The organism is Nostoc sp. JL33 (genome assembly GCF_017114985.1).
Classification (GTDB): Bacteria; Cyanobacteriota; Cyanobacteriia; order Cyanobacteriales; family Nostocaceae; genus Nostoc.
Window position 1 is genome coordinate 1 of the sequence record NZ_JABXKP010000099.1, and the last position, 41,014, is coordinate 41,014.

General features: G+C 42.1%; 37 protein-coding genes, 1 tRNA gene and 1 pseudogene. 15 read left to right on the forward strand and 24 right to left on the reverse strand.

Annotation, left to right across the window (positions count from 1 at the left end; translation table 11 throughout):
- Positions 1-222: 222 nt before the first annotated feature.
- Positions 223-603, reverse strand: coding sequence for a heterocyst frequency control protein PatD (gene patD / locus HWQ23_RS29750; protein WP_292836900.1), 381 nt, complete (start codon positions 601-603; stop codon positions 223-225).
- A 157-nt stretch (positions 604-760) separates the two neighbouring features.
- Between patD and HWQ23_RS29755 the strand changes: the two genes are divergently transcribed.
- Positions 761-886: a hypothetical protein gene (locus tag HWQ23_RS29755; protein ID WP_292836901.1), complete on the forward strand. Its 126-nt coding sequence runs from the start codon at positions 761-763 to the stop codon at positions 884-886.
- Positions 887-949: 63 nt separating this feature from the next.
- On the forward strand, positions 950-3,220 hold the full coding sequence (locus HWQ23_RS29760) for a RelA/SpoT family protein (protein WP_292836902.1): 2,271 nt from the start codon (positions 950-952) through the stop codon (positions 3,218-3,220).
- 77 nt (positions 3,221-3,297) lie between these two features.
- Here HWQ23_RS29760 and HWQ23_RS29765 read toward each other — a convergent pair whose 3' ends face one another.
- The 3 genes from HWQ23_RS29765 to HWQ23_RS29775 all read right to left on the reverse strand — a co-directional run bounded on the left by HWQ23_RS29765 (position 3,298) and on the right by HWQ23_RS29775 (position 5,347).
- On the reverse strand, positions 3,298-4,500 hold the full coding sequence (locus HWQ23_RS29765) for a sensor histidine kinase (RefSeq protein ID WP_292836904.1): 1,203 nt from the start codon (positions 4,498-4,500) through the stop codon (positions 3,298-3,300).
- 275 nt (positions 4,501-4,775) lie between these two features.
- A complete protein-coding gene (locus HWQ23_RS29770; protein ID WP_292836906.1) occupies positions 4,776-5,081 on the reverse strand; it encodes a hypothetical protein in 306 nt (101 codons plus the stop codon).
- Positions 5,078-5,347: a BrnT family toxin gene (locus HWQ23_RS29775; protein WP_365743166.1), complete on the reverse strand. Its 270-nt coding sequence runs from the start codon at positions 5,345-5,347 to the stop codon at positions 5,078-5,080. Before HWQ23_RS29775 ends, HWQ23_RS29770 begins: the two co-directional genes overlap by 4 nt.
- Before the next feature lie 180 nt (positions 5,348-5,527).
- Here HWQ23_RS29775 and HWQ23_RS29780 point away from each other — a divergent pair.
- Positions 5,528-6,245 (forward strand): annotated as a pseudogene (locus HWQ23_RS29780) (class I SAM-dependent methyltransferase).
- Between the two features lie 539 nt (positions 6,246-6,784).
- On the opposite strand, the gene HWQ23_RS29785 reads toward HWQ23_RS29780, so the two are convergent.
- The 5 genes from HWQ23_RS29785 to HWQ23_RS29805 form a co-directional block, all read right to left on the reverse strand.
- Positions 6,785-7,273, reverse strand: a complete 489-nt coding sequence (locus HWQ23_RS29785) for a hypothetical protein (protein ID WP_292836908.1) — start codon at positions 7,271-7,273, stop codon at positions 6,785-6,787.
- A gap of 115 nt (positions 7,274-7,388) precedes the next feature.
- Complete coding sequence (gene hpsU, locus HWQ23_RS29790) at positions 7,389-7,970, reverse strand: hormogonium polysaccharide biosynthesis acetyltransferase HpsU (RefSeq protein WP_292836910.1); 582 nt, start codon at positions 7,968-7,970, stop codon at positions 7,389-7,391.
- A 129-nt stretch (positions 7,971-8,099) separates the two neighbouring features.
- Positions 8,100-9,056: a glycosyltransferase family 2 protein gene (locus tag HWQ23_RS29795; protein WP_292836912.1), complete on the reverse strand. Its 957-nt coding sequence runs from the start codon at positions 9,054-9,056 to the stop codon at positions 8,100-8,102.
- A 23-nt stretch (positions 9,057-9,079) separates the two neighbouring features.
- Positions 9,080-10,012 (reverse strand): glycosyltransferase family 2 protein, encoded by a 933-nt coding sequence (locus HWQ23_RS29800; protein ID WP_292836914.1) that lies wholly within the window; start codon positions 10,010-10,012, stop codon positions 9,080-9,082.
- Positions 10,013-10,212: 200 nt separating this feature from the next.
- Positions 10,213-11,040: a hypothetical protein gene (locus HWQ23_RS29805; protein WP_292836916.1), complete on the reverse strand. Its 828-nt coding sequence runs from the start codon at positions 11,038-11,040 to the stop codon at positions 10,213-10,215.
- A gap of 216 nt (positions 11,041-11,256) precedes the next feature.
- Between HWQ23_RS29805 and cobU the strand changes: the two genes are divergently transcribed.
- On the forward strand, positions 11,257-11,832 hold the full coding sequence (gene cobU / locus HWQ23_RS29810; protein ID WP_292836918.1) for a bifunctional adenosylcobinamide kinase/adenosylcobinamide-phosphate guanylyltransferase: 576 nt from the start codon (positions 11,257-11,259) through the stop codon (positions 11,830-11,832).
- A gap of 45 nt (positions 11,833-11,877) precedes the next feature.
- On the forward strand, positions 11,878-12,303 hold the full coding sequence (locus tag HWQ23_RS29815) for a hypothetical protein (protein WP_292836920.1): 426 nt from the start codon (positions 11,878-11,880) through the stop codon (positions 12,301-12,303).
- A 314-nt stretch (positions 12,304-12,617) separates the two neighbouring features.
- Here the strand turns inward: HWQ23_RS29815 and HWQ23_RS29820 are convergent, their stop codons facing one another.
- Complete coding sequence (locus HWQ23_RS29820; RefSeq protein WP_292836922.1) at positions 12,618-14,243, reverse strand: glycosyltransferase family 39 protein; 1,626 nt, start codon at positions 14,241-14,243, stop codon at positions 12,618-12,620.
- A gap of 281 nt (positions 14,244-14,524) precedes the next feature.
- Between HWQ23_RS29820 and HWQ23_RS29825 the strand changes: the two genes are divergently transcribed.
- Entirely contained in the window at positions 14,525-14,914 is a 390-nt protein-coding gene (locus HWQ23_RS29825) for a RidA family protein (protein WP_292836924.1), read from the forward strand.
- Between the two features lie 127 nt (positions 14,915-15,041).
- On the opposite strand, the gene HWQ23_RS29830 is transcribed toward HWQ23_RS29825, so the two are convergent.
- The 14 genes from HWQ23_RS29830 to HWQ23_RS29895 form a co-directional block, all read right to left on the reverse strand.
- Complete coding sequence (locus HWQ23_RS29830) at positions 15,042-15,836, reverse strand: GNAT family N-acetyltransferase (protein WP_292836926.1); 795 nt, start codon at positions 15,834-15,836, stop codon at positions 15,042-15,044.
- Between the two features lie 574 nt (positions 15,837-16,410).
- Positions 16,411-17,331, reverse strand: coding sequence for an NAD(+) kinase (locus tag HWQ23_RS29835; protein WP_292836928.1), 921 nt, complete (start codon positions 17,329-17,331; stop codon positions 16,411-16,413).
- A gap of 6 nt (positions 17,332-17,337) precedes the next feature.
- Complete coding sequence (gene nuoK, locus HWQ23_RS29840) at positions 17,338-17,643, reverse strand: NADH-quinone oxidoreductase subunit NuoK (RefSeq protein ID WP_006199065.1); 306 nt, start codon at positions 17,641-17,643, stop codon at positions 17,338-17,340.
- A 59-nt stretch (positions 17,644-17,702) separates the two neighbouring features.
- Complete coding sequence (locus HWQ23_RS29845) at positions 17,703-18,317, reverse strand: NADH-quinone oxidoreductase subunit J (protein WP_292836930.1); 615 nt, start codon at positions 18,315-18,317, stop codon at positions 17,703-17,705.
- Between the two features lie 111 nt (positions 18,318-18,428).
- The gene (gene ndhI, locus HWQ23_RS29850; protein ID WP_292836932.1) at positions 18,429-19,013 is read right to left on the reverse strand and encodes an NAD(P)H-quinone oxidoreductase subunit I; all 585 of its coding nucleotides are present in this window, start codon (positions 19,011-19,013) and stop codon (positions 18,429-18,431) included.
- Positions 19,014-19,093: 80 nt separating this feature from the next.
- The gene (nuoH, locus tag HWQ23_RS29855) at positions 19,094-20,212 is read right to left on the reverse strand and encodes an NADH-quinone oxidoreductase subunit NuoH (RefSeq protein WP_292836934.1); all 1,119 of its coding nucleotides are present in this window, start codon (positions 20,210-20,212) and stop codon (positions 19,094-19,096) included.
- Between the two features lie 424 nt (positions 20,213-20,636).
- Entirely contained in the window at positions 20,637-21,773 is a 1,137-nt protein-coding gene (locus tag HWQ23_RS29860; RefSeq protein ID WP_292836936.1) for a citrate synthase, read from the reverse strand.
- 107 nt (positions 21,774-21,880) lie between these two features.
- Positions 21,881-22,375, reverse strand: coding sequence for a phosphohistidine phosphatase SixA (sixA, locus tag HWQ23_RS29865; RefSeq protein ID WP_292836938.1), 495 nt, complete (start codon positions 22,373-22,375; stop codon positions 21,881-21,883).
- A 149-nt stretch (positions 22,376-22,524) separates the two neighbouring features.
- Complete coding sequence (locus HWQ23_RS29870; RefSeq protein ID WP_292836962.1) at positions 22,525-22,932, reverse strand: PIN domain-containing protein; 408 nt, start codon at positions 22,930-22,932, stop codon at positions 22,525-22,527.
- Between the two features lie 5 nt (positions 22,933-22,937).
- Positions 22,938-24,089, reverse strand: coding sequence for a hypothetical protein (locus HWQ23_RS29875; RefSeq protein WP_292836940.1), 1,152 nt, complete (start codon positions 24,087-24,089; stop codon positions 22,938-22,940).
- Positions 24,086-24,496, reverse strand: a complete 411-nt coding sequence (locus tag HWQ23_RS29880; protein ID WP_292836942.1) for a RusA family crossover junction endodeoxyribonuclease — start codon at positions 24,494-24,496, stop codon at positions 24,086-24,088. The genes HWQ23_RS29875 and HWQ23_RS29880 overlap by 4 nt, the downstream gene beginning before the upstream one ends.
- Positions 24,497-24,601: 105 nt before the next feature.
- Entirely contained in the window at positions 24,602-25,093 is a 492-nt protein-coding gene (locus HWQ23_RS29885) for a DUF29 domain-containing protein (protein ID WP_292836944.1), read from the reverse strand.
- A 236-nt stretch (positions 25,094-25,329) separates the two neighbouring features.
- The gene (locus tag HWQ23_RS29890) at positions 25,330-26,613 is read right to left on the reverse strand and encodes a DHH family phosphoesterase (RefSeq protein ID WP_292836946.1); all 1,284 of its coding nucleotides are present in this window, start codon (positions 26,611-26,613) and stop codon (positions 25,330-25,332) included.
- A 668-nt stretch (positions 26,614-27,281) separates the two neighbouring features.
- On the reverse strand, positions 27,282-27,779 hold the full coding sequence (locus HWQ23_RS29895; RefSeq protein ID WP_181928621.1) for an HNH endonuclease: 498 nt from the start codon (positions 27,777-27,779) through the stop codon (positions 27,282-27,284).
- A 249-nt stretch (positions 27,780-28,028) separates the two neighbouring features.
- On the opposite strand from HWQ23_RS29895, the gene alr reads away from it, so the two are divergent.
- The 9 genes from alr to HWQ23_RS29940 form a co-directional block, all read left to right on the forward strand.
- Entirely contained in the window at positions 28,029-29,216 is a 1,188-nt protein-coding gene (gene alr / locus HWQ23_RS29900) for an alanine racemase (RefSeq protein ID WP_292836948.1), read from the forward strand.
- Positions 29,217-29,588: 372 nt separating this feature from the next.
- A tRNA-Leu gene (locus HWQ23_RS29905) sits at positions 29,589-29,670 on the forward strand.
- A 635-nt stretch (positions 29,671-30,305) separates the two neighbouring features.
- Positions 30,306-31,373, forward strand: a complete 1,068-nt coding sequence (locus tag HWQ23_RS29910) for a response regulator (RefSeq protein ID WP_292836950.1) — start codon at positions 30,306-30,308, stop codon at positions 31,371-31,373.
- A 65-nt stretch (positions 31,374-31,438) separates the two neighbouring features.
- Positions 31,439-31,816 carry a response regulator gene (locus tag HWQ23_RS29915; RefSeq protein ID WP_292836952.1) on the forward strand — a complete coding sequence of 126 codons (378 nt, stop codon included), beginning with the start codon at positions 31,439-31,441 and terminating at the stop codon, positions 31,814-31,816.
- A gap of 4 nt (positions 31,817-31,820) precedes the next feature.
- Positions 31,821-32,318 carry a chemotaxis protein CheW gene (locus tag HWQ23_RS29920; protein WP_292836954.1) on the forward strand — a complete coding sequence of 166 codons (498 nt, stop codon included), beginning with the start codon at positions 31,821-31,823 and terminating at the stop codon, positions 32,316-32,318.
- A 62-nt stretch (positions 32,319-32,380) separates the two neighbouring features.
- The gene (locus tag HWQ23_RS29925) at positions 32,381-35,227 is read left to right on the forward strand and encodes a methyl-accepting chemotaxis protein (protein ID WP_292836956.1); all 2,847 of its coding nucleotides are present in this window, start codon (positions 32,381-32,383) and stop codon (positions 35,225-35,227) included.
- 122 nt (positions 35,228-35,349) lie between these two features.
- Complete coding sequence (locus tag HWQ23_RS29930) at positions 35,350-38,451, forward strand: hybrid sensor histidine kinase/response regulator (protein ID WP_292836958.1); 3,102 nt, start codon at positions 35,350-35,352, stop codon at positions 38,449-38,451.
- Positions 38,452-38,816: 365 nt separating this feature from the next.
- Complete coding sequence (locus tag HWQ23_RS29935) at positions 38,817-39,257, forward strand: hypothetical protein (protein WP_292836960.1); 441 nt, start codon at positions 38,817-38,819, stop codon at positions 39,255-39,257.
- Between the two features lie 156 nt (positions 39,258-39,413).
- Positions 39,414-41,014, forward strand: a 1,601-nt coding sequence (locus HWQ23_RS29940) for an NACHT domain-containing protein (protein ID WP_292836964.1), incomplete at its 3' end; no start/stop codon positions are given.

Consider the following 41,014-nt stretch of genomic DNA (forward strand, 5'->3'; position numbering starts at 1 on the left):
GTGGGGAGTGGGGAGTGGGGAGTGGGGAGTGGGGAGTTAGGAGTTAGGAGTTAGGGGTTTGGAGTTTGAAGTTTGGAGTTTGGAGTTATAAGAATTTTTCCCCCATTCCCTACTCCCCATTCCCTACTCCCCTTTGCCATTTAAAACTTGTTGCCAAAATAACTTTTCAGTATAGGTCATAAATGAGATGATGGATTAATTAGAGAAAAAGGTAAACAATTGTTATTTTTCTCCTTCCGCTTCTGCTTGCAGAATCGCATCACAGTATTGAATCAGGGTTGTCAAGCGATCGCTAATCGCTTGAAGTCTCGTTTGTGCAGTAGATGCTTGCCGCGCTCCTTGCAAAAACATCACATCTATTTCCAACAGCCGCAATTGCTTGCTCATCTCCGTTTGGTAAGACTGCACTCGCCAGGCTTCTCCTTGCAAAGAGGCTTCGTCGCCAACATCAGCCAGAGGCACAATCTGCTGCCGAAAGAATTGCTGCAACGAGGCTACACCTTGCCGCAGTTCGGGTGTAAGAATTTGCGTGCTTGTGGCATCGGAGCGTAATTGCTCTAGTAAGGTTACAAATGCCTGATATTTCTCACGATTTAAAGACATCCAGTGGTAGTTAAGATAGTATTAATGTCAAGTAATTTTTCTTCTACAATAAACTTTACTTAAGCGTTTATCAGCACTAAAAGCCTCAAGTTGTGATTTGAGGCTTTGTTTGCCATCAATGGATTTTGAAATTTATGATTCTTGAAACTCAAATTGGATGACTACCAGATGCTCTTACGTCGCTCTCAGCGAAGCTGAAGCTATGCCAAAAGGCTTTACACTACGCTATCGGCAATTAGAGAATCATCCTGACACTGTTTTTTCGAGCAACAGCATCTTTTGACGACGATGCTGCTAGTTTTATTTATTTTTCACTTATCTACCGATCCTCTCTAAACCTAATTGTATGAGCAGCATAGCAATAAATTCATCAGTTGATCTTGCGATTCCCGAATGGTTAAAAAAATGTTTGAAGGAGTCATCGACAACTAGCGGCGCAGTCGAAGATGACCGAAGACATAATGATGCAGTCTTAATTGGTCGCGCATTTGAATTTGCTTACCAACTGCATCAAGGTCAATACCGCAAATCTGGAGAACCATACATTGCTCATCCCATTGCTGTAGCTGAATTGCTACATGATTTGGGAGGTAGTGCTGCTATGATAGCAGCTGGATTTCTCCATGATGTCGTTGAAGATACAGAAGTTACAAGTGAAGACATAGAAGAGCGCTTTGGCCCAGAAGTACGGCAATTGGTCGAAGGTGTCACCAAGCTTTCTAAAATCAATTTCACCAGCAAAACCGAAAGCCAAGCGGAAAATTTCCGGCGGATGTTTTTGGCAATGGCGCAAGATATTCGGGTAATTGTGGTGAAATTAGCAGACCGTTTGCATAATATGCGAACTTTACAATACATGTCAGAGGCCAGCCGCCGCCGCAGTGCCCAAGAAACGCGAGATATTTTTGCACCCTTAGCGAATCGCTTGGGGATTTGGCGAATTAAATGGGAACTGGAAGATTTGGCTTTTAAGTATTTGGAACCAGAAGCTTTCCGCCAAATGCAGGAGCATGTTTCCGAAAAACGGACGGCGCGAGAAGAGAAATTGGCCAAAGCTACAGACATTTTGCGAGAACGTTTGCAGCAAACCGGAATCGACTGCCACGATCTTAGTGGTCGTCCCAAGCACCTTTATAGCATTTACCAAAAAATGCACCGCCAGCAAAAGGAATTTCATGAAATTTACGATTTGGCGGCGCTGCGGATTATTGTTCAAACCAATGAGGAATGCTATCGGGCGTTGGCGGTGGTTCATGATGCTTTTCGCCCAATTCCTGGAAGATTTAAGGACTATATTGGACTGCCAAAGCCTAACCGTTACCAGTCGTTGCATACTGGGGTGATTGGACTAACTGGCCGTCCTTTAGAGGTGCAAATTCGGACAATCGAAATGCATCATATCGCCGAGTACGGGATTGCCGCCCATTGGAAGTACAAAGAAACGGGAGGTTCTAGTATTAGCCATTTGACAGGGACGGATGACAAGTTTACTTGGCTACGGCAACTGCTGGAATGGCAAACTGATCTCAAGGATGCACAAGAATATCTTGATAGCGTCAAAGATAATTTATTTGAAGATGATGTCTATGTTTTCACCCCTAAGGGGGATGTTGTTCCTTTAAGTCCTGGTGCTACCACTATAGATTTTGCTTATCGCATTCATACCGAAGTCGGGAACCATTGTTCAGGGGCGCGGGTGAATGGGCGAATGGTGCCACTGTCAACGCGGCTGCACAATGGCGATATTGTAGAAGTTCTGACCCAAAAGAACTGCCATCCGAGTTTGGATTGGTTGAACTTCGTCAGGACTTCGGCGGCGAAATATCGGATAAAACAATGGTACAAGCGATCGCGCCGAGAAGAAAATGTAGCTCGTGGACGGGAATTGTTAGAAAAGGAACTTGGTAAAACTGGTTTTGATAGTCTGCTGAAGTCGGATGCGATGGAGACTGTCGCCGAAAAGTGTAACTATCATAGCGTGGACGATTTACTTGCCGGTTTGGGTTACGGAGAAGTTACGTTGAACTTAGTGTTAAATCGCTGGCGAGAAGTTGCGAAGGGACAGCAACCAGTTTCCACTGTGCCTTTATTTATCCCCAAAGAACCAACTACATCAAAAGCTTTGCGAGATGCACCTCCAACTACCTCACGCTCCACAGATTCGCCAATTGTTGGGGTGGAAGGGTTGGTGTATTATTTAGCTGGGTGTTGTACCCCGATTCCTGGCGAACCAATTATTGGTGTAGTGACGCGAGGTAGGGGGATTTCAATTCATCGCCAAGGCTGCCATAATCTGGAGACTGTGGAGTATGAGCGCTTAGTACCAGTTAGGTGGAACCCAGCCGCCGAAAATAGTGGTCGTCCGCACACCTATCCAGTGGATGTTCAAATTGAAGCCCTTGACCGCGTAGGGGTACTAAAGGATATTTTGTCACGGTTGAGTGACCAAGGGATCAATGTCCGCCATGCTCAGGTGAAAACCTCTATTGGTCAACCTGCATTGATCGACTTAGGAATAGATATACGCGATCGCTCTCAACTAGAACAAGTATTCGTCCAAATTAAGAAAATGAGCGACATTTTGAATATCCGTCGCGTTGGTCAAATTGACGAGTAGATGTCCTTAGGGTGCGTTAACGCAGTGTAACGCACCAGTTTAAGTTGTGATTTAATTTTCAAATTTCCTTGAAATAATCAGCCCTGGTCATAGGCGATGGTTTCTAATGGCAAAATTACTGTAAATGTAGATCCTTTTCCTAGCTGTGAATCTACTTTAATTTCACCATCCATTAACTGAACCAATCGAGAGACTATTGCTAAACCTAATCCTGTACCATCAGAACTTTGCACTTGGGGAGCAGTTATTTCCCGAAAATAAGGATTGAAAATTTGTGTTTGAGCATCTGGAGAAATACCAATACCACTATCAGTAACAGAGATAGCCCACTGCTGTTGAGATACCGTCCAGCACTCCAAATGAATTGAACCAGATTCTGTGTAGCGGATTGCGTTACTCAGCAGATTTGTCAGAATTTGCTGAAGCCGAAGAGGATCTGTGATAAGTTGACTTGGGGCGCGATCGCATTCAACAACCAAGGATAATTCTTTAGCCCGCGCTAATGGCTCAATCATCTCTAAAACAAAGTTGATTAAACTACGCACATCGGTTAAAGTAGGCTGGAATTTCATCTGTCCGGCATCATAGCGTGAAATTTCCAGAGTATCGTTAATTAACCGCACAAGAAGTCTACCACTCTTAAGAACTCGCTCGATACTTTCAAGATTTGTATAAGTGTCTTTGAGTTCTGGTTGTTGACGCTGCTGGCGCAGAAATAAGTCTGCGTAACCGATGATTGAAGTCAGGGGCGTTTTCAGTTCATGAGCCAAATGAGAGAGGCTATCTTTATTAGCGCGAACCAAACGAGTTAGCTCTTGGTTAGTCAAGCGCAACTGACTTTGGAGTTGTTTAAGCTCTTGTAATCGTCCTTGAGTATAACTGTTAAAGCAACGCGCGATCGCTTCATCAATTACTGTATCAATCAGGCGAACAGCCCTTAGTACCTCTTGTGCAGATCCCTGTAATAAATCTTCTTCTAAAAAGGAAAAAATCACAAACCGGAGTAAACGATACTCTCGCGCAATTTCTGCTGGTTCAAATCCCTGTTGAGCGCGAAGTGTGCCGTGTTCTAAACTTGCATCTACTACTGTCTGCAAATCGCTGGTTGCAGATTCAGAAAGTACTGTTCCTAATGCTTTCAAAACGCGGGGTAAGCTATCCCGTACAGCTTTGAAAGTAAGTTCATTAGTAGCTTCAATTTCTTGATCTTGGTAAACCGCTTCTACCCATTGATCAAGAATGGCATCACTTTTCGCAATTAGAGTCTCACTAAAATCCATCTTTTGCCTAACCAAAGACAGGGAAGCCTTTTCTACTAGAGGTAGATTAGTAGGTTTGATGTCAAGTTCGCACCTGACAGAAGATAGAGGTTAGCTTATTTCAGGATCAACGCCAGAGCGATCGCTTCACAAGATAGGTTATGTTACAGACATAATACGACAACTCAACACCATTAAAATTGTCAGTGTATTTATATATATATTTTGCATAAACGCGATTAATCGCATCTCTGAGTTTTTACGGACATACAAAAACAACGTGGAAACAATGCAGATTATTCAACAGATTGAGGTGTAATCGATTCGTTATTTTTCGGGAACAGACTAATCAATGTGCATAAAGCCTGATTGACAACTTCTCCATTAGGAAAATATTCCTGTACATCGGGATCAAGCATTACTGCCCCATCTTCAAGGGTAAAGCGGTGTACAACAGTTGTCTCATCAGCTTGATGAATAGTAACAGTATGTCCACGCCGATAAGCTTGGTAATGCTTTCCACGAACACCATCTGTGAAATCGTACTCTGGAAGCATATCGTTATCCGTGATATCAGGCTGCTCAGAATTAACTTTGTTCATAAACTTTCCGTTCTGCTTTTGTGGCTTGGCGGCAACTGAATAATGCGAATATTGGATTGACGTTCTGTATAAACTACAACGAGTAACTCTCCTCGTAAAGAAAGACCAATATCAATGTATCGTTCTTCCTCAATTGAGTAGTCAGGATCAGTGATAGTAATCGAAAACGGGTCATTGAATACAGTTTTTGCTTCCTCAAAGCTAATTCCATGCTTCTTGAGGTTTTCTTTGGCTTTTTTTTCATGCCATTCAAACCCCAATTCCACAGAATTACCCTCACTATGACGAATTTAGCAAGCCTCTCAATAATATTGTAGGTTGTTTTTGAAAAAGTATATTTTAGTCCATATATTTTAATACTAAAAGTTCCTCCCAACCTTGTACCATATACCTCGGTAATGATGGATGATTAATATTGATTAGTGTACCTATAAGTTCCAATTCCCATGCAAAATGTATTTCCCGGAGAGGTATTCGCTAACACGGCTGATTTTGACACTGGTATTCGCCAACTGTTACCGCGATACGATGAAATGCTGGAGGTAATTGCCCGTTGTGTGCCTTCCACAAGTCAGCGTATTTTAGAATTAGGCTGTGGCACAGGCGAACTTAGTCTCAAGATACTCAACCGCTTTCCAGATGCCCAAGTAGTTGCCTTAGATTACTCACCGCGAATGCTGCAATTTGCCCAAGATAAAATCACAGCAGCAGGATATCAGCAACACTGGACTGGTACACAAGCAGACTTTGGCGACTGGGCAGATAATCCAGAGAAGTTTGATATTGGTAGCGAATTTGATGCTTGTGTCTCATCCTTGGCAATTCACCATCTACAGGACGAGATTGAAATTAAAGTTATTTAGGCGAATTGCTGCTAGCCTCACTCAAGACGGCTGTTTTTGGAATGCAGACCCTACTTTACCAGAATCACCAGCCTTAGCAGAAGTTTATAAGGCGGCACGAGAAGAATGGTCACTTCAACAGGGAATTAGTTTAACAGAGATTTGCGCTAAACGTGGCATCAGTACTACCCAAGGGTACTCTAGTCAAGACCAGCTAGCTAGCTTAGATACTCATTTACAAATGTTGAGCAAAGCTGGATTTAAGATAGTTGCAGTACCTTGGAAATATTATGGTCTGGCGGTGTTCGGTGGCTGGCTGTAAAAATTTTAGATTTTGGATGCCTAGATTAGGGATTTGCCTGTCTCCAATGGGTATTTATAGCATTAACAGCTTGATAGTAACAAAACAGCAATAAATAAGATGATATCGTTTGAACGCACGGGCGGCTTTGCTGGGATTGGTCTGGCCTATAGTAGAGTAGCGAGGCCCTTCTACAAAAACGTAGCTGTTCTCTTTATACCGTTTCTTTGTGAAGCTGCATATATTTACCCCCCGGCTACGCCGTCCCCCCTTGTGAAGGGGGGACTGATTATGTGCATCTTCATACAGAATTGGTATTAGGAATATAACTTTGAGAAATTTGAACTACTTCTTTCCTTAAAATAGCGTGAAAAAAGCTATTTATTTGGTCTAGTGCTGTTGTCATGGTAGTTTGTTTTTAACTATTTCCGAGTCCTTCAGCAATCTCTTCTATATCCTGGTTTTTATCGGGATATTTTAACAAAACAGAATTCAGGAGTCAGTCGCCAGAATTCTCCAATTGAATAATTCGTAATTACGAATTATTCAATTCACTTTTGTTAGTTCCTTTCAGGGTTGAGTTCGTTGATTTCTCTGCACTTAGCCTCTGCGGCTTGATATGCTGCTAAATAGTCTTGACCACCTAACATTACATCACCGTAATATTCATAAGGTGGATCACCATAGATTGGTAATGGATCATCTTCTGGATAATCTTCTTTCGATTCTTCAATGATCGCTTTGAGTTTTTTAATCGTCAGTCTTTGTGCTGCAAAATACCAGAGTTCTTGGGGATTTTTGTTCAGGTGCGGTAATGTGGGATCGATAATGCGTACAAGAGAGCCATTGTCCGAAATATCGTCTACCTCAATCCAACTGTGTTCAATCGGTTTGTATGGCTTCCCAGGAAAAGCTAAAAATCCCTGAATATATTTTGCCCCCTCAGTGGACAATGCTGCTTTGTAAGCATTATCAAACGGAGTGCTAGCTCTGCTGTTTATGTGTTCAGCAATTTTGATTGACAGCGTTTCATCCAATAGTTTGTTCATCAATAGCAAGGATTAGAGCAGCCATGAAAACATATTACCACTGCTACTTACTGTCTTGCTTGGGGATTTAGAAGGTAGGGGGAGATGAGGGAGGCTTGGAACCTCGTCCATCAAATTACGGGGTTGTGGGGGGATCAAGTTTTATCCGAACCGTCTTGGGACGACAGGGGCTTCCCCAACAAACTTGCCCAGAGGGCATATTAGTAAAAACACTACTACGAGCGCCAATCACAACATTAGCCCCGATTTGCACTCCCGGCCCAACAAAACAATCTGCTGCTACCCATGCACCATTGTCAATGGTGATACTCGCTGTTTTCAACCCAAAGGCAGGGTCTTGGAGATCATGACTACCAGTACATAGGTAACTTTTTTGGGATATTACGCAGTGTTCACCGATGTATATCTGATCGAGGCTGTATAAAACTACGTTATCTCCAATCCAACTGTAGTTGCCAATGGTAACTTTCCAAGGATAGGTGAAGCGGGCGGTGGGTCGAATTAATACGCCTTTGCCAATCCGAGCGCCAAATAGTCGTAGTAAAGCACAACGCAGATTATTTAACGGTTGAGGAGTCAGAGGAAAGGCGATCGCTTGTACAAACCACCATAACAAAATATACCAACTTGGACGGCCTCGGTCAAACCAAGATTGGTCATATTTGCGTAAATCTACGAAAGGTTGGTCATTTGTCATTCAATTTTAGATTTTAGATTTTAGATTTTAGATTTTAGACTTTTGCGTCAGCGCTGAATCGAACTATTTTAGATTTTAAATTTTTCTTTCAATCCAAAATCCAAAATTCAAAATCTAAAATTGGCAGAGTTAGGAGTCAATGGTCAATAGCTTTTCATCTGCACAAGTACTTCCCTGCTCTCCATCTCCTTCCTTCGAGATAGTTGCAGTATTTAAGTGACCACCACAGTTGCGTAATTCGTAAAGTTTAACGCCAATTTGATATTCATATTGACTCAGCAAGCGTCCATAAATATATCCTGCTTTGCCATCCAAAAAACCGCGTTGAATAATATAAAATAAAACAAACCGCAAAATGGGTTTAAATGGCAGGTGTACCCAGACTTTTTTCAAAAAGCGCTTGCGTTGCACGGCATCACCAAATAGATTAGCGCCGATAGTACCGCTATCATCTTTACCTGTGAGAATATTAAAATAAACACTAGCTTCCCAGTTGGAATAACGGTTGTGTCGTTCTAACCAGTGGTAAAGGTCGCGGAAGTCTTCGTGGAGCATATCATTTTTGAGATACCCAACTTTCCCCTGCAAAATCACATGTTCGTGAACTTCGTTATCACCAGTATTGGGAATATCTTCTGTATTTAGATTTTCGTAGCGACCATTTTTATGTTGAAATAAACGTAGATTCCAATCGGGATATTTCCCACCATAACGAATCCATTTTCCTAAGAAAAATACGCGGCGGTTGAGATAATAACCTGCATATTCTTTGTTTTTAATTGCTTGGTCAATTTCTTCCCAAAGTTCGGGAGGGATGCGCTCATCACAATCTACAATTAGCACCCATTCGTTGCGAAAAGGTAGATTATCTAAAGACCAATTTTTCTTTTTGGGCCAGCGTCCATTGAAGTCGAATTGCACGACATTTACACCGTGACTTTTAGCAATTTCAATGCTGTTGTCGCTACTTTGAGAATCTACTACAAATATTTCATCTGCTCTGATGAGGCTAGCTAGGCAGGCAGGCAAGTTTACTTGTTCGTTTTTTGCCGGAATTAAAACTGAAACTGGTATTTTAGATGACATATGAGTATAAATTATGTTATTGGTTATTTCTTATTTGATGTGGATAAAAGACCTTGAATAGCAGCATTTAAGTAACCAATCTGACCGTAAGCATAAACAAGTTTATCAAACCGTTCTGCTGGATCAGAGAAATATTGCAATGCCTTATACAATCCGCGTACAAACCGTTCGCTACCTCGTTGCAATTGAGCGATACCAGCTTTACCAGCGAGTTGTTCTCGATAGCATTCACTAATACCCTGCCACCAGCCTCGGTTTAAAAACCAGGAGCGTTGGAGGCGTTCTGGAGCAACATTGTGAGCGACTAGCGCTTCGGGAAGATAAGCGACTTGCCAACCACGCTGTAGGGCAAATTCGGTCATTTGCAGTTCTTCATTTGATAATAGATTTTTGCCGACTCGACCAAGATGAGGATCAAAACCGCCAATTTCTTCTAGGAAACTGCGGCGGATGGAGTAATTTAAGCCTCTGGGTGTTGAGCCAGGTTGCTCGATGTAGATGTTACTGTTACCCAAGTCGTATGCACCCAGATTTGCAGCTAGTCCCGGAGATAGCCACCGTGGTTGCTGGATTCCTGGGGGCCAGATGAGAGTGACTTTGCCACCTGCGATCGCTAGTTTAGAATTATTGTAATAGGCAAAATATAAAACTTGTAGCCAGCGATCGCAGGCTACAGCATCGTCATCCAGATAAGCCAGAATATCACTACTAGCTACTTTTGCACCCGTGTTGCGGGCGACAGATAAACCAATAATGGGTTCAAAGACATACTTTAGGCGCGGATTGTGGGTTCTTTGTTCTACAACCTCACGAGTGCGATCGCTAGATCCATTATCAACTACCACAATTTCAAAGTCAGCAGCAAAATCCTGCGCTAAAAGACTATCAATTGCAGCCCCTAAATAGGTATCTCGATTGTGGGTACAGATAATGGCAGAGATTTGGGTGTTTGGCATAGATTTAATTTAGGATTTGAGATTTGGGACTTTCCTGCGGAACGCTACGCGTAGCTTGCTTCTCCGGAGGGGTACGGCTACGCTTAGTCGAACGATTTTAGATTAAAATCTTAAATCCAATGCATAACTGCTGAGAGTTAATCTAAACCAAAAGTTACTGACCCACCAACCGAGTTTCTTCGGAAATAATCTTTAAAACTTTACGTTTGTTGAATATGACTGTGTAAAACAACCAGAGTTTGGGCTAATTGACTAAGGCGGGTTTCCAAGGATTGCTTGCGCCCTAACAGTTGACGTAACTTTTGGTAACGAGCGATCGCCATACTAACATTGGCAACCTGATCTGATGGACATGGGCGCGACCAGACTTTACCAGTATCGTCTACACCACAGAGGCGGTAGCCAGTAATAGATGATTGATAGGATATTTTCTCCCCATTCGCGCAAATTTCTTCTACGTAGTTCATCAAGCGGCCAACTTCTGCATGACGTAGTGTTGCGGTTCCTGCCGATTCTGCTTCTTCGGGATTAGATTCTAACCAGCCATTGACAATTGGGCCTTCTAAGTAAATATCCTGAATTTGCTTCACTATATTTTGCAGTTCTGTTTGCCAATCGGCGACAGTTTCCTGAATTTCTTGCAATAGATTCATCGCCAATGCTGGATTGGCACCGTGGCGATGGCTACTAAAGCTGGGAGTTTTCAGCTTGGGTAGGCTGGGTGTTTTGCTCCCATTCTCTTCTGTTTGAAAGGTCTGCACAGAGTCATGGTGAGGAAAGAAATTTTGTTCGTGAGAATAATTACTCTCGGTATCTACGCTCAAGTCAACTGTTTTTGCTTGTGTATTGAGTTCCCCATCCTGGGAAGATGGAGTTTGTGTATTTTCTGTGGGTTCGTTGGCTCCGACGCTGATTCTAAAAGAGAAAGGTCGTTTTGTCGTCGAATCACCTGTTTCGGCGGCAGAGGCAGTGCCGCGATTCCCTAAATCGTGTAGAGTTGCTTCTATGCGTTTTAAGCCTGCGTTCATAAAGATATCCTAAAGTTTGCTGTCCCCAGTGGTATTAAATAATTAAAAATGGGGTTGTTGGGATTTTTGGCTTTTGCCAGTTGGAGCATTAATGATGCTGGTGCTAATTTTATCTCTTAAAAGTTATTTAAAATCAAAAATCTCACCGATGAAGTAAAAAACTGCGGCGAGAAATTGCAACCATAGACATATTGTTAAAATAGTCAGGAAAAAACTTTGGGTAAAATCATCTTAGTAACAGGGCCAGCACGATCTGGTAAAAGTGAATGGGCGGAAACTCTGGCCATGCAGTCAGGAAAAGCAGTTGTTTACGTAGCAACAGCCACCGATAACCCAGATGACCAAGAATGGCATCTACGCATTTTAGAACACCAACAACGTCGTCCCCAAGACTGGGTAACTTTATCTGTACCTGTGGAACTGTCTTCTACCCTCGCTGATGCCAAACCCTATACCTGCCTTTTAGTTGATTCTTTAGGAACTTGGGTTGCTAATCTCCTGGAACTCGATGAATCTAGCTGGGAAAACATCCTTGCAGAGTTGTTAGAAACGGTGGAGTTAGTTGCTGCTGATATGGTGTTTGTAGCAGAAGAGGTGGGCTGGGGTGTAGTACCAGCTTATCCCCTTGGGAGGACGTTCCGCGATCGCCTGGGTTCTTTAGTGCGCCAGCTGGGTGTACTCAGCAATACTGTTTATTTAGTTACTGGTGGTCATGTTCTCAATCTCAGCATCCTTGGTTATCCATTGCCAAATAGAGGGGATGTTGGAGCATTCAGAAGTCAAGATTCTTAACTTTTGATTCAAATTAATCTAAAATCTTAAATCTAAAATTGTAATATGGCAACCAAAGAAGAAGTTAGAGGATACCTTGCCTACTGGTTCCAGTTGGGTAAGAAAGTGATTACGGGTAACGGTAAGGCAAGCTTTTTGCCCCTATCGGTGCTAAATGGCGATCGCTATAGTGAAGAATTTGAAGAATGCTGGCAGAAAATTATCTCACCGGAATCGGGTGATTGTTACCTGGAGGGTACACATGAAAGCATTGCTCAACTGTTGACACCAGCATGGGATATGATGCCTTGTGGGCGTTGCAGTATGCCAGTAGCCGCGCGAAATGTCGGGATGCCGGCATTGTTATGTCCCTGCAATGATTTACCTAACTGGCCTAATACCGAATTACCAGCACCGCGAGAGCCAATTAAGACTCAAGACCAACTCAAAAGAATTCGCAATCGGCTTGTAGATAATTTGGAAATCTCTTAGTTCACTTGGGGGTTGGGAATTTGGCGTTGGACAAGTTTTATTAGCAAAATCACACTGATAAAAACAACTTGAAAAGGCAATACAGTTCAGTTAAGTATTTCTTCCTTCTCTTTCTTCGCGTTCTTCTCTACGAGACGCTACGCGAACGCGTCCAACTCTTGGAGACGCTGCGCGTAGCTTGTGCTCCGCAGGAGTACGCGGTTCGTTAAAAATTGACTTTGACAAAGAGTTAAGCCTTAACTAAATGGTATTGCTTGAAAAGGTGCTTTATTCCCCAATTGATTTTTGATAATATTTTTGCCAGGTATATGAGATTACCGCAGCTTAGGAGATTTAGCTAACTTCCAGACCGAATAATATTTGTCACTGTAAACACTATCTGTCTGTAATTTATACTTTTTTTCGATTTTTTCGCGCCAAGTATCAGAAGGATTGAATAAAAATACATCAGCAAACCCATCAGGAATTTTGGGAATTTTTTGGTTGTTCACCAACAGAAATTGCACTTCTGGTTTCAAAAGATAGCTTAGAGAAAAGACATTCCCATAATTGTTACCCAAAGCATCACTAATCAAAAGTGGCCGAGTCGTTTGATTGATGATTTGGGCAACTTGTGGATTGTCATAGCTCATACCCTTATTCCACCAAGTTTCTGCCTGGGAACTCACCTTAGAAGAAATCAGACCGCAAATAATCACTAATGCCATAATTATCTGCCAAATGCTCCGGCGTGACACGTTCTGATTATATAGTTGCGTAGCTAGTAGATAAGCAACAGCCACTTCGATTCCTAAATAAGATGGTATTAAATATGGTTCGGCAGATGAGCGTATACCCCCAGCAATTAAACTTGGCAGTATTAGGGGTAGTGCTGGCACTACAATTAATATAATGATAAACAACCAGACTTTATAGTTAGTTGTTTGGCAAATAAAATAAATTGAAGATCCAACCAAAGTTAAAAAAATTGGTGTAATTAAATAGCGCAGAGGGTTGTCTGAGCTAAGGTCTATATCAAAAAAAATCCGGCTTAACTGCATCAGGAAAAATGGAAATATAGGCGTCAAAGATGATTGCGTTGTTGTCTTATCTGCTGAAATCAAAAATTGAAAAAAGTTACCTACCACAACTGTTATCCAAGGCATGAAGGCTAAAAAACCTACCAGTGATGCTAGCAGATAAGTTCTGACAGTTTCAGTCAACTTAAATTTGGCAGTGATCATTACATAAATTCCGTGAGCAACTGCTACAAATCCACTCCAAAGAAATGTATAAAGACTGATGGCTAAAGTTACTGCATAAATGCTCCAAATAGCGAATAAATCTGGTCGTTGTCGTTTTTTTACTAGCTCATCTTTATCTTGTGATTCCAGCCGCATTGCTTGCAGCAGAGACGCACTGGATAGTAATATAGTGACTAGCCAGAGAATATATTCTTGTGCTTCTTGGGCGTATACTAGATGAATTGGAGAAATTGACATGAGTGCGATCGCTACACCAGGAACCGATAATGGCACATTAAATAATTCTCGGCATAGCCAATAAACACAAGGGAAAACCAGCAAACTCATACAGGCAGATAAACTTCTAATCGCCGTCACCGAATTACCAAACATTTGCATCCAGAATCTGGCTATTACATAATACAACGGTGGATGCTGAGAATCTTCTTTTGCCAAAGACATAATTGTATCATTTAAGCTTTTTTTTGGATTTGCACCTTGAAACTGGGCAAAACTTTCTCCGCTAATCACACGATTCTTAAAAAGTTGCTGTTCTGCTTGATTAATTCTGTAACCAGAAATCCGCAATGAGGCATAAGTTTCATCATGCGAGTAAACTTTGCTATCAAGGTTAGAAAAGCGAAACAATATACCCATCGCCAATAATAAAATAATTAAAAATCGCAACCAACTCGGAGTAAATTTGAGATGGCGCATAAGTAGTTTTCCCAATAATTTGCCTAAAATAATCCAGTCAGGTGGACTCAATGAGATACCTTCGCTAGGAATTATATCTGAGTTTGTTCATCAGACATTGTTAAGGTACTTTGAGTGAGAGTCATCTGATTTGAAAGATTGACAATAAACATCTCTCTTCTATTAACTCTGAAAACAATTACACAAGGTTGTATCAAATACCGCAAAACTCGCTTTGGTTATGAAACGGAGATATGGATGTGGAGTAAGATATCATAAATTGGTAATAAATTAGGTTTATCATGCAACTTAAGCGGACATTTTCTAGTGCATCCTGGGAGTCGAAAGTAGGTTACTGTCGAGGCATAAGAGTCGGAAGCCATATTTATATTTCTGGTACTGCACCAGTTGATACCACAGGAGGTGTTTTTGCTCCTGGCGATGCTTATGCACAGGCAAAGCGCTGTTTTGAAATTATCCAAAAATCTTTACAAGACTTAGGCGCTGATCAAAGCAATGTTGTGCGAACTCGGATGTTCGTTACAAACATTAGCTGTTGGGCTGAATTTGGACGGGCACATCAAGAATTCTTTGGAGAAAATCCACCAGCTTCAACTATGGTAGAAGTGAAATCGCTAGTTGATCCAGCGATGTTAATTGAAGTTGAAGTTGATGCGATCGCTCTAGATTAAGAATGATAAACATCAAATATCTCATGCTAAACTAGGCTGAAATATTCCGATTATTCTAGTCTCCGTAGTGCAAACTTTCTTCCTCTAGCTGCCTGCGCCTGAACATCGTTAGTTTAAAAGAGAATTGTCACAAAATTTGGTAACGCCATCTGAGGAAGTCTTTACTATTACATATAGTTAAAAAATCAATAGTCTTAAACTGCCGATCAATAGCTGGAAGGCTGCATATGTTAGCTCCAATATTCAAGTATGCCTGCAAAACTTTCGGAATTTCCATATGATATGAATCATGGTAATTTTGAGGCAATTCTAGGCAATATTGTGAATTGGGATAAACCAAAATACTCGGATGCATCAAGCCATTCTGCTGAAAATAATTATAAGCGTAAGTAGCTTGCCAAGGAGATTGTGTTAGTAATGATGCACAGCCAAAGAAATATTGGTTTTTACTCCAGATGAGATAATTTGCTAGTCCTTTCCAGAGTAGTAAAAGTGCCTGACTGTTGCGGTATTCTTTAGCTATACATGCACGCCCAACTTCAACTGATGCCTGAAGCACAGAATTGGGAATTGCATTAAGATTAAATATATCGGCAGCATCAAAGCCTAGTCTTTGAGAAGCCATTGCATAGGTTTGCATTCGATAAGTTCCAATCGTTTTACCCGTTTGGTTGGAGATCAGGATTAAATGATGGCAAACTTCATCAAACTTATCTATATCCATCTGGGTAAAGTTAGAAGCAGAAAATCCTAAGCCTAGTTCAAGATTAAAAACTTGAAAGCGCAACCGAAAAATTGATTCTAATTCTTCTTCAGTTGATGCCAGCCGTAGGGTATATTTTTCAGTTTGAAGGACGGGGAAATCTTCAAGAGTGGGAGGAGGATTCAGTGAATAATTGATGTTGCATCCAGAAACTTCCATCTATCTTCCTACTTAGATTTGCGAAAATATTCTACTAGGATTTAGGCACTATACAAATAGCTCACATTATGCATTAATGTGTCGAAGCATGATCGGGACAGTTTTCGATAAAAGAACCTATAGAGAGCTTTTTTACTCTCTTGAATTAGGGGTAGAGTGCTTTTATTATGGACATTAATTTCCAAAAAATCTGGCAATAAGATACAAAATTTTCCTTTGATAAATGCAAGTCATACCATTTCACACAAACCCAGGTACATATAGATTTCTCGTAGGGGCACAGCATTCCTCATAGGTGTCAACTTAAGCTCAAACTCCTTTAAAACCTCGTTTCTAGCCAGAGGCTAGAAATGCTGCTCCTGGCGGCAGAGCCGCCAGCAAGGGAGGCGGAGCCTCAATGAGGAGCATTCCCAGCCGGAGACTGGGAACGAGGTACGAGGTAAAGTCAAAATCAGGGCAGAAAGCCCCCGGATGAATCCAGGGGCTTGGATAATTTTGGTTGCGATGCCGAAGGCGATGCCGAAGGCGGGCTACGCCTACGCAATCTGCGGTAAATGCACTCTAAAATACTGAATTAATTACGGTGATTGTTGGTGTAGTGAACCCTTGTACCTGCCCAAAGTAACTTCTCCCGCAGCGTCTGATAGTAGGAATTGTTCTCGCGCAAAATAATAAATTTAGCCCGACAATCTGCCATCCGCACATCAACGCGGTGTCCTGGCCAAATTGAAGTTCCTAAAACCCCATCTGTCCACAGCTTGGTACTCAAATCGTAATCCCCCAAAGGCCAAATACTCACCACAGAACCAGGGGGTAAAACGAGGGGGCGGCTAGAAAGGCTCATTGCACAAATCGGAGTGATGGTAATTGTTTCCATACCATCATGGATAATTGGCCCATTGGCGGAAACCGTGTAACCAGTAGAACCTGTGGGAGTAGCAATAATTAACCCATCCCCGACGTATTGATCGACTACCTCACCGTCAATTTCCATTTCCAGAATTGAGGTAATCATCCGATCAGCCGAGGCCGGTTTGACACAAAATTCATTCAAAGCCAGATAATGCTCACTCACTGGTTCCAAATTAGACCCATGACCATCATACACCGCAGCTTGTAACATCATCCGCCGTTGGATAGCATAGCGATCCTCAAACAGCCGATCCCAAACTTTCTCTGTATCCTGAAACTCTTCCACCGACTCAGTTAAAAACCCCAGATGGCCTCCCACATTCACTCCCAGAATAGGGATGCCAGCTGGGGCTAAATGTCTGGCACCAGTTAAAACAGTACCATCGCCACCGAGTACCAAGGCGAGATCGATTGGTTGAGCTGCTGAAGCCAAAAAGACAGGATAGGGATTGTCTTTCGGCCCGCTAGGCCCCATCAACACTTGGCACTCGCGACTTTCTAGTTGTTTAGCACAGATTTCTGCCCATTCTTTACTTCGGGCATCCCGCGCTTTATAAGCAATGATTACCTGCTTGAGTTGCACGCACAATTACCACTTCAGGAGATTAAACTGCTCCATATCGACGGTATCACGGTTGCGATAAATGGCAAGCACGATCGCTAAACCCACCGCCGCCTCGGCTGCCGCCACGGTGATCACAAATACTGTGAAAACCTGACCCTTGATTAATGTTGAGTCGAGGAAGTTGGAAAATGCCATTAAATTCAGATTAACAGCATTGAGCAGTAACTCAATTGACATCAGCACCCGCACAGCGTTGCGGCTGGTAATTAAGCCATAGATGCCGATGCAAAATAAAGCTGCTGCTAGTAATAAAAAGTACTGGAGTTGCATGAATCTGGGTATTCCTCCTCAAAAATCTGGCTGTTTCTCTGCGAATGAAGTCGCAAATCTTACTCTTTTGTTTCGCTGGTTGTTGATACCAGTTCTCTGGGGCGTTCTTGCAAAGTCAAAACAGTTTGCCCCAGTTTGGATGGTGTCAATAGGTCTGGCAAATACTCGCGACGTGCCAAAATAATTGCTCCTACCATCGCTATCAGCAGCAAAATGGAAGCCAGTTCAAAAGGCAATAAAAAGTCAGTGAAGAAATGTTCTCCAATCAAAACTATAGAACTTTCACCACTCACCACAGGAGTAGTTGAGTAAGCCCAGGGGGTTGCCAGCACCATCGTACTTAAAAGACCAAACAATCCTACACTGACTACACCCGTTAATACTTTCCGCACCCAAGAGTTGGGAAATGCTACAAAATCCTGCCGTTTGTTCACCAACATAATGGCAAACAAAATCAACACGTTAACCGCCCCAACGTAAATTAGTATTTGTGCAGCTGCAACAAAATCAGCATTTAGCAACAGGTAGATTCCCGCTATGCTGATGAACACGCCCCCCAGCATAAAGGCAGAATAGACGATGCTAGAGAACAGCACCACGCCAATGGCCGCCCCAATCATCATCACGCCCAGTATGCCAAGTGATACTAACTGTACTCCTTCCGCTAGATTCACTGTTTTCTGTCCTTAGTCAATTGTCATTGGTCATTGGTCATTGGTCATTAGTCATTAGTCATTAGTCATTGGTTAAATAACAAAGGACAATGGACAAAAGACAAATGACATTTATTTTTCTGTTTGTTCTACTAGGTCTTCTGGACGCGCACCTGGACGCGGTGCATCTGCGGGCAATCCATGTGGTTCGAGGATGCCTTTGGGTAGGTAAACTAGTTCGCGCAGTGGTGTAACCATTGGGTCATCTGTCACCTTATAGGGCAAACGACCCAGCGCCACGCTGTCATAGTTCAATTCATGGCGATCGTAAGTGGCAAGCTCATACTCTTCTGTCATGGATAGACAGTTAGTAGGGCAAAATTCCACACAATTACCGCAAAAGATACAAACTCCAAAGTCAATGCTGTAGTGATTGAGTTTTTTCTTTTTGCTGGCTTTGTCGAATTCCCAATCTACTACAGGCAGGTTAATCGGACAAACGCGAACACAAACTTCGCAGGCGATGCACTTATCAAATTCAAAGTGAATTCTACCGCGAAACCGTTCGCCAAGAATCAGTTTCTCGTAAGGGTACTGTACGGTAATCGGACGCCGCCGCATATGATCGAAGGTGACAGAAAGCCCCTGACCAATGTAACGCGCAGCTTGTACCGTTTCTTTGGCGTAATCACCAACTTGTTTTAGGAACTTTAGCATTTTGTGTCTCTCTCTTTTCAATTTTGGATTTTGGATTTTAGATTTCAGACTTAATCCAAAATCTAAAATCTAAAATTGGCTTACCCGCCAAAGGCGAAGGGAAAGGCTAGTTTCAGCGCGGCGGTTAATAAGAGATTAACCAAACCAACTGGCAACAAAAACTTCCATCCTAAATCTAACAGTTGGTCAATCCGTACCCGTGGCACTGTCCAACGCAAGAGGATGGCGACAAACACTAGTAAATAGGCTTTGAACACGGTCATAATGATACCCAAAGCCGCAGTTACTATCTGGAAGACGGGATTTGCTTCACTGACTCCCAGCCAACCAGCGATCAGGTTGAGGGGAAGGGGAAAGTCCCAACCGCCCAAGTAGAGAATTGCTACTAGTAGGGAAGAAAGGATCAAGTTAACGTAGGAACCCAGGTAGAACAGACCGAATTTCATGCCTGAGTATTCAGTTTGATAGCCTGCTACCAGTTCTTCTTCTGCTTCGGGTAAGTCAAAGGGTAATCGTTCGCATTCAGCTAGGGCGGCTATCCAAAAGATCAGGAAACCGATTGGTTGTCGCCAAATGTTCCAACCCAGGATGCCGTAGCCAGACTGCTGATTGACAATATCAACGGTGCTGAGGCTATTAGACATCATAGCGATCGCTAATACCGCCAGCGCCAAAGGAATTTCATAACTAATAGATTGCGCTGCTGCCCGCAACCCCCCTAAGAGGGAGTATTTGTTATTAGATGCGTAGCCAGCCATCAACAAACCAATGGGTTGAATGCTTGACAAGGCAATCCACAAGAATACGCCCATGCCGACATTGCTAATTACGATGTTCTGCCCAAAGGGGACGATCAGGAATGACAGAAACACCGGAATCACAACAATAATTGGGCCAAGGGTAAACAGCCAAGGGTCAGATTTGGCTGGTACTATATCTTCCTTAAATACCAACTTCAAACCATCCGCTACAGGTACCAGCAACCCAAAAGGCCCTTGGTATTCTGGCCCAATTCGCTGCTGTGCGGCGGCGGAAATTTTTCGTTCTAGCCAAGTAGCAACTAATACCCCCACTGTTGCCCCAATCAGCATCAGTATCATTGGCAGTGGCATCCAAATCGCTTTGGCTGTTCCTGCTGGTATACCTAAATCCCGGAGGGATTCAATAAAAGTTCCTTGGAGGTCAATTCCTGAGTTCATGTTTCCGCTCTTTAAGACATCGAGTCATGGTGAATTACAACTATTAGTTGAATTAATACCTGTAAATTCACCCATTTTTAATTTTTGCCCAGATGATGCTTGATTGAAGATTTGTTGCTAATTCCCATGCCTAGTATATCCTTGGATGGTTTTAGCCCTCTAAAGCGAGATGAGAACTTCTACTTATGGTTGGCATTGAGATTGGCTATTGAGGAGACGCGGGGATGAGGGGAGTAAGAATTTTAGATTTTAGATTTTGGATTAAAGAATTGAAATTTAATCCAAAAGACGCTCTCTACGAACGCGAATAGCGTGTCGCAGACAGACGCTCTTGCTAGCTTGTCCTCCGCAGGAGTACGCGGACTCGCTCTCCGTGGCGCTATCGTCAATCCAAAATCCTTGCATTGAATTGCCCCCTGCCCATTTAACGTTGGTCAATGGGGAGATAAGTAACTTCGTGCAGACCGTTATAAACCTGAGTCGGACGGAAAATCCGGTTTTCTGCTAGTTGTTCTTTCCAGTGGGCTAACCAACCGGCAACGCGGGCGATCGCAAATATTGGCGTAAACAAGTCTGTGGGAATTCCCATCTTCCTATACACCAAACCGGAGTAAAAGTCAATATTGGGATAAATCCCTTTGCTACCAAGTTTTTCCTCTACCACTCGTTCCATCTCTAGGGCAATGTCATAGAACTTGTCATGCCCAAACTTCTCAAACAGTTGCTCTGCTAGTCCTTGTAAGATTGTCGCTCGTGGGTCTTTCACTTTGTAAACACGATGCCCAAACCCCATAATCTTCGCTTTGCGTTCCAGACAATCCTCTATGTAGGGACGGACATTTTCCACAGAGCCAATTTTTTCCAACATTTGAATTACTTCTTCATTGGCTCCACCATGCAGGGGCCCTCCCAAGGTTCCCACGGCACTAGCAACCACCGCGTAAGGATCAGTTAAGGTGGAAGCTGTCACCCTGGCACTGAAAGTGGAAGCATTCATTGTATGCTCAACCTGAAGTATCAAGCAGATATCAAAAACTCGCGCCATTAGAGGATCGGGTTCTTTCTCATCGAGCATGTATAGAAAGTTGGCGGAGTAGTCTAAGTCATCACGGGGACGTATAGGGTCATTGCCTTTTCGCATCAGTTGGAACGCAGCTACCATCGTGGGAATGGTTGCTATCAGGCGTACCACCGAATCTCGAATATAGGCAGGATTATGTAAATCCCGGAGCGAATAAAACAAGCCTAAAGCAGCAGCAGAGGCTTGCAAGGCATCCATTGGGTGACCGCTTTCTGGAAAGCATTTCATCATGTCCCGAATGCGGTATTTTATTCGCCTGTGGTAACGAACTTCATGCTCAAATGCTTTTAATTCTTCCTTGCTTGGAAGTTCGCCCCAGATTAAGAGATAAGCAGTTTCCAAGAACGTACTTTTTTCTGCTAGTTCTTCAATCCGAATGCCACGATATTCTAGTATTCCCTTTTGCCCATCAACATAGCTGATACTTGATTGGGCGGCGGGAATGCCTTCTAAACCAGGCTTGTATTCGCACACCATCATGGCACCACCATTCGCTTTTTGAAATATCTGATCAAGCTAACTTACCAGAAATTATTGTCGCCATAACAGTAGCCGTTCTAACAACAATCGAAAATGTTGAAAAACTGTTATAGCAGGTACTTGGGTGGTGTCAACCAAAACATCTGACTACGACCCAGAGGAGAACCTGTTTCTGGTAGTTTTATCCCAATCATACCTGCTTTTTTCAAGACTAAGCTTGCTTTGACTTCCCCCCATAGGAGAATTTCTGCCCAATTGGTCAAATCAGGTTCGTGTCCAACCAGCGCCAGTTGGGTATTTTGGGAATAATTCCTCGGCTTTAACCAGTCTTTGAGCCAACTAGAAATTTGACCATCGGGGGCAAGGTAGTTAGATTCCTCTAACTGGGAGCTGAGTTTTTCTGCTATGAGGATTTCAGCCGTTTGGCGGGCACGCACTAAGGGACTGGTGAGAATTAAATCAAAGTTTAAACCTAATTTAACAAGTTTGTGGGCAACTTTCTCAGTTTTTTGCCGTCCTTCTTTGGTAAGGCTGCGCTCCTCATCCTTGATGCCTAATCCCTTGTCTTCGGCGATGCCATGACGAATTAAATATAGTTCCATACTTTTAGTTTTATTAGCGTAGTGGGGCGTAGCCCTTGCTTAGTTAGGAGTTACGCTTGGTGTGAATTAACCTATCCTAATCTTAATCATTATTACGTATTCGTTGATCTGCCATTTGTCCGGTACAGTGCAGTGTTATGAATTTAGGATCACTCAGATAGCCTTGTCAAAAACTCATCTGGCAGCATTGCCGGAACTAAAGAAGCCACAAAATCAGGTGTATTTCGCGTCACAATTATTTCTAAACTTGCCGTAAGAGCCGCAGCACTCGTTACCGCATCCTCAAAATCCTTAATTGGGCTATTCAAAGCTTGCCGAATAACTTCATCTGTTACGCTGGCAACTTGAAGGTGCTGCAATAATTTTGCTAATAGTTCACGCGCTACTTCATTACCAACTTGACGACGCAGAATATAGAAAATATTGGTTACTGCATGACCTGAAACATAACCTTGTACTTGATTCTGCATTACTGTATTTAATGCTTGTGCAGAAGCTACGATAAATGGTTGACGCTGTGCCAAAATATCGAGCAACACATCGCTGTCGAACAACACCCGTTTCAACCGTATTTCTCCTCTAAATAATCCACATAATTTTCTGTCGGATTTTCTTCTCCTAGCTCGATTACACCTATTAAACTCTGAGTCCAGGAGTCAAGGCCGGTTAAAGGTTCTAAGGTTGGACTGTCAGTAATAGACGATAGGGTTTCTTGTTGAGCCACATCTTTTTCAATCTGTTTATCCCAGGCTGCTGCATCGAATTCCGTAAACCAGGCACGAAATGCGGCGAGATCCTCTGGTGAAAGTAGACTAACATCCCATTCGACATTTATAAGCTGTTCGTCGTTTACGTTTAATTCTTTCTTTAGTTTGTCATTTCTTAAATCTCTATTTAATTCTAGTGCTAAAAGAAGGCTTTTATGATTGAATAAATTTTGGATTAATTCTTGTCGTTTATCCCAGGCTGCTGCATCGAATTCGGCAAACCAGGCACGAAAAGCAGCTAGATTCTCTGATGAAAGTTGACTAATATCGAATTTGACTTTCCATTCCGCTAACAATTCACGAACCAAATTGTCAAAATTATATACAACTGGCAACGTTAGGTTTTCAATATATCCGTGAGCAAGACGATTACGAACTTCAAAACAAGCTTGAGCAAGGTCAAATTGAGAGATTGATAACTCTCCCAAAGAGTACAGATGTCTTAGTAATCCTATAACTGGAAAACGTTCAATAGGAATTAACACATCAACTGCTCGCTTTCTTAACGCCCCCTCAAAAGTACTCCATAGCAAAAGGAAGGCTGCTTTAAAGGCTTGTTCAATTTCATCATTCTCAATCAGCCTATGAGCTTCGTGAAAACGATCAGCTAAATCTTGCCATGAAGGAAGTTGTTCGGATGTTCCAGGTAATGACTTAGCTTCTATGTTTTCAAGCGTTACCAATAAAAAACGCCAGCCTGGATGTTTACTCACTTCCTCTGCTAAAGCCTGTAAACGATCAACTGACACTCGGCTGATGCTGGTTTTTACTTCAATTACCAAACCTGAGCCATCTTTAATAGCAATCATATCTGGCTGGTAGTTACCCAAGTCGAATGGTAATTCATCTGTTTTGGGTTCACTGAAAACACGAAATCCTTGACTTTCGTACTTCTGTGCCAAAGATTTTAACTTTTCATCATATAGAGTTTTAGTATTGTTAATCATAAGTAGTTTTCCAGTGGTTGAGATTCACTCACTTTTACATAAACACACTCTTTACCTGTGATGACAGCACGCTGTAATAAAGAAGGTAGACTTATAATATCAATCGGATCAGACATAAAACGACGATGACTATCTACATCTGATACTAAACTATCATCTTCAAAAACTAAGTCTACAAGTGCATCCTGAATTGGTTTGATAATATTATCGATGTCAGCCGGAAACTCATCACAAAGATAAACTAGCGTCAGTTGTAAATCGCCGTATTTAATGGGACTGTTATCTTTCCAAACCTTTTGGGCTTCAACGCGCACAAAATTCTTCCATGCCTGAAGATTTTCTCTTTTCTTTGTCTGTAACGAAACAGGCCGTCTGGGAATGAGAAATTCAAAAGGTATTATTCGCATCCCAAGTGCATATCTTTATAATTAGTTAACAAAGTTACAGCAATTTTCACAAATGATTACTTATCATATTGAGTATGTCTACACTTATACAAAAATTTTACATGGTTATTCGTCAGCGTTAGGATAAAAGTCTAAGTCTAAAATCTCATCGACAGAAAAGGGACAAACGATCGCCAAGTCATCCTCTGATAAACCAGTCTCCACCATTGCCTCTCGCCGCGATCGCTGATAAGTAATATTAATCCACTCGGCATCATTTAAAAAACGGCGCAAGCTGGGACTTTCTTGCAGCAATTCATCCAGATTCAGTCGCTCACGGGTAATGGTCACTTGCCAATTGCGGCTGCGGTGTTCGGGTTGATACTTCCACTTCAGCAAATGCGACAACACTAACCGTAACGCGCTCTGCAAGGCACGCCGTTGACTCTTACCCAAGTCCACCACTTCCTCAATTAAGTGTTCTAAATCCAGCGTGTCCCAGTGGTGCGTAGGCGTAGCCCGTCGTAGACATCGCAAAAGCTCTGCTGTCTGCTCTACCCAAGCACAAAAATCTTGCTCATACAGAGTTTGTAAGATTTGCAGTTCTATAGACTTCATGGCGCTCCTTCTTCGCAAATAAAATAGGTACGCGCAAGTTAATTTTATTTGTGCCTACCTACTTAACATTAGGCACGAACTACATCCTCAATCAGTTCAGCTTCTATGACTAGACCAAGATTCCCGACTTTTTAGAAAAGTCGGGAAATATATTGATCACGAATGACTTAGGGATGCTATCTGACCAAACACTTTGACTCCAGCAATGAGTTAGCAGTTTGCCTTATCCTCTTCTTCTACTCCGACTGAATCGGGTTATCTCTGGGATTGACTAATCTCAGCAGTTTTTGCTTAATTTGAGCGTCGAATACTTCCCATTTCATTTTCGCATAGGCGGAATTTTCGTTGCTGCCAGATAAGAAGCCCATCGGAATTTCAAAACCGCCTGCGCTTGTCCTTCCACCGCCGAAAAAGCGCCCTGCACTATCTTGTCCAAAGGCTTCTTTGATGAATTCATCAGGGTCAAGGGTGAGTTTGGTGGTTCTCAGGGAGCCGATAACTATTTCTAGTTCTTCGTCTTCATCGTGAACAATGCCATAAACTACGGCGGTGTGAACGTTTTCTTCAGTGACCAGAAAATCAGCCGCTTGGGGGATGGCGTCACGGTCTTCGTAACGTAAGTAACCAACACCAGCGATGGAAAAGTTATTTTGGACGATGCGATTTTTTAGCGATCGCTCGATTACATCCATTACCCGCTTGGAACGGTTCGCCTGTAAAATGGCGTTCAGCAGTTGGGCGTCATAAAATCGGCTTAAATACGCAGCTGCCATAAAGTCTTCTTCTTGCGCTTGCATGAGCCGATTTGTATCCGATCGCAAGCCGTGCATCAAGGCAGTAGCGCATTTGACGTGTTGATTTATGCTGGTATCTAATGCCAGTAATCCCGTTTGCAGGTATTGAGTAAAAATTGTTGCTGTCGCTCTCACATAAGGACGGACATCCTCAAACTCTGATTGCAGATCACCTTGTATACTGTGATGGTCGATGAGGACTACTAGGGGAATTCTAGCCTGCTGCACCACTGATAATAGCTGTGAAGTGGTTCCCTGGTTATCAATTAATACAAAACCTTGATAACATGACAAATCTTTGCTTTTCAAGGTTTGCTGCGTCCAGCGTTGGATAGGTAAATTCGTCAGCCTCACCAAGGCAATATTCTCTTGATGGCTCAATGCACCAGCATAAATGATTTCACATTTGATATCATATTGCTGGGCAATTAACTGATAAGCCCAGGCACAGGAAAGGGCATCAGGGTCAGGAAAATCTTGCAGAATTACCAGTTGGCGATCGTGTCGGTGTGCCAGAAGGGTTTTTTGCAGTTCTTCTGACTTTTGTTGTGCCAGAGAATGACCACGGTTACTGAGATATATAGCTCCTTCACCTACCGATGGCGGTAATGAGGGACTCTTAAATGCAACTTCCACTGGCGCTTTCTCGATTTCAGGTTCCTCTGGGCTTGGCTCTGTGGTCAATGACAAACTCTCAAAGTGAGTAACGGGAGAATTCAAGTACATAGGGAACTTTTTTAAAGTGTGAGGCTCCTTTAATTCAGAAATACTACGTTCAGCAATTCACTGAATTTAGCCACATTATTATGATCTTCGCAAAAATATCAAGACATTGCACTCTACATCTGAGTATATTTTTTGTCAGTAACAACGCTTAACAATCAACTAAATTCCACTCTAAGGTGTATAAGTCCTGGAAACAAGGAAGTTTAGTTTATGGGCTGTATCTGGCAGTATAAATCTCTTTTAGAAGCTTTTTTGTCTTACGTAAATTGAATTACCGGGGTTTTTATCAGACTTAGGGTATACATTCTATCTTATACTTTCGGCTTAGTCCTTGATATTTGAAATATTCTTATGCTTAATACTCTCATTATTGTGGATTCTTAAGCAATTAACAATTATTTTTGATGAAGAATGCGTGTTTCGTATTCCCTTTGAAAATTCTGATAATTCTGAGTAGCGTTGGCTGCTGTCTTTCTTGCGTGGATTTATGCAGACTATTGTGTTGGTTTGTGCCGAAAAATCTGGTTCACAAAAACTGGACAACCCTGCTCCAACAGAGAATTTGTTAGGGCAAATGTATCCAATACAGCTTTAGCCAGACTCTAAAAGTCAGCACAAACGCCAAACTGTGACTATTTCTTTATACTTTTAGGATTAGTTATGTCATGTCAAAGACCTATAACATACTTTTGCCACTCTGTGTGCAGTCCACTCTTAAGATGTTTGCTGACCTCGAAATAGAGACTGCTATAAGGTTGGCGGGGAGGGTGACGCAAAGGCATATGAGCTTCGTGGGGAGTCCGACTGCCTTTTTTGACATTGCAACGGACACAAGCGGTCACAATATTCTCCCAGGTATCGCCACCGCCGCGTGATCGCGGTATTACATGGTCTAGGGTCAACTCATCTCCTGTGTAACCACAGTATTGACAGGCATGACCGTCACGGTGCAATATATTTCGGCGAGTCAGAGGAATTTCTTTATAAGGAACGCGTACATAATGACGCAACCGGATCACGGTCGGCAACGGGAAATCCGAATAAAGGAATTTACCGTTGTGTTCCACGCGTTCTGCTTTGCCCTTGATTAACAGAACCGCAGCGCGACGCCAGCTCGTTATATTGAGAGGTTCGTAAGAGGCGTTTAAGACTAAAACCTTCCCCATTTATCTGCGCTCAGGGTATTAGCTTTACATAAATGTTAACACACATATACCCTGCTAGGGAGATGATAATAAATTATACTTTCGGAATAATTTGGAAATTAAGTTATGAGTTAAGACTTAGTAACTTAACATCTTGTATCAATTCCAATATGAAGAGTAAACTTCCTATTTAATCTGATATCGCTTTTAGGAGCGTGTATAGATAGATAATTTGAAAGTTTAGCCATCATGGGATAGGAGTCAGTACAAATGTTGAGTCATAAACAAACCCCAAGTTTTGCTGATAGTCAGGAGTGTGATACCTACGCGTGGTTTTCGCAACGAGCCTGGGTAGAAATTGATTTAGGGGCGTTGTCGTACAATGTACAGCAATTGGTGCAGTTTTTATCGCCGCGTACCCAGTTGATGGCAGTAGTAAAAGCTGATGCTTATGGACATGGAGCGGTAACAGTCGCCCAAACTGTAATCGAGTCGGGAGCTAGTTGGCTGGGAGTCGCTACAGTTCCAGAAGCGATTCAATTGCGAGAAGGCGGGATTCAAGCGCCCATTTTGATTTTAGGGGCAACTCATACAGCAGAGCAGATTCATGCGATCGCACACTGGAAACTTCAGCCCACACTCTGTAGTCCTAAACAAGCTTTGGTATTTTCCGATACTTTAGAATCGATGAATTATGATTCTCCAGTCCCCGTACATATCAAATTAGATACGGGGATGTCTAGGTTGGGAACTAATTGGCAGCAAGCTGGTGAATTTGTGCAATTAGTGCAGCGACTACCACATCTTTCCATTGCCAGTATTTATTCCCATTTGGCAACAGCAGATGATCCTGATACGACGGTAATGGAAGAACAGCATAAACGATTTGAAGAAGCGATCGCCCAAATCAAAGCAATGGGAATTCAACCGCCGTGCTTGCACTTGGCAAACTCAGCAGCTGCACTCACAGATCGGGCATTGCACTACGACATTGTGCGAGTCGGTTTAGCCGTTTACGGACTCTACCCAGCAACCCATTTACAAAATTCGATCGACCTCAAGCCCGTTTTGCAACTTAAAGCACGAGTCACCCAAGTTAAAACAATTGCCCCAGGAACTGCTGTTAGCTACGGTCATCAATTTATTGCTCCGCGTGAACTTCGCCTCGCTGTCGTCGGAATTGGCTATGCTGACGGTGTTCCTCGCAGTCTTTCCAACAAAATGCAGGCATTAATTCGCGGTCAGCGAGTCTCGCAAATTGGGACAATTACAATGGATCAGTTGATGCTGGATGTCAGTGCCATACCTAATATCCAAGAAGGAGAAGTAGTCACCTTACTAGGGGAACAGGGAAAAGAACAAATTTCAGCAGACGATTGGGCAGAACAAGTAAACACTATTTCCTGGGAAATTCTCTGTGGGTTCAAGCATCGTCTGCCTCGTGTTGCAGTCATGTAATTGGCCAAACAGGGCGATTCAATGCAAGGATTTTGGTGAAGCAGCGCCAGAACAGGGGAGCCAGTGCGTTGGGCGGCTGGGCCGACTTGTTCGCGTAGCGTCTCCCCTTCTCCCATTCGTGAGAGGCTAGCGCCTGCCGTAGGATGCCCGCAGGGCTGTAGGGAGAAGCATCTGGCGTGGTTTCCCCCTTTCCTCGACTGCACCAACCCGTCTTGAAAAGCGTCTCCCCAACTGTTGGAGACGCTGCTTCGCGTTGGGAGAAGGGATTGACCATTTTGGATTAAATTTCAATTCTTTAATCTAAAATCCAAAATCCAAAATTCTTACTCCCCTTGCGATAAATAATTTCTTATGGTATGATAATAAACTGATGCGGATGTGGCGGAATTGGCAGACGCGCTAGATTTAGGTTCTAGTTCCGAAAGGAGTGAAGGTTCAAGTCCTTTCATCCGCACTTTTAATAAATTGAATAGCTTTATTTAGGCTGGTACTGATACTTGAGTTAAAACTTTAGGTATAGTTACCAGCCTATTTAAATATTGGCTAAATAAAAATAAATATTGTCAGTCCCTAAAACACCCTACAAAAGATAAGTTTTGGATTCTGTTTAATCTAGGTTTTTAAGTGTATATCTTAAATAAGAAACTTATTATTGTCGATGAATCAGTATTATTACTGTGGCCAACTTGAAGTTACTGAATGCAAAGTGGCTTCATATAGTACTTACTTGGTTAAGAACTAGATTTTACTTAAGTGTAAATACAGTAGTTCAAATATATTACCGTGAATAAAATCAGTATTATTCCTGTGGTCAGATTGGGGTTACTCAATGGAAAGTGGCTTCATCTACTCTTGGCATTTTTATGTCTTATTCTCGAAAGATGTCTGTAAATCTCAGTAACAGTAAGTAAATTAATAATAATTTACGAATTTACTGAGATTTGACCATTTAAAAATAACGTTGCTGTAGTTGAGTTTCACCACATTCTGAAATAGGAACGGATGTACTTTAAAGTACAAAAAATTCATACCTTTTACTTGATTTCAATTGTGGAATAACTCTGCACGAATTTAGCTGAAGGAAAGCAAATGAGCACAATTCCTATAGGTAGCTACAGGTTGTTCCAGAAACTACATCCGCTATCTCTGTTGGCACAATTAACCAGTCGGCGTGCTACAGGTTGCTTAAGGGTATTTACCGGGATAGTTTCTTGGGCAATCTATCTAGAGGACGGTAAACTTACTTATGCCTCCTATTCAGATAAACTGTTTGAGCGCCTTGACAGTCACTTGCGACGCTTGAGTCAGCAAATTCCTGCTCTCAACAGCGCCACTCGCGTGCAGATGCGGCTGATGTTTGAGACGAACAATGAAAATCAATCAATACCAAATGCGGATTACCAAGCTATTAGTTGGTTAGTAAATCAGGACTATATCACCTCTGTGCAAGCAGCAAGCCTGATAGACGAATTGGCAAAAGAAGTGCTGGAATCATTTCTGTGTTTAAAAGAAGGTAGCTATGAATTCAGGCCGGAAAACTCTTTGGATGAACTACCAAAGTTCTGTCGCCTAGATTTGCGGTTACTTGTTGAACACTGTCAAAAGCAGTTACGAAATCGGCAAAATATCCAGTCATCCATTCCGGCTGGTCGGGGTTCCCAAGTTTTGTCTACAACACAACCGTCTCAAGTTCAGCCACAACTGCAAATAAAACTTGGGCAAAAATTGCCGATTTCAATCAATTTTGATCTTTCTGAGCATAATAAAAATACTCAACTATCTGTTGGCAAAAAACTATATACAATTGCCTGCATTGATGATAGCCAAACAGTTTTGAATTCCATTAAACACTTTTTGGATGAAAACACATTTTCAGTTGTGATGATCAACGATCCGGTAAAAGCTTTAATGCAAATTATTCGGAGTAAGCCCGATCTGATTTTGCTAGATGTTGAAATGCCAAGTTTAGATGGCTACGAGCTATGTTCTTTATTACGTAAACATTCAGCTTTTAAAAATATACCTATCATTATGGTCACTGGCAGAACAGGCTTTATCGACAGAGCAAAGGCCAAGATGGTCAGGTCATCAGGATATTTGACTAAGCCTTTTACACAATCAGAGTTGCTAAAAATGGTTTTTAAGCATCTTGGTTGATTTAAACAAGGCAATAAAAATAACAAATTAAATTTGTTTAATTTATTTTTTTAGGAGATTTAATAGTGAGCCTGACTTTGCTTGGCACAATTATGATTGTAGAAGATTCTCCCAGTGAATTGGAATTAATGAGCCATTATCTTAAAGAGAGTGGTTACAACGTAATTAAAACTTCTGGTGGAAAAGAAGCTTTAGAAAAAGCTGCATTAGAAAAACCAGATGTGATCGTTACTGATGTAGTAATGCCAGAAATGAGTGGATTTGAATTGTGTCGTTCTCTGAGAAAAAATCCGATTACTGCAAAAGTACCGATTGTGATTTGTAGTTCCAAAAATCAAGAAATTGACCGTTTGTGGGCAATGAGACAAGGTGCAGATGCCTATATAACTAAACCTTACACGCGCGAGCATCTCCTACGTACTATTAAATCAGTGGTAATTTAAATCAATGACTGCTACAAACATTGCTCTTTCTCCAAAACCAACCCAAAATAACTTAGCAGATGGTTATCTTAAGTTTCAGCTAAATCAACAGACTACTGCTGTTTTATCGATGAGGCATACGCAAGAAGCGATTATTGTGCCTGTTGAATCTATCACCTCAATGCCAAATATGCCCCCCTCCATATTAGGATTAATGAATTGGCGGAGTCGGATAATTTGGGTAGTTGATTTGCCAAGAATGCTCAATTTAGAATCTCTAGATTATCGACTACGACAGTACAATGCGATCGTTATCCAAGTGGAATCATTGGTATTAGGCTTAGTTGTGCAAGAAATAAAAGGTACAACTAAGTTCATAGCTGATGCTATTCATTCTCCTATAGGACAAGTAGCATCCAGTTTAGTTCCTTATTTATCTGGGTGCGTTGTGCAACAGGAAGAAATATTACTGGTATTAGATGCAGAGGCGATTGTGCAGTCTTCTATTCTCCGCAGTGATTAGGGTGTACTACTAAAAAAAAGATTTTTAGTGTTCTTATTCACTTACTTAGCAAAAGTACTTTTATGTTTAATAAAACCAACACGAATCAAGGTAATGGCGCTCAAAATCGAGCATCAGTGATTTCATCGCAAAAAGCCACTGGGACTGTAGCAAAGCTGCCAAAGAAGCCGACTACTGGAACTGCTAATAGTTCATCTTTGAATCAGGCTATTGCCTATTTTACAAGGCTGGGATTGGTTAAAAAAGTAACTATTTTGGCGATCGCAATCGGTACAATACCACTATTAGGCATAGGCGCGATCGCTTTTAGTTTTGCCAACAAGTCGATTACTAAGCAAATTACTCAATCTCAACAAGCCGAAGCCACTGGCTTAAGTGATAAAGTTAACCGTTTCATGTTACAACGTTACGGTGATATTCAGGTAATATCAACTTTGCCATTTTTAACAAATCCCCAAGCTAGTGTAAGTATCACTATTCAACAAAAGCAAGCTGTTCTAAATAGCGTTGTTGAAGCTTACAAAGCTTATGACAGCATTGCTGTTTTTAATCGCCAAGGTAACTTGATTGTGCAATCTACAGGCGAACCCCTGGACAATCAAAAAGACCGTAACTATTTTCAACAGGTTTTGCAAAAAGATGCTTCTATAATCAGTAAACCTGAAGCAGCAAAAAATACAGGTGTAGTGAGTATTTATATAGCCGCACCCGTGAAAGAGACAAGGACAGGCCAAACTATTGGCGTGGTACAAGCACGTATGCCCGTAAAATCTTTAGAGGAAGTAATCAAAAACTACCTAGCCAATGGACAACAATATCATTTGCTCGATGCTTCGGGAACAGTTTTCTTGAGTCCACAAAAGCAATTATTGGGGAAACAGGCAAAGGGAGAGTATTCTAGTTTACCTAAACTCTTAGCAGCCAATAAGGTAGATAGTTTTATAGAAGTTCCCAAAACTGGCAAAAAACAACTAGTCAGCTACGTACCAGTCAGTAAGCTAGATGGCTTACCGGATTTAAACTGGCAGGTACTTTTATCTACAGACACAGCAATTGTATTTGAACCGCAAAGGCAATTGTTGTGGATTTTAAGCATCGGTACAGCACTGACAGCATTTATTGTGGGTGCGATCGCATCTCGGTTAGCTAAACTTACTACACAGCCAATTCTGAATGCGAGTGCGGCATTAGCCAAGCTAGGTCAAGGTAAATTCAATACCCGTCTGGAAATCGAAACAGAAGACGAATTAGGGTTATTGAGTGCAAATATCAACCAGATGGCCGAACAATTGCAGGTCTTAAAGGAACAGGAACTTGACGTTGAAGGGGCAAAATTACTCGCAGATATCACCCTACGAATTCGGCGAATTCTCAAAACTGAAGAGATTTATCACGCAGCAGTCAAAGAAGTTCAGCGATCGCTAAAAACAGACCGGGTAATCATTTATAGCCTGAATCCAGATACTTGGGATGGCGTTGTTGTTGCTGAATCGGTAACGGATAATTGGCCGAAAATGCTCGGAGTGCAAATTGACGACCCCTATTTTCGGGAACGTTATATAGAAACTTATCAGAATGGACAGGTGCAAGGGTTAGGTAAAGGCAATGCCTTCGGCATCGCCAATATTTATCAAGACCAAAGCCTGAAAAATGGCCGCAGTTACATCCAACTATTAGAAAAATTTGCTGTCAAAGCTAATTTGATCGTACCGATTTTTGCCCAAGAGCAATTTTTAGGCTTATTAATTGCTCATCATTGCGAAACTCCTCGTGTTTGGCAACAGCCGGAAATTGACTTGTTTCAACAGATAGCAACTCAAATCGGCTATGCCTTAGAACAAGCCAAGTTATTAGAAGAGATAGAACAATCTAGAAATGTTGCCGTAATCGGCTCAGGCGAAGAACGGCAACAAAAAGAAGCACTGCAACAGCAACTTTTAGAACTGCTCAGTGATGTAGAAGGTGCAGCCAGAGGCGACTTGACAGTGCGTGCAGATGTAACTTCTGGGGAAATAGGCACTGTTGCCGACTTTTTCAACTCCATTGTGGAAAGCCTCCGAGATATTGTTACCCAAGTTAAACAAGCTGCTACCCAGGTGAATACTGCCATCGGCTCTAACGAAGGAGCCATCCGCAACTTAGCAGAGTCAGCACTCACACAAGCTGCCGAAATCAACCACACTCTCGATGCTGTTGACAAAATGACCCAATCCATGCGTTCTGTAGCCGAAAGTGCCCAAAAAGCTGCGTTCATTGCTAACCATGCTACTCACACTGCTACCAAGAGTGAACACGCGATGGATTTGACAGTACAAAATATCCTGTCTTTGCGGGAAACCGTTGGTGAAACTGCTAAAAAAGTGAAACGTTTGGGAGAATCTTCTCAACAAATTTCCCGCGTGGTGTCCTTGATTAACCAAATCGCTATCCAAACTAACTTGCTCGCCATCAACGCCGGTATTGAAGCAGCGCGTGCAGGTGAAGAAGGTCAAGGTTTTGCCGTAGTTGCTGAAGAAGTCGGCGAATTAGCAGTACGGAGTGCCGCAGCAACTCAAGAAATTGAACAAATTGTTGAAAATATCCAACGCGAAACCAATGAAGTGGTGCAGGCGATGGAAATAGGAACCACCCAAGTGGTAGAAGGTACTCGCATTGTGGAGGAAGCTAAACAAAGTCTGAGTCAAATTTTGGATGTATCGCGTCAAATTGACTCCTTAGTGCAGTCAATTTCCAGTGCAACTGCATCTCAGGTAGAAACATCGCAAAGTGTCAGCCAATTGATGAAAGATATCGCTGCTGTATCACAACAGACCAGCGATTCTTCTCGCCAAGTTTCCGAATCTCTACAACAAACTGTGGAGATTTCTCAACAGTTGCAAGAGACTGTCGAGACTTTCAAAGTTAGTTAAGTTTGTCATTTGTCAGTTGTTTGTTTTTCACCACTTACTACTGACAAATGACAAAGAGAGAAGTCTGAGCGCAGGCTTCCGACCATCAGAGCTTCGGGGACAAATGACTATTAGCAAGAACTATGTTACAAGACAAAGAACTAGAAATCCAGATGCAGTTTCTGGAAGAAGCAACTGATTACTTAAATACTCTAGAAGGGGTATTGCTAGAAATCGATACTACTAACCGTATCGATTTGGATAAAATCAATGCTGCACTCCGGGCGACTCATTCCATCAAAGGTGGTGCGGGGATGATGGGATTTAGATCGCTAAGTGATTTAGCTCACCGTCTGGAAGATTCCTTCAAAGTTTTAAAAACTAAAAAAAATTCTCTAGAAATTGATACTCAGTTGCAAAGTTTATTGCTATCTGGAGTTGACTGGCTGCGTCAGATTGTAGAATTGCTTGCAGAAGGAAATGTTGTTGAAGATCAGTGGTTAAAAACCTTTTGTTATCCCATTTTTGATGAGTTGCACGATCGCTTGGGAGATCCCAGCCCTGAGGATGCCTCAACCATGCTATCTCCAGAAGATGGACAAGACGTTATCCCCTTACTATTTGGAACAGAAGTAGAAGAGTGTTTGCAGCGTCTAGAATCTATATTGGCAGATAGTGAACAGCCCGGATTGCATGAAGAAGTTGTGATCATGGCGGCTGAATTGGGCGGTTTGGGGGAAATGCTCCAGTTGGTAGCTTTTACCAAGCTTTGTGAGTCAATAACGCAGCAATTGGAAACTGTTAGCAGCGATCGCATTCCAGGAATTGCCGAGTTAGCATTGCAAGCATGGCGGCGATCGCAAGCTTTGATACTGACAAATCAACTAAATAACTTACCTACAGAAATTGACTTTGCTAGTTATACTCAAGCCCAGCCATTATTAGAAGCAAAAGTAATACCACAACTTCTCCCCACAGATATTATTGATACAGAAGTAGCGTCAACATCTGTTTGGCAACCAGAAAACATTAGAGAAAATTGGACTAATGATCAAGCGTTGGCCCAGCCCACTGCAGGTATGGGTACTAATTTTACATTTGTGGATGAAGAATTTACAAATGACGTGAATGTTGTCGATTCTACCGAGGAAGATACAATATTTGCTAGAGAAAATCACCCTCCAGATACCAGATTTGCCGAAACCAAAGGAGAGCCAATTGGCGTTGGGAAAGATCGGGAAATTCATGAAAATAGCGTCCGAGTTCCTAGCAAACAGTTAGAGCAAATTAATGATTTGTTTGGCGAACTGATTGTTCAGAGGAATGGATTAAACTCACAACTAGAAAGATTACGTAAACTCGTTCGTAACTTGAACCAGCGAGTACAAGTTCTCGACCGAGAAAACCAGGATTTACGTACAGCCTACAGGAAAATTTCTACTCAAGCGGGCATGTCTGTTGGGGTGCATAGAGACGTTGGCGTTCGCATTAGCGTCTCTGAAAGAGAAGTGGCTTATCAACAGACATCGCAAGCTGAAAACGGCCACCAAACCCAAGGTACAGACAGCGAATTTGATGCCTTAGAGATGGATCGCTATAACGAATTAAACCTGCGATCGCAGGAAGTTATGGAAACCATTGTTCAGGTACAGGAAGTTACAACTGATGTGCAACTCAGTGTAGACGATACAGACCAAATTGCTCGTAAAATAAACAAAACATCGAAACAGTTACAAACCAAACTAAATCACATTCGGATGCGGCCTCTGTCCGATTTAGTCGAACGTTTTCCTAGAGCTTTGCGCGATTTAAATGTAGAGTATGGGAAAAATGTACAGTTAAAAGTTGAAGGTGGTAACACTTTAATTGAACGCAGCATTTTAGAAGCTTTAAACGAACCTTTAATGCACCTGTTAAGGAATGCTTTCGATCATGGTATTGAAGACTTTGTTACCCGCCGCCTTTTGGGTAAACCAGAACAAGGATTAATTGAAATTAAAGCTACCCACCGCAGTAATCGTACTCTGATTACCATACGTGATGATGGTTGGGGCATTTCTCTGGAGAAAATTCGCACCCGCGCCCTAGCTATGGGATTGGATGCTTCTCTACTTGCTAATGCTAGTGATGAAGAACTGTTATCACTAATTTTTGAACCAGGTTTTACCACTTCCGAGCAAGTGACAGCATTATCTGGTCGCGGTGTCGGTATGGATGTGGTTCGCAACAACCTCAAACTGATTCGAGGAGATGTCACAGTTGATACGGAACCAGGAGTTGGTACTACCTTCACCCTATCAGTACCATTTACACTTTCCGTTGCCAGAGTTCTGCTAGTAGAAATCAACAAAATGGTATTGGCATTTCCCACAGATGTCATTTCAGAAATATCTTTACTCCAAAACGAAAGAGTTTTCCAAATGGCGGGTAGCGAAGTTCTAAATTGGCAAGGAACCATGCTGCCACTGATTCGCCTGACTAGCTATTTAGAGTTTAATTGTCTGCGCTACGATAGCCCAGAACTGGAAACTCCGCCAGCAATTAATGCTAACAGCGTGTTAGTAGTCAAAGGCAATAATCAGCCAGTCGCAATCCAAATAGATCGTTGCTGGGGTGAACGGGAAGTTGCTATTCGCCAAGTCGAGGGTAATATACCTTTACCTGAAGGCTTCAGCAATTGCACAATTCTCGGTGATGGTCGAGTAGTGCCACTAGTTAATGTCAATGAGTTGCTCTATTGGGTTGCTACGAATCGGCGGACTAAGAGAGGCACTCAATTACCATCAGCAAGGTTAAAAACACCGTTCCTGATTTTTGATGAAGAGAAAATATCAGCAGCATCTGTTAAGCAGAAAGGCACAATTTTGATCGTAGATGACTCGATTAATGTTCGCCGCTTTTTAGCCTTGACTCTTGAAAAAGGAGGATATCAAGTAGAACAAGCTAAAGACGGTCAAGATGCCTTAGAAAAACTCCATAGTGGATTGAGAGTTGAGGCAGTAATTTGCGATATTGAAATGCCTCGCCTTGATGGTTATGGCTTTTTAGGTAAGGTAAATTCAGACGTGGATACAAAAAATATCCCAGTTGCAATGCTGACTTCTCGTAGCAGCAATAAACATCGTCAACTGGCTATGCAATTAGGTGCGCGGGCTTACTTTTCTAAACCTTATAACGAGCAAGAATTACTTCAAACGCTGGAAGAAATAATTTGTAGCGTAGCAGGAAAGGCAGCTTCTAATTAAAAATTGATAATTAGGTTTCAGATATTTTCGTAGGGTGCGTTAGCAAGTGCCTTGGCGATTAGAAATCGCGGCTATACAAACAAAACCCACCTCCGTGGGTTAGGAGTTTGACTTTTTCGTTAGTCCACGCACAGAGGAGTAGTATGAATTCAGCGATCGCACTCTCCACAATGCACAATCCACAATAGGGTTAATTAACGATTTTTGCTATTTGCTACTTCCTTACAACTAAGAAATGAACTGGATAGTTGCTAATTAATTGCGTGATATACTGAGTTATGTTGGCAATAATCACCAAGCTTTTGCGAAATGGTATTTGTCACGCTTGAAGTAATTACTGACATAAACTTATCTGTAGTGAATTTATGGTAACTGTAACACTGACGGCTGTTGCTACTGCGATCGCAACTACACTTTGGACTAAAGCACAAGAGAAAATCGGCGCAAATCTTGGTGATGCTACATACAAGCTAGGTGGCAAGTTAATAGAAAAGCTCCGCCAAAAGAATAAATCGCCATTACTCACCAGTGCTGTAGAGGGAAATGAACCGCAGCGATTAGATTATGGTCAAGCAGTGCTGGAACTGAAAGCAGCAGCAGACCAAGACCCAGAAATTGCTCAAGCTGTTGTGGAAGTGGAAATAGCAGCAAAAGCAGAACCAAAGCTTACTCAAAAAATTCAAGAAATAGAAAATACCCTCAAGTCTCAACAGCCAACGATTCAAAATCTGACGCAGCTAGCAGAAAAAATCGGGGTTGTAAATCAAGGCACGGTCAATAATCAAACTATTAACCAGACGTTTTGACTACAGCCGTCTCAAGGGGAGGATGGGACAAAGTTAACTCCCGATCGCTGGCGTGAAGTCTGCCGTGAAATACTGGCAGAACGGCGAAAGCTGACTACAAATCCTCTGACATCAACTGAAGGAGCCGCCCTGCAAGTTGATGATGTTTATGTACCACTGGAATTAGTTGAGCGCAAAAAACAATCTAAACGTCAAGGTGATATTTCTCCAGAACAGGGGTCAGAACTGTACAAGGAGACAGAAATCACCAAAACATTTGAGCATGATGTTTTTCTTGAAGAAGTTCTCAAACAGAAGAATACGCCTAAAAGTCAAGGTAAGCGGATTGCGATTATTGGTGAACCAGGAGCAGGAAAGACAACACTATTACAGCAGATTGCTGATTGGGTATCTCGTGAGATTGACCAGTCAATTGTCATTTGGGTATCTTTAGCAGATTTGCGAGACAAGGAACTAAAATTTTATCTATTTGAGACTTGGTTAACTCAGGTGGCGGAGAAAACAGGTAAAGCTGAAGCCACTAAGCAACTGAAGGATGATTTTGTTGCTCTATTTAATCAAAATAATGTGTGGTTGCTGCTAGATGGATTAGATGAAATGTCCGCATCTAATCCTCTAACAGAAATTGCCCGACAATTCCGTGAAGCAGGGTTAGTTTATCAAGCGCGAATTGTGCTGACCTGTCGAGTTAATCTGTGGGATGGCAGTAGTAATGCACTTGATGATTTTGATACCTATCGCAGTTTAGATTTTTCTTATCCACAACAGGTAGAGAAATTTATTCACAAATGGTTTGCTGCTATTCCCGAAAGAGGGAAGAAGTTATGCACTGACTTGAAAGAATCAGGTAAAGAACGGATTCAGGATTTAGTAAAAAATCCTCTGCGGTTGACGCTGCTGTGCTTCAATTGGCAATCGGGAGATGGGAAGTTACCCGATACTCAAGCGGGACTTTATCAGCAATTTGTTGATGACTTCGACAAGTGGAAAAAAGCCGAATTTGCTACAACACCTGACCAGCGTCAGCAACTTAATGTCAAACTAGGAAAATTAGCTCAAGCAGCAATAGACGAAGCAACTCGTTTTCGCTTGAGACAAGATTTTGTTAAAAATTTCTTGGGAGATGCTGAAGATGAAAATTCGCTGTTGAAATTGGCACTAAATCGCGGTTGGCTGAACTGTGTAGGCATAGATACAAATAGAAAACCTGTTTACGCTTTCTTTCATGCCTCGTTTCAAGAGTATTTTGCTGCTAAAGCAATTGATAATTGGGATTTCTTTCTCAAGCACTTTCCTAAAAATCCTAGTCAAGGAACTTATCGCATCTTTGAACCGCAATGGAAACAAACAATATTACTTTGGTTGGGGCGAGAAGAAGAAAACCTCAAACAGCAACAGCAACAGTTTATCGATGCTTTAGTGAACTTTCAAGACGGCTGCGGTAAGTGGAATAGAGAAAATTTAGATAAAGGATTTTATGAATATCGCGCCTATTTTTTAGCTGCCGCAGGAATCACAGAGTTTAAAGGTTATTCTAGAGCAGATGAAATAGTAGCGCAAATTGTCAAGTGGACTATTGATGGTTTAAGTTCAATTAAACAGGAAGCTAGGTCAGCACTGCAACAGACAGACCGTATAAAAGCGATCGCCGCCTTGGTGCAACTGCTGCAATCAACTACTGTGAATGACGACACCCGTAGGCAGGCAGCAAATAGCTTAGGGCAAATCGGCACTGGCAATGAATTTGCGATCGCCGC

Coding starts and splice junctions, on each gene's coding strand:
- HWQ23_RS29860 (WP_292836936.1), bottom strand. CDS start 21,773: ATGATGGTGTGCGAATACAAGCCTGGTTTAGAAGGCATTCCCGCCGCC.
- HWQ23_RS29925 (WP_292836956.1), top strand. CDS start 32,381: ATGTTTAATAAAACCAACACGAATCAAGGTAATGGCGCTCAAAATCGA.
- HWQ23_RS29830 (WP_292836926.1), bottom strand. CDS start 15,836: ATGGAAGTTTCTGGATGCAACATCAATTATTCACTGAATCCTCCTCCC.
- HWQ23_RS29805 (WP_292836916.1), bottom strand. CDS start 11,040: ATGAACGCAGGCTTAAAACGCATAGAAGCAACTCTACACGATTTAGGG.
- HWQ23_RS29825 (WP_292836924.1), top strand. CDS start 14,525: ATGCAACTTAAGCGGACATTTTCTAGTGCATCCTGGGAGTCGAAAGTA.
- HWQ23_RS29880 (WP_292836942.1), bottom strand. CDS start 24,496: ATGCGAATAATACCTTTTGAATTTCTCATTCCCAGACGGCCTGTTTCG.
- HWQ23_RS29890 (WP_292836946.1), bottom strand. CDS start 26,613: ATGTACTTGAATTCTCCCGTTACTCACTTTGAGAGTTTGTCATTGACC.
- HWQ23_RS29765 (WP_292836904.1), bottom strand. CDS start 4,500: ATGGATTTTAGTGAGACTCTAATTGCGAAAAGTGATGCCATTCTTGAT.
- ndhI (WP_292836932.1), bottom strand. CDS start 19,013: ATGCTAAAGTTCCTAAAACAAGTTGGTGATTACGCCAAAGAAACGGTA.
- HWQ23_RS29815 (WP_292836920.1), top strand. CDS start 11,878: ATGGCAACCAAAGAAGAAGTTAGAGGATACCTTGCCTACTGGTTCCAG.
- HWQ23_RS29920 (WP_292836954.1), top strand. CDS start 31,821: ATGACTGCTACAAACATTGCTCTTTCTCCAAAACCAACCCAAAATAAC.
- nuoH (WP_292836934.1), bottom strand. CDS start 20,212: ATGAACTCAGGAATTGACCTCCAAGGAACTTTTATTGAATCCCTCCGG.
- HWQ23_RS29910 (WP_292836950.1), top strand. CDS start 30,306: ATGAGCACAATTCCTATAGGTAGCTACAGGTTGTTCCAGAAACTACAT.
- sixA (WP_292836938.1), bottom strand. CDS start 22,375: ATGGAACTATATTTAATTCGTCATGGCATCGCCGAAGACAAGGGATTA.
- HWQ23_RS29795 (WP_292836912.1), bottom strand. CDS start 9,056: ATGTCATCTAAAATACCAGTTTCAGTTTTAATTCCGGCAAAAAACGAA.
- HWQ23_RS29800 (WP_292836914.1), bottom strand. CDS start 10,012: ATGCCAAACACCCAAATCTCTGCCATTATCTGTACCCACAATCGAGAT.
- HWQ23_RS29885 (WP_292836944.1), bottom strand. CDS start 25,093: ATGAAGTCTATAGAACTGCAAATCTTACAAACTCTGTATGAGCAAGAT.
- HWQ23_RS29895 (WP_181928621.1), bottom strand. CDS start 27,779: ATGGGGAAGGTTTTAGTCTTAAACGCCTCTTACGAACCTCTCAATATA.
- HWQ23_RS29760 (WP_292836902.1), top strand. CDS start 950: ATGAGCAGCATAGCAATAAATTCATCAGTTGATCTTGCGATTCCCGAA.
- HWQ23_RS29875 (WP_292836940.1), bottom strand. CDS start 24,089: ATGATTAACAATACTAAAACTCTATATGATGAAAAGTTAAAATCTTTG.
- HWQ23_RS29930 (WP_292836958.1), top strand. CDS start 35,350: ATGTTACAAGACAAAGAACTAGAAATCCAGATGCAGTTTCTGGAAGAA.
- HWQ23_RS29770 (WP_292836906.1), bottom strand. CDS start 5,081: ATGAACAAAGTTAATTCTGAGCAGCCTGATATCACGGATAACGATATG.
- HWQ23_RS29935 (WP_292836960.1), top strand. CDS start 38,817: ATGGTAACTGTAACACTGACGGCTGTTGCTACTGCGATCGCAACTACA.
- hpsU (WP_292836910.1), bottom strand. CDS start 7,970: ATGACAAATGACCAACCTTTCGTAGATTTACGCAAATATGACCAATCT.
- alr (WP_292836948.1), top strand. CDS start 28,029: ATGTTGAGTCATAAACAAACCCCAAGTTTTGCTGATAGTCAGGAGTGT.
- HWQ23_RS29755 (WP_292836901.1), top strand. CDS start 761: ATGACTACCAGATGCTCTTACGTCGCTCTCAGCGAAGCTGAAGCTATG.
- nuoK (WP_006199065.1), bottom strand. CDS start 17,643: ATGCAACTCCAGTACTTTTTATTACTAGCAGCAGCTTTATTTTGCATC.
- patD (WP_292836900.1), bottom strand. CDS start 603: ATGTCTTTAAATCGTGAGAAATATCAGGCATTTGTAACCTTACTAGAG.
- HWQ23_RS29785 (WP_292836908.1), bottom strand. CDS start 7,273: ATGAACAAACTATTGGATGAAACGCTGTCAATCAAAATTGCTGAACAC.
- HWQ23_RS29820 (WP_292836922.1), bottom strand. CDS start 14,243: ATGCGCCATCTCAAATTTACTCCGAGTTGGTTGCGATTTTTAATTATT.